Annotated in this window: 51 protein-coding genes (1 of these 51 only partly in view); 27 read left to right on the plus strand and 24 right to left on the minus strand. The window is 64.7% G+C overall.

The genetic code is table 11. From position 1 onward, the window contains the following. The 5 genes from JNB89_RS01200 to JNB89_RS01220 form a co-directional block, all read left to right on the plus strand. On the plus strand, window positions 1-63 hold the final stretch of the coding sequence (locus JNB89_RS01200; protein ID WP_220360940.1) for an acyl-CoA dehydrogenase family protein. The gene continues 1131 nt to the left of window position 1, outside the view; only the last 63 of its 1194 coding nucleotides appear in the window; the start codon falls outside the window, past its left edge; the stop codon is at window positions 61-63. A gap of 15 nt (window positions 64-78) precedes the next feature. Continuing rightward, window positions 79-762 carry an EthD family reductase gene (locus JNB89_RS01205; protein WP_220360941.1) on the plus strand — a complete coding sequence of 228 codons (684 nt, stop codon included), beginning with the start codon at window positions 79-81 and terminating at the stop codon, window positions 760-762. A gap of 58 nt (window positions 763-820) precedes the next feature. Continuing rightward, complete coding sequence (locus tag JNB89_RS01210; protein ID WP_135891922.1) at window positions 821-1741, plus strand: LysR family transcriptional regulator; 921 nt, start codon at window positions 821-823, stop codon at window positions 1739-1741. A 165-nt stretch (window positions 1742-1906) separates the two neighbouring features. Further along, window positions 1907-3214, plus strand: coding sequence for an MFS transporter (locus JNB89_RS01215; protein WP_220360942.1), 1308 nt, complete (start codon window positions 1907-1909; stop codon window positions 3212-3214). Window positions 3215-3368: 154 nt separating this feature from the next. Beyond that, on the plus strand, window positions 3369-4337 hold the full coding sequence (locus JNB89_RS01220) for a PDR/VanB family oxidoreductase (RefSeq protein WP_220360943.1): 969 nt from the start codon (window positions 3369-3371) through the stop codon (window positions 4335-4337). A gap of 3 nt (window positions 4338-4340) precedes the next feature. Here JNB89_RS01220 and JNB89_RS01225 read toward each other — a convergent pair whose 3' ends face one another. Next, window positions 4341-5261 (minus strand): LysR family transcriptional regulator, encoded by a 921-nt coding sequence (locus JNB89_RS01225; protein ID WP_013341355.1) that lies wholly within the window; start codon window positions 5259-5261, stop codon window positions 4341-4343. Between the two features lie 171 nt (window positions 5262-5432). Here JNB89_RS01225 and JNB89_RS01230 point away from each other — a divergent pair, with 171 nt between their 5' ends. From JNB89_RS01230 to hpaC, 9 genes are all read left to right on the plus strand, one after another. Then, on the plus strand, window positions 5433-6716 hold the full coding sequence (locus tag JNB89_RS01230) for an aromatic ring-hydroxylating oxygenase subunit alpha (RefSeq protein ID WP_220360944.1): 1284 nt from the start codon (window positions 5433-5435) through the stop codon (window positions 6714-6716). 10 nt (window positions 6717-6726) lie between these two features. After that, window positions 6727-7227: an aromatic-ring-hydroxylating dioxygenase subunit beta gene (locus JNB89_RS01235; protein ID WP_220360945.1), complete on the plus strand. Its 501-nt coding sequence runs from the start codon at window positions 6727-6729 to the stop codon at window positions 7225-7227. A 55-nt stretch (window positions 7228-7282) separates the two neighbouring features. Continuing rightward, window positions 7283-7657, plus strand: coding sequence for a tautomerase family protein (locus JNB89_RS01240; protein WP_135892265.1), 375 nt, complete (start codon window positions 7283-7285; stop codon window positions 7655-7657). 173 nt (window positions 7658-7830) lie between these two features. Then, window positions 7831-8988 carry an acyl-CoA dehydrogenase family protein gene (locus JNB89_RS01245; RefSeq protein WP_220360946.1) on the plus strand — a complete coding sequence of 386 codons (1158 nt, stop codon included), beginning with the start codon at window positions 7831-7833 and terminating at the stop codon, window positions 8986-8988. Window positions 8989-9021: 33 nt separating this feature from the next. Beyond that, window positions 9022-9399, plus strand: a complete 378-nt coding sequence (locus JNB89_RS01250; RefSeq protein ID WP_220360947.1) for a hypothetical protein — start codon at window positions 9022-9024, stop codon at window positions 9397-9399. 4 nt (window positions 9400-9403) lie between these two features. Continuing rightward, entirely contained in the window at window positions 9404-9919 is a 516-nt protein-coding gene (locus JNB89_RS01255; RefSeq protein ID WP_220360948.1) for a nuclear transport factor 2 family protein, read from the plus strand. After that, on the plus strand, window positions 9916-11058 hold the full coding sequence (locus tag JNB89_RS01260) for an amidase (protein ID WP_220360949.1): 1143 nt from the start codon (window positions 9916-9918) through the stop codon (window positions 11056-11058). The genes JNB89_RS01255 and JNB89_RS01260 overlap by 4 nt, the downstream gene beginning before the upstream one ends. 15 nt (window positions 11059-11073) lie before the next feature. Beyond that, on the plus strand, window positions 11074-11817 hold the full coding sequence (locus JNB89_RS01265) for an SDR family NAD(P)-dependent oxidoreductase (protein ID WP_220360950.1): 744 nt from the start codon (window positions 11074-11076) through the stop codon (window positions 11815-11817). A gap of 182 nt (window positions 11818-11999) precedes the next feature. Next, window positions 12000-12545, plus strand: coding sequence for a 4-hydroxyphenylacetate 3-monooxygenase, reductase component (hpaC, locus tag JNB89_RS01270; protein WP_013341364.1), 546 nt, complete (start codon window positions 12000-12002; stop codon window positions 12543-12545). A 51-nt stretch (window positions 12546-12596) separates the two neighbouring features. Here the strand turns inward: hpaC and JNB89_RS01275 are convergent, their stop codons facing one another. From JNB89_RS01275 to JNB89_RS01290, 4 genes are all read right to left on the minus strand, one after another. Further along, a complete protein-coding gene (locus tag JNB89_RS01275; protein WP_220361257.1) occupies window positions 12597-14024 on the minus strand; it encodes a trypsin-like peptidase domain-containing protein in 1428 nt (475 codons plus the stop codon). 583 nt (window positions 14025-14607) lie between these two features. Further along, window positions 14608-16137 carry a PAS domain-containing sensor histidine kinase gene (locus JNB89_RS01280; protein ID WP_220360951.1) on the minus strand — a complete coding sequence of 510 codons (1530 nt, stop codon included), beginning with the start codon at window positions 16135-16137 and terminating at the stop codon, window positions 14608-14610. A 144-nt stretch (window positions 16138-16281) separates the two neighbouring features. After that, window positions 16282-16656 (minus strand): response regulator transcription factor, encoded by a 375-nt coding sequence (locus tag JNB89_RS01285; protein ID WP_013341367.1) that lies wholly within the window; start codon window positions 16654-16656, stop codon window positions 16282-16284. Window positions 16657-16993: 337 nt separating this feature from the next. Further along, on the minus strand, window positions 16994-17473 hold the full coding sequence (locus tag JNB89_RS01290; protein WP_220360952.1) for a hypothetical protein: 480 nt from the start codon (window positions 17471-17473) through the stop codon (window positions 16994-16996). Window positions 17474-17777: 304 nt separating this feature from the next. Between JNB89_RS01290 and JNB89_RS01295 the strand changes: the two genes are divergently transcribed. From JNB89_RS01295 to JNB89_RS01305, 3 genes are read left to right on the plus strand one after another with little or no spacing between them, the layout of a single operon-like run. Next, window positions 17778-20126 (plus strand): FdhF/YdeP family oxidoreductase, encoded by a 2349-nt coding sequence (locus JNB89_RS01295; RefSeq protein WP_220360953.1) that lies wholly within the window; start codon window positions 17778-17780, stop codon window positions 20124-20126. Beyond that, window positions 20113-21510: a cytochrome ubiquinol oxidase subunit I gene (locus JNB89_RS01300; protein WP_220360954.1), complete on the plus strand. Its 1398-nt coding sequence runs from the start codon at window positions 20113-20115 to the stop codon at window positions 21508-21510. Before JNB89_RS01295 ends, JNB89_RS01300 begins: the two co-directional genes overlap by 14 nt. 24 nt (window positions 21511-21534) lie before the next feature. Next, entirely contained in the window at window positions 21535-22524 is a 990-nt protein-coding gene (locus JNB89_RS01305; RefSeq protein ID WP_220360955.1) for a cytochrome d ubiquinol oxidase subunit II, read from the plus strand. A 150-nt stretch (window positions 22525-22674) separates the two neighbouring features. Here the strand turns inward: JNB89_RS01305 and JNB89_RS01310 are convergent, their stop codons facing one another. The 10 genes from JNB89_RS01310 to poxB all read right to left on the minus strand — a co-directional run bounded on the left by JNB89_RS01310 (window position 22675) and on the right by poxB (window position 35244). After that, complete coding sequence (locus JNB89_RS01310) at window positions 22675-23088, minus strand: DUF3331 domain-containing protein (protein WP_013341372.1); 414 nt, start codon at window positions 23086-23088, stop codon at window positions 22675-22677. A 109-nt stretch (window positions 23089-23197) separates the two neighbouring features. Then, the gene (locus tag JNB89_RS01315) at window positions 23198-24154 is read right to left on the minus strand and encodes a helix-turn-helix domain-containing protein (protein WP_220360956.1); all 957 of its coding nucleotides are present in this window, start codon (window positions 24152-24154) and stop codon (window positions 23198-23200) included. Between the two features lie 528 nt (window positions 24155-24682). Next, window positions 24683-25360 carry a response regulator transcription factor gene (locus JNB89_RS01320; RefSeq protein WP_013341374.1) on the minus strand — a complete coding sequence of 226 codons (678 nt, stop codon included), beginning with the start codon at window positions 25358-25360 and terminating at the stop codon, window positions 24683-24685. Further along, a complete protein-coding gene (locus JNB89_RS01325) occupies window positions 25350-27200 on the minus strand; it encodes a PAS domain-containing sensor histidine kinase (protein WP_223216666.1) in 1851 nt (616 codons plus the stop codon). The genes JNB89_RS01320 and JNB89_RS01325 overlap by 11 nt, the downstream gene beginning before the upstream one ends. A 442-nt stretch (window positions 27201-27642) precedes the next feature. Continuing rightward, window positions 27643-28080 (minus strand): PRC-barrel domain-containing protein, encoded by a 438-nt coding sequence (locus tag JNB89_RS01330; protein WP_220361258.1) that lies wholly within the window; start codon window positions 28078-28080, stop codon window positions 27643-27645. Between the two features lie 180 nt (window positions 28081-28260). Beyond that, window positions 28261-29220: a biotin/lipoyl-binding protein gene (locus JNB89_RS01335; RefSeq protein WP_220360957.1), complete on the minus strand. Its 960-nt coding sequence runs from the start codon at window positions 29218-29220 to the stop codon at window positions 28261-28263. Window positions 29221-29282: 62 nt separating this feature from the next. Next, window positions 29283-29483 carry a DUF1656 domain-containing protein gene (locus JNB89_RS01340; protein ID WP_135891887.1) on the minus strand — a complete coding sequence of 67 codons (201 nt, stop codon included), beginning with the start codon at window positions 29481-29483 and terminating at the stop codon, window positions 29283-29285. Next, window positions 29473-31029 (minus strand): efflux transporter outer membrane subunit, encoded by a 1557-nt coding sequence (locus JNB89_RS01345; RefSeq protein WP_135891886.1) that lies wholly within the window; start codon window positions 31027-31029, stop codon window positions 29473-29475. Before JNB89_RS01345 ends, JNB89_RS01340 begins: the two co-directional genes overlap by 11 nt. Further along, the gene (locus tag JNB89_RS01350) at window positions 31026-33287 is read right to left on the minus strand and encodes an FUSC family protein (protein WP_220360958.1); all 2262 of its coding nucleotides are present in this window, start codon (window positions 33285-33287) and stop codon (window positions 31026-31028) included. The genes JNB89_RS01345 and JNB89_RS01350 overlap by 4 nt, the downstream gene beginning before the upstream one ends. A 235-nt stretch (window positions 33288-33522) precedes the next feature. Beyond that, a complete protein-coding gene (gene poxB / locus JNB89_RS01355) occupies window positions 33523-35244 on the minus strand; it encodes a ubiquinone-dependent pyruvate dehydrogenase (protein ID WP_220360959.1) in 1722 nt (573 codons plus the stop codon). Between the two features lie 484 nt (window positions 35245-35728). Here poxB and JNB89_RS01360 point away from each other — a divergent pair, with 484 nt between their 5' ends. Further along, entirely contained in the window at window positions 35729-36640 is a 912-nt protein-coding gene (locus JNB89_RS01360; RefSeq protein ID WP_218741382.1) for a LysR family transcriptional regulator, read from the plus strand. Between the two features lie 43 nt (window positions 36641-36683). On the opposite strand, the gene JNB89_RS01365 is transcribed toward JNB89_RS01360, so the two are convergent. Then, window positions 36684-37604, minus strand: coding sequence for a LysR family transcriptional regulator (locus JNB89_RS01365; protein WP_220361259.1), 921 nt, complete (start codon window positions 37602-37604; stop codon window positions 36684-36686). Between the two features lie 200 nt (window positions 37605-37804). Here JNB89_RS01365 and JNB89_RS01370 point away from each other — a divergent pair, with 200 nt between their 5' ends. The 6 genes from JNB89_RS01370 to JNB89_RS01395 all read left to right on the plus strand — a co-directional run bounded on the left by JNB89_RS01370 (window position 37805) and on the right by JNB89_RS01395 (window position 46261). Beyond that, complete coding sequence (locus JNB89_RS01370) at window positions 37805-39019, plus strand: MFS transporter (protein WP_220360960.1); 1215 nt, start codon at window positions 37805-37807, stop codon at window positions 39017-39019. A 237-nt stretch (window positions 39020-39256) separates the two neighbouring features. After that, window positions 39257-40420: an alkene reductase gene (locus tag JNB89_RS01375; protein ID WP_220360961.1), complete on the plus strand. Its 1164-nt coding sequence runs from the start codon at window positions 39257-39259 to the stop codon at window positions 40418-40420. A 67-nt stretch (window positions 40421-40487) separates the two neighbouring features. Next, on the plus strand, window positions 40488-41774 hold the full coding sequence (locus JNB89_RS01380; protein ID WP_220360962.1) for a c-type cytochrome: 1287 nt from the start codon (window positions 40488-40490) through the stop codon (window positions 41772-41774). Next, window positions 41771-42283, plus strand: a complete 513-nt coding sequence (locus JNB89_RS01385; protein ID WP_220360963.1) for a (2Fe-2S)-binding protein — start codon at window positions 41771-41773, stop codon at window positions 42281-42283. The genes JNB89_RS01380 and JNB89_RS01385 overlap by 4 nt, the downstream gene beginning before the upstream one ends. A gap of 89 nt (window positions 42284-42372) precedes the next feature. Next, window positions 42373-44592 carry a xanthine dehydrogenase family protein molybdopterin-binding subunit gene (locus JNB89_RS01390; RefSeq protein WP_220361260.1) on the plus strand — a complete coding sequence of 740 codons (2220 nt, stop codon included), beginning with the start codon at window positions 42373-42375 and terminating at the stop codon, window positions 44590-44592. Window positions 44593-44701: 109 nt separating this feature from the next. After that, entirely contained in the window at window positions 44702-46261 is a 1560-nt protein-coding gene (locus JNB89_RS01395) for an ABC1 kinase family protein (RefSeq protein ID WP_220360964.1), read from the plus strand. A gap of 53 nt (window positions 46262-46314) precedes the next feature. Here JNB89_RS01395 and JNB89_RS01400 read toward each other — a convergent pair whose 3' ends face one another. Further along, window positions 46315-47343: a L,D-transpeptidase gene (locus JNB89_RS01400; RefSeq protein WP_431026573.1), complete on the minus strand. Its 1029-nt coding sequence runs from the start codon at window positions 47341-47343 to the stop codon at window positions 46315-46317. Window positions 47344-47926: 583 nt separating this feature from the next. Here JNB89_RS01400 and nadE point away from each other — a divergent pair. Then, window positions 47927-48787 (plus strand): ammonia-dependent NAD(+) synthetase, encoded by an 861-nt coding sequence (gene nadE / locus JNB89_RS01405; RefSeq protein ID WP_220360965.1) that lies wholly within the window; start codon window positions 47927-47929, stop codon window positions 48785-48787. Between the two features lie 227 nt (window positions 48788-49014). Here the strand turns inward: nadE and JNB89_RS01410 are convergent, their stop codons facing one another. From JNB89_RS01410 to JNB89_RS01435, 6 genes are all read right to left on the minus strand, one after another. Beyond that, window positions 49015-49281, minus strand: a complete 267-nt coding sequence (locus JNB89_RS01410; protein WP_013341393.1) for an RNA-binding protein — start codon at window positions 49279-49281, stop codon at window positions 49015-49017. A gap of 5 nt (window positions 49282-49286) precedes the next feature. Continuing rightward, window positions 49287-49433 (minus strand): hypothetical protein, encoded by a 147-nt coding sequence (locus tag JNB89_RS01415; RefSeq protein WP_220360966.1) that lies wholly within the window; start codon window positions 49431-49433, stop codon window positions 49287-49289. Window positions 49434-49751: 318 nt separating this feature from the next. Further along, window positions 49752-50117, minus strand: coding sequence for a hypothetical protein (locus JNB89_RS01420; protein ID WP_220360967.1), 366 nt, complete (start codon window positions 50115-50117; stop codon window positions 49752-49754). A 545-nt stretch (window positions 50118-50662) separates the two neighbouring features. Then, on the minus strand, window positions 50663-51301 hold the full coding sequence (locus JNB89_RS01425; RefSeq protein ID WP_220360968.1) for a hypothetical protein: 639 nt from the start codon (window positions 51299-51301) through the stop codon (window positions 50663-50665). A gap of 197 nt (window positions 51302-51498) precedes the next feature. Then, on the minus strand, window positions 51499-53154 hold the full coding sequence (locus JNB89_RS01430; protein WP_220360969.1) for a S10 family peptidase: 1656 nt from the start codon (window positions 53152-53154) through the stop codon (window positions 51499-51501). 87 nt (window positions 53155-53241) lie between these two features. Continuing rightward, window positions 53242-54801 carry a S53 family peptidase gene (locus tag JNB89_RS01435; protein ID WP_220360970.1) on the minus strand — a complete coding sequence of 520 codons (1560 nt, stop codon included), beginning with the start codon at window positions 54799-54801 and terminating at the stop codon, window positions 53242-53244. A 303-nt stretch (window positions 54802-55104) separates the two neighbouring features. Here JNB89_RS01435 and JNB89_RS01440 point away from each other — a divergent pair, with 303 nt between their 5' ends. Then, window positions 55105-55614 (plus strand): DUF1993 domain-containing protein, encoded by a 510-nt coding sequence (locus JNB89_RS01440; protein WP_013341399.1) that lies wholly within the window; start codon window positions 55105-55107, stop codon window positions 55612-55614. A gap of 9 nt (window positions 55615-55623) precedes the next feature. Here JNB89_RS01440 and JNB89_RS01445 read toward each other — a convergent pair whose 3' ends face one another. After that, the gene (locus JNB89_RS01445; protein ID WP_041729502.1) at window positions 55624-55944 is read right to left on the minus strand and encodes a YnfA family protein; all 321 of its coding nucleotides are present in this window, start codon (window positions 55942-55944) and stop codon (window positions 55624-55626) included. A gap of 158 nt (window positions 55945-56102) precedes the next feature. Between JNB89_RS01445 and JNB89_RS01450 the strand changes: the two genes are divergently transcribed. Further along, window positions 56103-56276 carry a DUF1289 domain-containing protein gene (locus JNB89_RS01450; protein WP_013341401.1) on the plus strand — a complete coding sequence of 58 codons (174 nt, stop codon included), beginning with the start codon at window positions 56103-56105 and terminating at the stop codon, window positions 56274-56276. The last annotated feature ends 59 nt before the right edge of the window (window positions 56277-56335 follow it).

The raw sequence follows: 56335 nt of genomic DNA on the forward strand, positions 1-56335 counted from the left end.
GGCACCTACGACGCTTCGGGCGCTGTATTCGTCGGCATTCCGCCTGTAACGCCTTACCCCTGAGCGAGGTTCGAAGACATGCAGGTATGTCTTTTTCTCATTGGCGAGAGCGGCACGCATGCGCCGCTCGATGCCCGCACCCTGCAGCATGCTGCTTCGAATGTGGATGGCCTCGCGCAGTTGATCGTGCATGAAGCGATTGCCGCTCAGGTCGATCCGCGTATCGCGGAAGACGCCGATACGCCGTCGTGCGTGCTGCAATGGTATTTCGCGGACCTTGCGCCGCTGGAAGCCGCCTGCGAGCGCGGCGGCGCGATCCAGCGCGCGTTGCAGACTGCCTGCGCGGCGCGCATATCTAGCCAGCAGGTCATGGCCGTGCGTTCGCTTAAGGCGTCGACAGAAACCGTTCCTGAGCGATGCACCTATCTGGTCGCCTATGAAGGCGCCGCCACGGACTTCAACGCGTGGCTCACGCACTACCTGCAACATCATCCGCCGCTGATGCTGCAATTGCCCGGGCTGCGCGAACTGGAGGTGTACACGCGCATCGACTGCACGAGCGGCTTGCCTTTCGCACGCTCGAACGCCATGCAACGCAACAAGGTCGTGTTCGACGACCCGGGCTCGCTCGCCGGCGCCCTCGCCTCGCCCGTGCGCGATGCAATGCGCCGCGACTTTCACGCGTTGCCGCCTTATACCGGCGCCACATCGCATTTTGCAATGCGCAGCATCTACGGTACTCTCGCGCATCAGCATCATTGACCGGGCGGTCGCGCCCAAGCTTGAGAGCGCGATCTGCCCTCGTTCGCGAGCGAAGCGCATGAACAAGCCGCATCCCGGCATCGCCGATCTGAACCTGCTGCGTGTGTTCCTCGCCATCTGGGATTTGCGCAGCCTGACTGCCGCGGGCGACAGGCTCGGTCTGACGCAGCCTGCCGTCAGTCACGCGCTGCGCCGTCTGCGCAATCTTTTCGAGGACCCGCTGTTTCTACGCACGCCCGGCGGCATGGTGCCGACCGACGCCGCCTATCGCCTGTATCCCCCGCTCGCACAGGCTCTGGCGATCATCAACGACGCGATGCAGCAGCTCGCCAGATTCGATCCCGCCACGGCCCAGCGCGTGTTTCGCGTGTCGATGTCCGACATGTCGGAGTTCTATTTCCTGCCGCCCCTGGTTGCGATGCTCGACCGCGAAGCGCGCGGCATCCATATAGAAGTGGCGAACCTGCCGGTGGAATCCGTAAGTGCGGCCATGCGCGCAGGCGAGGTCGATCTCGCGCTTGGCTACGTGCCGGGTCTCGATGAAGGCTGCGTGAGCCAGACGCTTTTCGTCGACGAACACGTTTGCCTCGTGCGCGCCGGGCACCCCTTGCGCAAGACGAAGCCCACGCGCGAGGACCTCTCCGCGCTGCGCTACGTCTACGCGAGCACGAACGCAACGGGTCATCGCATGGTCGAGCAGTGGCTCGACGAGCTCGACTTCAAGCGCGATGTCGTGCTGCGGTTACCGCATTTCGTGGTTGCCCCCGAGATTGTGATGAACACCGACCTTGCCGTGATCTTTCCCGAGAGCATTGCGCGGCGTTTCAATCGCAGCAAGGCGTTTCGCGTCCTGCCTTTGCCGTTCTCGTTGCCGCCTATCGAAATCAAGGTGCATTCGCACACGCAGTTCGCGGCCGATCCCGGCATCGCATGGCTGCGCCAGTCGCTGGTCGCGCTGTTTCATCAGCCGGAAGCGTGAACCTGAGGCCTGGTCCTGACGCGTCCAGTCGTGCCCGCACATTTGCCGCGCTGATATCTGGCGTTCTTTTCGGCCTATTTGACGCAGCGTAATGGCGAATCGACACTGCGTCATATGCAAAGCCTTGATCAAGGCGCGCGTCCCCCATCATTCAAGCGAGCTGACATGTCCACGGTCCAAACCTCGCCGGCAGCCGAACGCAACACGGCGACGCCGGATCGCGCACTCAAACGCATCGTCATTGCCTCCGTGGCAGGCAATGCGATGGAATGGTATGACTTTTTCGTCTATGGCACGGCTGCCGCGCTGGTCTTCGGCCAGTTGTTCTTTCCTGCCAATGCCGACCCGCTGATCGGCACGCTCGGCGCCTTCGCCGCGTTCGCGATGGGCTTCGTCGCGCGACCGCTCGGCGGCGTGGTGTTCGGCCATATCGGCGATCGTTACGGACGCCGCGCGTCGCTCGTGTGGACGCTTCTTATCATGGGCTTCGCGACGTTTGGCATCGGCCTGTTGCCGACCTACGATCACGTCGGCCTCTGGGCGCCAGCCGCGCTTGTCGCGCTGCGTCTGTTGCAAGGCATTGCCTCGGGCGGCGAATGGGGCGGCGGCGTACTGATGATCAGCGAAAGCGCGCCGCCCGAGAAGCGCGGCTATTACGCCGCGTGGAGTCAGCTCGGCGTGGGCGGCGGTTTCGTGTTGTCGTCCGCGGCGTTTCTCGCGGTGCAGGCGTTGCCGCATGATCAGTTCGTTTCGTGGGGATGGCGCCTGCCCTTTCTCGCCAGCATTCTGATTTTCGCGCTCGGCGTTTATATCCGCCGCAACCTGCCCGAGAGCCGCGACTTCGAGAATGCAGACAAGGCGGGCAGAACATCGCACATGCCGGTGGTCGAAGTCATCAAACGCCACCCGAAAGAGATTCTCATGGCGATGGGCTTGCGTGTGGCCGAGAACGGCGGCGCATATATCTTCCTCGCGTTCTCGCTCGTGTACGGCAAATATGCTGGCATTCCCAATTCGACGATGCTGACGGGGGTCATGCTCGCGATGGTCGTCGAAATGATCGCGATGCTGTGCTGGGGCAAGCTCTCCGACCGGATCGGCCGCAAGCCTGTATATATGATCGGCGCCGTGTCGCTAATGGCGATGGCATTCCCATTCTTCTGGCTGCTCAATACGCATTCCACGCCGCTCGTCTGGCTTGCGCTCGTACTGGGAACAGCCGTATGTCATGGTGCGATGATCGGCACACTGCCCTCGCTCGTCGGCGAACTATTCAGCACAGAAGTACGCTATTCGGGCGTGGCGCTCGGGCATGAAGTCGCGTCCATCTTCGCGGGCGGCTTATCGCCGCTCATCGCGACGGCGCTGTTGTCGCACTATCACGCTTACTGGCCAGTTGCGGTGTTCCTCATGGCGCTCGGCCTGGTCACCGTCGTGACGTTGAAATTCACGCACGAAACCCGACAGCAGTAAATCCCAGCCTCCAAGTGCGCGCTCCAGCGCAAACGGACACGACGCATCAAATCAGTTTCATCGATGTAGCCGAGGCTTTTTAATCTATTTTGTTTATTCACGATGCGGCGCTAATCTGGGTGCATTGTCCCTGTCCAAGTCCCCGGAAAGCATCATGGAAGCATCTGTACTCAAAGTCCGTGTCGACGCCGTGCGCGAAGAAGCGCACGGCGTGCGCTCCTTCAGCGTGTCCCGTCTCGATGGCCTGCCCTTCGAACGCTACGAGCCTGGCGCGCACATCGACGTAACGAGTCCATCCGGCGTCACGCGTCAATATTCTTTGTGCGGCGATCCCGAATGTCTCGATACACAAACCTTCGCGGTGAAAAAAGAACAGCAGTCACGCGGCGGATCGCGTTCGCTGCATGAAGACGTGGGCGTAGGCACGCAATTGTCGGTCGGCGCGCCGCGCAATCTGTTCCGGCTCGTAGAAGGCGCAGACGAGCACGTGCTGATCGGCGCGGGCATCGGCATCACGCCGCTGCTCTCGATGGCATACCGGCTGGCCGCGCGCAAGGCGCACTTCACGCTGCACTACTTTGCCCGCAGCGAAAGCCACGCGGCGTTCATGACCCTCTTCACGCGCGCGCCGTTCGATGCACATGTGAAGCTGCATTTCGGCGTGGAACGCGACGCGCTTCCCGACGCGCTCGCCGCGTGTCTGCGCGACGCAAGCGACAACGCGCATGTCTATACGTGCGGCCCGGCGCCTTTCATGGACCTCGTCGTGGAAACAGCGCAAAAACGCCTGCCTGCCGAATCGATCCATCTGGAGCGCTTCAAGGCCGAGCCTGCACCGGCCACCGAAACATCGCTCGACAGTTTCGACGTGCAACTCGCGAGCACAGGCCAGACCGTGCACGTGGATGCGAAGACTTCTATCGTCGAGGCACTTGCGTCGATCGGCATAGAAGTGGACACGTCATGCGGCGAAGGCGTGTGCGGCACCTGCATGGTCGACGTCGTGAGCGGCGAGCCGGAGCACCGCGATCATTGCCTGAGCAAGGCGGAACGGGCAAGCAACAGTGTGATCTGCTGCTGCGTGTCGCGTTCGCGAACGCCCGTGCTCGTGCTGGATCTGTAGGCGTCAGGCTTTCGTGAAGTCCGCGAGGATTCCGGAGATCAAACCGCGCATCCACGCAATGCCTTCGTCCTCGTGAAAGTGTTCGTGCCAGTGCATTGTCACGGCGGCCTTCGGCAGTTGGACCGGCAGCGAATAGACGCGAAACGCGTTGCCCCGATTGAGGATATGCGCGAGCCGTTCAGGCAGGGTCGCAAGCAGGTCCGTCGCGGCGAGCACACCCGGCAGCGCGACGAAATGCGGCAACGCCAGCGAGATGTTGCGGCCTACGCCCTGTGCGCGCAACGCATCGTCCAGTGCATGATGGCTATGCTCGAGCGAGCGTACCTGCACATGCGAAGCCGCGAGAAACTGCTCCAGCTCCAGTGTGTTTCCGGCAGGCAGGTCGCGGCGCTTGCGCGTCATGCACACGTACGACTCCTCGAACAGCAGGCTGTGACGCGTGCGCGGCAGCAAAGAAGGCAGATTGCCGATCGCGAAGTCGAGCCGGCTGGAGCGCAACGCTTCTTCAATCTCTGCAACGGGCAACGGCTCGACGAACAGCTTCACACGCGGTGCCGCGTCCTGCAACGCCGCGCACAGCGCGGGCAAATAAGCCATTTCACCCGCATCGGAAAGCGACAGGCGGAAAGTGCGCGTGCTCGTGAGCGGATCGAAACGCTCCGCATAACGCAGCGCCTGCCGCACGGTATCCAATGCACGTCCCACGATTTCCGCCAGTTCCAGCGCTACAGGCGTTGGCTGCATGCCCGCGCGCGTGCGGATGAACAGGGTGTCGTCGAACAAGGTGCGAAGCCGCCCGAGCGAGTAGCTCACGGCGGGCTGCGATAACGCGAGCCGTTCGCCCGCGCGGGTCAGGCTGCGCTCTTCAACGATGGCCTGAAACACGCGCAGCAGGTTGAGATCGATGTGGTCGATGGAGGTCATGGGTGTCTCGCGTAACATCGGCCGCACTTATCCGCGGACCCGTTTTTAATCGATTTGACGCATGATCCCCGCAAAGCGAGACTGATGTCAACGAGAGGATGCGCCAATGCGGTATTGCCCGTCTTATGGCCCTTCTCATCCAGGCCCATTCAACTACTCCCCCAGAACACGATGAGTACGCCGACCTATCAAACCATCGACACCAGCGCGCTCGCGAAGCGCGCCGGGTCCGATCGTATCGCGCCTTCGCTGTACTACGATCCGCAGTTGTTCGAGGAAGAACTTGAACGCATCTTCTACAAAACGTGGATCTGGGTCGCGCACGAAAGCGAATTGCCGAAGCCAGGCGATTTCGTGACCACGACCATTGGCCGTCAACCGGTGATCGTCGTGCGCGACAAGGCGGGCACGGTAAACGTGCTGCAAAATCGCTGCCGCCACCGCGGCGCGACGGTGTGCGAAGAGCACAAGGGCAATGCGAAGGGCTTCACATGCCCGTATCACAGCTGGTCTTATGCGCTTGACGGCACGCTGCGCGCGCTGCCTTACGGCGACGGCTACGAAGGCGTCTGCGAGAAAAGCGATCTGCCGCTCAAGAAGCTGCGCGTCGGTGTGTATCAAGGCCTGATTTTCGCGAGCTTCAACGAAAGCATCGAATCGCTCGAAGATTTTCTCGGCGGCGCAAAGCCGTGGATCGATCTCTTCATGAAGCAAGGCGCGGGCTATCCGATCAAGGCCAACGGCGAACACAAGTTCAAGTTCAAAGGCAACTGGAAGATTCAGCTCGAAAACACAACCGACCTCTATCACTTTCCGGTCGTGCATAAGTCGTGGATGAAGTCCATCGACGAAGAAACGGCCGCCGCGATCACCAGCTTCATGACGAGCGAGGACGCGTTCTGCCGCTCGCTCGGCAATGGTCACAGCCTCGCGGTGCTGATGCCGGAAATCGTCGATCTGGACCAGGACGACGGCGCGCCGCTGCCCGAGCGCTTTAGCGAACTCGCCGCGCAACTCGCGCAAAAACACACGCCGCAGGAAGTGCGGCGCATCGTGCGCTCGCTGATGGGTGTCGGCTTCAACCTGAACCTGTTTCCGAACCTTGCGCTCTCGATGGCGTTCTTCCGCGTCTTGCGGCCCATATCGGCTGAAGAGACCGAGATTCGCCATGTCGCGCTGGCGATGGACGGCGGCCCCGACGAAGCGAACCGCGTGCGCCTGCGCATTCACGAACACTTTCAAGGCCCGTTCGGCTTCGGCAGCCCCGACGATGCAGAGGCATGGGAACGCGTGCAACGCGGCTCATACGCGGGCCCCGACGTACCGATTCTCGTGAACCGCGGCCTGAACCGCGAAACCACCGCAGCGAACGGCGAAAAGACCGCTCACGCGACCGACGAAACCGGCATGCGCGAAGCCTACAGGCAATGGCGCGTAATGATGGAACAGGCATGATGGAGCAAGCATGATGGACGACCGTAACGCACTCTTGTCCGACCAGACTTTCGCGCGCGCGATTGAATTCATCTGGCGCGAAGCCGAGCTTCTGGACCGGCGCGATTATCGCGCGTGGCTCGACCTGTGGGATTCCAAAGGCATGTATGTGGTGCCGATCGATCCCAACACGACCGACTATGCAGCCACACTGAACTACGCGTTCGACGATCACCACATGCGCGAGTTGCGGGTGCAGCGCATGACCTCCGGCTATTCCGCGTCCGCATCCGACGCCGCACGCACCGTGCGTACGGTGTCGCGCTTCACGCGTTCTTCGGACAGCGCGGATATCGTCGAGGTGAACTCGTCGCAAATCATCATCGCGTACAAACGCGGCGTGTCGACGATTTTCGCGGCCGATCTCACGCACAAGATCAGCATGGAGAACGGCGAGCCGCGTCTCGTGGAGAAAGTGATCCGACTCATCAATTCCACCGAAGCACTGAACGCGATCGGCTTCCTGCTTTGATGCTCAATCGCGCATCGGCGCACGCATTGCGCCGATGCGTCTTCTTCTTTCGACCATGCCGACACTCGAAGTCTATTTACCTCACGGTCACGCCGACGATTGCAAGGCATCGCTCATTCAGGGCCTGACGCAGGCAACCGTGGACGCCATCGGCGCGCCTGCCGAATCCGTGCGGATTCTGCTCTCGGAGTTGCCCGCGTCGAACATTGGGCTGGGCGGAAAGCTCACGCCTGCCGCGCTGCCCGTCATCATCGCGATTCTGATTGCTGGCCGCACGCACGCGCAGAAGGAAGCGTTGATCGCGCACCTCAGCGAAACGAGCGCTGCCGTGCTCAATGTGCCGTTGGAGTCGACCCGCGTGATGATCAAGGACATTCCGAACACTGATTTTGGCCTCGGCGGCAAAACCGCACGCGCGTTGGGCCGATAGCCGGATAGCCGCATCATGCAATCAGGCACGCAACGGCAAGGGCAAGTGTCACGGCAACAACAGCGGCAACGCAAAGCGGCAGTCGAGCCCGCCTGTTGCAGAACGCTGCGCCGAGATGCGTCCGCCATGCCGGGCCGCGATGTTTCTGTAATCGAAGCAGAAAGGAGACGTTCATGTCGCTTGCCGCTACCCTCGAGCCCCAGCATTGCCCGTTCGCTTTCGACGACGTGATCGAGGAAATCGCACAACGTCGCGAGGAATTCGAGCGCCTGTCGCATGTTCCGCGCGACGTCATCGAAAAGCTCAAACAGATCGGCATCTATCGCGCCGCAACGCCGAAGCGTTTTGGCGGCGACGCGCTTGCGCCCGGCGAATTTCTCGCGCTCATCGAACGCATTGCCACCGCCGATGGCTCGGCGGCATGGGTCGCGAGTTTCGGCTCGGCAAATATTTATCTGGCTGCGTTACCGCTTGCCACGCAAGCCGAGATCTACGCAGACGGGCCCGATCAGGTCTTCGCGGGCGGCCTCTTTCCCGTGCAACAAGCGACCCTCGAAGCGAACGGCTATCGCGTCGACGGCACGTGGAAATTCGCGAGCGGTTGCAAGGGCGCAGACTGGCTCGGCGTGGGAATCAGCGCAGGCGGCACGCCGGGCGAGGCGCCGGGCAAGCCGCGCACGGCGGTGTTCAGGCCGCAGCAGGTGAAGATTGTCGAGAACTGGAACGTGGTCGGTATGCAAGGCACTGGCAGCCACGATCTGCGTGTGAAGAACCAGTGGGTGCCGCAAGAATGGACGTTCGTGCGCGGCGGCACGCCAACCGTGCACGAACCGCTCTACCGCTATCCGACCATTGCATATGCCGCGCAAGTGCTGGCCGTCGTGAACCTCGGCCTTGCGCGCGCCGCGCTGGACGTCGCAAACAACATGGCGGGCGGCCGCAAAACGACCACAGGCGCGCCACAGCTCGCGGATCGCGCGTATTACCGCATCGAGCTTGCAAAAGCCGAAGCGCAATTGCGTTCGGCACGCGCCTTTTTCTATGAATCGACCGACAGCGTATGGCAATCCATTCTCGCCGGCAACGATGTGACGCCGGAGCAGGTCAGCCTGCTGCGCCTCTGTGCGACGCAAATTGCCCGTGAAGGCGCGGACGTGGTGAACCGGGCGTACCGGCTGGGCGGGACGATGGCGATCTATCGCAATCATCCGCTGCAACGGCTCGTGCGCGACGCGATGGTCGTCACGCAGCACGCTTTTCTCGGCGAGGGCAACTACGACGGCGCGGGTGCCGTATTCGTCGGCGTTCAGCCCATTCCCGGCTATCTGTGACCAACACATCCGATCGAACAAGGAAGAAGCATCATGACAGATACTCGAAACCTGCCCTTGCGCGTGTTGTTCTGCTGCGGCGTCACGCAGAATTTCTTCGACCTGCCCCGCGAGCAGATTGGCGAGGTGTGGCAGGCCTACGGCAAGATGCTCGATGCGATCGAAGCCATGCCCAACGTGCGCGTGCTCGGCGTAATGGATGACGACCGGCTCGTCGTCGGCAACGCCGACGGTGCACCGTGGACCTTCTACATCATGGCCGACGTGGCCAATTTCGACACGGCAGTTGCGGTCTGCAATCTGTATCGCACCACGCCCGTGGGTCAGTACAACCTCTGGCGTTACGGCAAGATCGAGGCTCGCGTGGGTCGCGCGCTGACGGTTCCGCCTGTCGCTGTCGCGAATGCGTGAAGCCATGAGCAACGAGATCATCGAACGCCTGCAGGCCCGTCTGCGTTTGCTGGAAGCGCAGAACGCCGTGCGCAAAACCGTCGCGCGCTACATGGCGCTGTGCGACGTGCCCGCCCGCATGTTCGAAGGCGAATCGCTCGCGGCGCTCTTTAGCGAAGACGCCGTGTGGGAAGGCATCGGCCCGCAATATGCAAACAGGTTCGGCCGCTTGCAGGGACCGTCCGATATCGTCGCGATGCTGCAACGATACCTTCCGCCCACGCGGCACTTCTCGACCAACGTGCATTTCCTGACGAGCGAGCACATCGAAGTTCATGGCAATACGGCGCAAGGCCGCTGGATCATGCTGCAAGCGTCCGCTTATGTGGACGCGGGCGCCGAACTTATCGCGGCGCGGCTCGAGATAGATTTCCGGCCGTCGTCGAGCGATGAAGACGTCTGGCTGATTCAACACTTTCGCACCGAACGTCTCTTCGATGCGCCGTGGCACGTCAATCCCGCCCAAGGAGTTCGCGCATGAGCGCCTTTCTGCAAGAGTTCGACCTTGTCGCGCATGCACGAGCGGACGCGCCGACCATTGCGATCAAGGACAGCATCGACATAGCCGGCTACGCGACGACTGCCGCGAGCCGCGCACTTGCCGATGCCCCGCCCGCCACGCGCCATGCGGATGTCGTGCAGCGCCTGCTCGACGCGGGCTGGCGCATTACCGGCAAGACCAACATGCACGAGCTCGCGTTCGGCATGACAGGCATCAACGATTTCTGCGGAACACCGCCCAATCCGCAGGATGCCGCACGCATTCCGGGCGGCTCGTCGAGCGGGTCTGCATCCGCGGTGGGATTGCGTCTTGTCGATGCGGCACTCGGCACCGATACGGGCGGCTCGGTGCGCGGCCCCGCCGCATGCTGTGGCGTGATCGGCCTGAAGCCGACATTCGGGCGCGTCTCGCGTGAAGGCGTGGCGCCACGTATCACGACACTCGATTGTGTGGGGCCGTTTGCCCGCGACATGAACACCATCGTCGACGTGATGCAGGCAATCGACCCGTCGTTCCAGCACAACCGCGCGCGCGGCGATGCAGCGATCCTCCGCATTGCCATGCCCGATGTCGAAGCAGACGACGCGATCAGAAACGCGGTCGCGGCTGCCGTGGTACGTAGCGGACTTTCATCGCGCAACGTAAGGCTCGCAGCCATGCGCGATGCGTTTACGGCCGGGCTCGGCGTCATCAATGCGGAAACGTGGCGCGCGTTCGGCCATCTCGTCGACAGCGGCAAACTCGGCGCGGACATCGAAGCCCGCTTGCGCGCCGCTGCGAACACCACGGCGTCCGATCTCGACTCTGCCGAGCGCATTCGCCGCGCGTTCACAGACGAAGTGGATAGCGTGCTGCAACACGCCGATGTGCTGGTCCTGCCGACCATGCCCTCTGTGCCGATCACGATCGAGGCGGCACGCGCGGGCACCTCGGTCATCGCCATGTCGTCGCTGATTCGCCCGTTCAATCTCAGCGGACATCCGGCGTTGACGCTGCCTGTTTCGATCGAAGGCACATCACTGAAGGCGGGATTGCAGATTGTCGGCCGCAAGGGCGAGGACGAGACGGTTTGCGCCGTCGCCGCTCACATTGAAGCGATGCTCGCTTCGAACGCGTAAAGAGGACTCGACGCTATGGCAAAGAGAGTTGTGCTCGTAACGGGCGCCGCCCGCGGCTTGGGCGAAGCGGTTGCACGGCGCTTTCATGACGCGGGCTACAAAGTCGCACTTGGCGATATTGCCGTGGATGCCGCGCACGCGCTTGCGCGTGAGCTGAGCCACGACGGTTCGAGCGCATTTGCGATCAAGCTCGACGTTACATCGAAGGCCGATTTCGGCGCCGCGCGCGATGCGCTGCTCGAGCGCTGGGGCGCTATCGACGCGCTCGTGAACAATGCGGGTGCATCGAAGGTCGTGCCCGTCATGGAGATTACCGCCGAGCAGTTCGACGAGGTCATCGGCATCAATCTGCGCAGCGTGCTGTTCGGCTGTCAGGTGTTCGGCCAGTACTTCGCGACGCAGGGGGCGGGGCGCATCGTGAACATTGCATCGCTTGCGGGACAGAACGGCGGCTCCGCTACCGGCGCGCACTATGCCGCGGCCAAGGGCGGCGCCATCACGCTCACCAAGGTTTTTGCGCGCGACCTCGCCGCACACGGCGTGACGGTGAATGCCATTTCGCCGGGCCCGCTCGATCTGCCCATCGTGCATGAGAGCGTGCCGCCGGATAGGCTGAAAAACGTCATTGCCGGCATTCCAGTCGGGCGCCTCGGCTCGGCCAGCTACGTGGCGGAGGTCGCCGTGATGCTCGCATCCGCCGATGCCTATTTCGCCAACGGCGCGTGCTGGGATATCAACGGCGGCCTTTTCATGCGCTAGGTGACGGACGGTCCGCTCATTGGCCGCGCTCATTGGCCCCGCTCATTCGCCGCGCTCATTCGCCGCGCTCATGCGGCGCGCTCCTGCGGCGCGTCCCACACCTGAAGCACGTCGCGCACGAGCGTAGCGATCGACACCGCGCTCTTACTGAATGACTGATCAAGTCCGGAGGCACAATCATCATGTCAACTGAATCCACGCCCGTTCACACGGGAATCGATCCTTTGCGTCAGCAGTTCCGCCAGGCAATGGCGCATCTTGGCGCAGCGGTGAACGTCATCACCACGGCGGGCGTGCACGGACGCTGCGGCATCACCGCAAGTGCCGTGTGCTCCGTGACCGATACGCCGCCGACGCTGCTCGTGTGTCTTAACCGCTCGAGCGCGATGCATGCCGTGTTCGACGGCAATCGCAACGTGTGCGTCAACGTACTGCCGGCGAGCCTCGAGAACATTGCACGGCACTTCGCAGGCATGACCGGATTGTCGATGGAAGAGCGCTTTCAGCTGCCGGTCTGGGACGAGGGCGACAATGGCGTGCCCGTTTTGCGCGGCGCGCTCGCGAGTTTGCAAGGCACCATAGTGGAGGCGAAAGATGTCGGTTCGCACGCGGTGATGTTCGTCGAAACCCACGAAATCAGGGTGCGCAGCGACGGCGACAGCCTGATCTACTTCGACCGGAACTTCCACCGCGTGCCGCGAGCGTGGAAGGCGGCGGCCGGCCAGTGAGCGCGGCGCGCCAAGCCGCCAGAAGCGCGCGCTTCTGTGCGCTCGCTTGCCCTATCTGAGATCGACCGTGACGAAGCGCCGTGCATGATTGCGCTGCACCAGCAACGCGGCCTGCCTGCCCGCGCCTGCCGCGAGCGACGCGAGTTCGTCCTGCGACGCGACCAGCGTGCCGTTTAACGACAGCACGACATCGCCCGGCTTGATGCCGACAGCGGCAGCCGTCCCCGATACCTGGTCCACCATCAGACCTTGAGGCAGGTCCAAGGTGCGCCGCTCGTCATCGGTCAGAGGATGCATTGCGAGGCCCAGACGATCGAGCCCATGACGCTGCCGCGACCCCGCCTCCGAGCGCGGGCCGGCAACGCCGCCCGCCGCTGCATTCACCTGTTGCGACGTAGGCCCCGTATTCACCATCACTGTCATCTGTTTGCGCTCGCGTATCAGCCTGAGCGGCACGCTCTTGCGGTTCTGCAAGTCGAGGTTGTGTGCGCTCAGATCAGCAGCGTGGTCGATAGGCCGGTCCGCTAGCTGCACGATTACGTCGCCAGTTTTCAGGTTGCTCGCCGCGGCCGGGCTGCCCGGCTCGACCGCGGTCACGAGCGCGCCCGCCGCGCTGGGCAGACCGAACGCGCTTGCCAGATTCGCATCGACGTCCTGCGCCTGTATGCCCAGATTGCCATGTGCGGGACCTTGCGCGCCTTGCGGTGCGGCCTCGCTCTCTTCCACCCGTTGCGCCTGTTGCACCTGTTGCGCCTGCTCCTGCAACTGAGAGCGCAGCTTGTCCGCCATGTTGATCGGGATCGCGAAGGTCAGGCTGTGCAGGCGATCGCTGTCCGCATACACCTGCACGTCAATGCCCACCACCTCACCAGCGCGATTGAACACGGGGCCGCCCGAATTGTCGGGATTCAGCGACACGTCTGTCTGAAAGAACGGGAAGGTGCTGCCGTCGGCGAGCGTGCGCGAAGTCGCGCTGACAATGCCCGCCGTGACCGTGTTCTGGTAGCTGTCCGGCGAACCGATGGTCAACACCTGTTCACCCACGCGCACGCGGCTTGCATCGCCGAGCCTGACGGTGGGCAGGTTGGCCGCGTCGATCTGCAGCATGGCGATGTCGCTTTGCGGGTCGACGGCCAGAACCTTCGCATTGAACTCGCGCCTGTCGGTCAGGCGCACGCTCGCTTCGTCCGCCTCGCCGATCACATGGGCGGTCGTCAGAATGAGACCGTCCGGGCTCACGATAAAGCCCGATCCCACGCCCGACATCGCGCGCGGCATAACGCCCTGACTGTCTTGCGATTGCGGCACGGCCTGCCTGAAGAACGGCACGATGGGGTCGTCATGCTCTATCACGTCCGCGCTCAGCGCCGAAGCGGGTGCGCCGCCCGCCGCAGCATTGAACGGCACTGTCGCGCGGATATGCACGACGGCCGGCCCGTAACGCGCGACGATCGCAGAAAAGTCGATTGGCGCCGCCATCGCGGCGCTCGTCGCGCGCTTCGCTCTTGCTGGTGCAACAGGAGCTGCCGGCCACGACGACGCTGGAGGACCCGATTGAGAAGCGGCGGGCGGCGCAACGCCGGAAGCGGCCGCCGGTGACGTGGCGACTGCCGCTGCGTTGGCGATCGGACCTACTGTCAGACATGCGGCGGGCACGGCAAGGCAGAACCCGGCCAGAGAGCGGATCGAGCGGATGGACCGGACCGAGCGGCCCGGTTGGATCAGCTTGGACACAGCGCACCTCCCTTATGCCTTGCACTGTGAAGACATATTTTTGCGCGTGACGGGGCCGAGGCATTCCAGTGCATTCGCGCGTTCGAATGCAACCCACCTGTTCCAGCCCGCCTGCTCTATTTATAGGAAAGGCGCGCGCAAATTGCAGCGAGTACAAATCCTGACCTGCATTCAGGCGGCGGCGCTCAGGCACGTGGACGGGTCGCATGCATCGCGATCCCATCGCATCTTTCGCGCGTAAGAATGCGGACGTGAGGCCGCGCTTTGAGCGGCGCCGCCGCCCCTGGTCGAATTGCGGGCCTTAAGGCCACCGCTCGCCACTCGCCGCTCAGGCTCGCAGCGCCTTCGCCAGATCGGCCAGGCGGTATGGCTTCTGCACAAAGATCACATCGCCCAGGCCGTTGCGTTCATCGCGCAGCGGAGCCGCCGAATAGCCTGACGTGAGCACCACCCTGATGGCCGGATACTCGGTGCGGACCAGACGTGCGAGTTCGAGCCCGCTGATACCGTGCGCCATCGTGATGTCGGTGAAGACAACGGCGATGTCGGTTCTTTCCCTGAGAATCTGCGCCGCCTCGGACGCGCTGCTCGCAGGCACCACTTCGTAGCCGATGCTCATCAACAGTTCCGACGCGACGCCGAGCACGTCGGGCTCGTCGTCGACGAGCAGAACCGTCTCGTGCTTCGCAACCTGCGGAGCGCTGACCGCAGCCTCCGGTTGCGCAAGCGGCAGATACAGGTCGACTTTCGTGCCCTTGCCCACTTCACTCGAGAGATGCACGTCGCCTCCCGACTGAGCGATGAAGCCATACACCTGGCTCAGGCCGAGCCCTGTCCCCTTGCCCGGCTGCTTGGTGGTGAAGAACGGCTCGAACGCCTGCGCCAGCACGTCGGCAGGCATGCCGGTGCCGGTATCCACAACCGAAATACGCACGTAGCGGCCGCCCGCCAGGCCCGGCGGCAAGTCGGCGTCCGACTGAACGGTGCCGGTGCCGATCGTCACCGTGCCGCCCGTCGGCATTGCGTCGACCGCGTTGACGACGAGATTGAGCAGCGCCGCCTCGAAACGCGCTGCGTCGACCAGTGCGAAGGTATCGCCGGGCTGGAGCGCAAGTTCGACCTTCGTGTTGCGGTTGCGCGCGCGCGAAAGCATGGGCGCGAACTCGCGAATCAATGCGTTGAGGTCGTGTACCTGCGCCTGCAATGGCTGCTGCCGCGCGAACGACAGCAACTGCTGCGTGAGCGAGGCGCCGCGGTCGATCGCCCTGCGCATGCCTTCAATCATCTTTCGCTCGATCCGCGTGCGCGACTGGATGGCCAGCACCTCGAGCCCATTGGAGAGCACCGCCAGCAGATTGTTGAAGTCATGCGCGACGCCGCCCGTCAGGCGGCCGATGGCCTCCATTTTCTGCGCCTGGAACAACGCCGCATTGGCCTTCTCCAGCGCGGCGGCCGCCTGCTTGCGCTCTGTAATGTCGCGTGTCACCTTGGCGAATCCGACCAGCGAACCGGCCTCGTCGCGAATAGCATCCACCACCACGTGCGCCCAGAAGCGGCTACCGTCCTTGCGCACGCGCCAGCCTTCGCGCTCGGCACGGCCTTCTTTCGCCGCTGTTGCGAGAATCAGCGCGGGCACGCCGGCCGCCTTGTCTTCGTCCGAGTAAAAGCGCGAGAAATGCTCGCCGACGATTTCCGCCTGCCGATACCCTTTGATCCGCTCCGCGCCGACGTTCCAACTAGTCACCACGCCCGCGGGCGACAGCATGAAGATCGCGTAGTCGGTCACGCCCTGAACAAGAATCCGGAACTGCTCCTCCGTTTCACGCGTCGCGTCCTGCCTGTTGTCATTCTGGCTCATGTTGGGGGTTGTTCCGGTGAGGTCGTAAAATGCACTTGCAACGCACATTTTACGCCGCACTATGCCGCCTGTTCCGCCGGGCATGGACCTATTGCCCTTGCGATGGTTGCTCGACGCAAAGAAGCGCTTAACCAGCTTGTGCCGTCAACCAGCCTTACCCCTTTGTTCGACGGCGAGCTCGATCGAATCGAGCAACGCTTCTTCCGCGAACGGCTTGCGCAGAAAACTCACGGCGCCGTCGCGCAGGGCTCGCCGCACCGTTTCTTCCTCGCCGTGCGCGGACATGAAAACCACCGGTATTGTCCTGTGCTGCTCTTTCAGTCGACGTTGCACTTCCAGCCCCTGCATGCCCTGCATGCGAACGTCCAGCAACACGCACAGTGCATCGTCCGCGAGCGGCGACGCAAGAAAATCTTCGCCTGACGAAAACAGCATAGTGGTATATCCGACCGACTTCAGCAGATTGCCGATGCCGTTCCTTACCGAGGCGTCATCGTCGACGATGCAAATAAAGCTCATAGCTGCCCCTACTCCCATTGCGCTTTCATTGCGCCGACGCGGCATATCCGCTGTGTCTTCACAGTCATATTAATTGGGAAGACCGGGGCGAGCCATTATCCATAGGGATACGTTGACCGGCACGCGGTCGGCGCCGCCCGCCGCGCACGCGGCCCCCGAGGCGTGCGCGGGCTTTGCGGCCGCCATCCCGGCATGACACTAAAGTATGAGCCCCCATTCACGCAGGCCAACGCTCGAGCCGCTGGTGTCGACCCGCTAGCGCATCCGACATGCACGAAGCGCGGACAATGAAAAGGCGCCCGAAGGCGCCTACGGACAGCCTGCCATGCACGACAGGTCATGTTTCGTCGCTCTCGACGCCCGCGCACACCAGGCACACAAACGCCGTCGCCTTCAGCAAGCATTCCACCGAGGTGAGTGCAAAGCCGAGCGGAAACAGCCGGTATTCGGCCGGCAAAGCGAACGCCATCGCAATCAGACCGATAGTGCAAAGCAATCCGTAGGCGATGCGCGCGACGCGGTGGCCCGCGAGCACGAAACCCACCAGCGCGAGCCACAGCAGCTTCGCGGTGACCAGGGCGAGCGCGTCGCGCGCGGAGGTGCTGATCCACAGCTCGAACGGCAGTTCCAGCACCGACCACACTCCGGTTGCAATCACGACGCGGCGCGTCCAGCGTCCAGGCACCGGCGATTTCGCGACCTCGGCAGCCGAAGCACGCGACAGGCCGCTGCCGGTTGCATAGGAAATGTCCGCGCCGTGCACGGGCCGCCAGTCACGGCGATTGATGTCGCGAGGCGATTCGTCCAGGTATCGCATGAGGAGTGCTCCAGTGATAGCAGGGTTGGCGCGCGGCGGCATGCGCAACGCGGTGCCGCTGCGCCCGCTTCGCACGGGCCTCGCCGCATGAAAACGATTATTGGCCGGACGCCAGCGCCGGTCTTTTCAGAAAGCCTTCGGGCTTTCGCAAACGCACGGCATGCACGGCGCATGCGTTGGGCACGGCCGCGCCCTGCTGCATGCAGCGTGCGAATTTGCAACGGGCGGGCAATTGCAAAAACGCTGCGCGTGAGCGTCACGCATTCTTGTGCGCATGTTCCCAACGAAACGCCAGGAAACGCTCATGGCCAAAAAGACAATCCGCATCTACAGCGACCCCGCCGGCGGCTGGGGCGCGCTGAAGGCAACCGGCGAGGCGCTCGCGCTGCAAGGCGTGGCCGTGTCCGGCACAAAGACGCTGCTGCACATGAACCAGCCGGAAGGCTTCGACTGCCCCGGTTGCGCGTGGCCCGACCCGAAGCACACGTCGTCGTTCGAGTTCTGTGAGAACGGCGCGAAGGCCGTGGCGTGGGAGGCCACCGTCAATCGCTGCACGCCTGAATTCTTTGCGCAGCATAGCGTCTCCGAGCTAGCCGCCTGGGACGACTACGACCTCGAAATGGCCGGTCGCCTCACCCATCCAATGGTTTACGACGCGGCATCCGATCGCTATGTGCCAATCGGCTGGGACGATGCATTCGCGTTGATAGCAACGCATCTGAACGCTCTGGAGAGTCCGGACCAGGCGGACTTCTACACGTCGGGGCGCGCGTCGAACGAAGCGGCGTTTCTCTACCAGATTTTCGTGCGCGAATTCGGCACCAACAACTTCCCTGACTGCTCGAACATGTGCCACGAGGCGACGAGCGTCGGCCTGCCCGAATCCATTGGGGTCGGCAAAGGCACGGTGCTGCTCGAAGACTTCGCGCAAGCCGACGCGATCTTCATCTTCGGCCAGAACCCCGGCACGAATAGCCCCCGCATGATGAGCGATCTGCATAGCGCCTCGCGGCGCGGCGCGAGCATCGTCTCGTTCAACCCGTTTCGCGAGCGGGCACTGGAGCGCTTTGCAGCGCCGCAGGACCCCGTGGAGATGGCCACGCTCGGCTCCACGAAGATCAGTTCGTTTCTCTACCAGGTTCGCGTGGGCGGCGACGCCGCCGTGCTCAAGGGCATGATGAAAGCCGTGATGGAAGCGGACGACGCCGCCCTCGCCGCGAACCGGCCGCGCGTACTCGATACCGCGTTCATCGAGGACCATACGCACGGCATTGAAGCGCTGTTCGCCGATTTGCGCGCGACCAGTTGGGACGCGATCGTGCGGCAAAGCGGACTGGCGCGCGCGGACATCGAAAACGCGGCGAAACTCTACATGCAGGCAAACAACGCGATCCTCGTGTACGGCATGGGGCTCACGCAGCATCGCCGCGGCACGGAAACGGTGCAGCAGGTCGCCAATCTCGCGCTGTTGCGCGGCAATATCGGTCGGCCCGGCGCAGGCGTGTGCCCGGTGCGCGGCCATTCGAACGTGCAGGGCAACAGAACCGTCGGCATTACGGAGAAGCCCTCGCCTGCGCTGATCGACGGCATCGAGCGGGCCTTCGGTTTCCGGCCGCCGGCCACGCATGGCCACGACGTGATCGCCACGATCGAATCGATGATGCGCGGCGAGGCCAGGGTGTTTGTCGCGCTCGGCGGCAACTTTGCAGCGGCCGTGCCGGACTGGATTCGCGTGCAGGCGGCCATGCGCAAGCTCGATCTGACGGTTCATATCGCCACCAAGCTCAACCGCAGCCACCTCGTGCACGGCAAGAACGCGCTGATTCTGCCCTGCCTCGGCCGCACCGAAATCGACATTCAGGCGGACGGCCCGCAATCCATCACCGTGGAAGACTCCATGTCGATGGTGCACGCGTCGGCCGGGCGCAACGAGCCCGCGTCGCCGCATTTGCGCAGCGAACCGGCAATTGTCGCCGGCATCGCGCGCGCGACGCTCGGCAGCCGTTCACAGGTCGACTGGGAACATCTTGTCGCGAGCTACGACCGCATTCGCGACAAGATAGAAACCGTCTACCCGATCTTCGACGCGTACAACGAGCGCATTCGCGTGCCGGGAGGTTTTCATCTGGCTTCGAGCGCGCGCGAACGCGTGTGGGCAACGCCCACAGGCCGCGCGAATTTCATCGTGTTCGAGGGACTCGACGAAGATCCGCACGAACACGATCCCGATGCACTGTGGCTCACCACGATGCGCAGCCACGATCAGTACAACACCACGCTGTATTCGCATTCGGACCGCTATCGCGGCGTGTTCGGCCAGCGCGACGTGGTCTTCATGAACGCGCGCGAATTGCACAAGCGCGGCCTGCAAGCGGGCGACCGGGTCGACATTCATACGCTCGCGAGCGACGGCATGGAACGCGTGATTCGCAATTTCAAGGCCATCGAATTTTTGCTGCCTGACGGTTGCTGCGGCGCCTACTACCCGGAGGCTAACCCGCTCGTGCCGCTCTATGCGTTCGACCCGAAAAGCCGCACGCCTTCGTACAAGTCGGTCCCGGTGAAGATCGCACGCGCCGCGACGCCCGCGGCCGACACCCCTCGCAAGCCCGCCACTGCCGCCGCCACGGGAGCCCAACATGCATCTGAATGACGTACTCGATCTGTCGCGCGCCCAGTTTGCGATGACGGCTATTTTCCATATCCTGTGGCCGATTCTCACGATCAGCCTGTCGGCGTTTCTCGTGCTGATCGAAGTGCTGTGGCTGCGCAGCGGCAACGTCGTCTACTACCGGCACGCGCGCTTCTGGAGCAAGCTGCTGGTGCTGAACTTCGCGGTGGGAGTGGTCAGCGGCATTCCGATGGAGTTTCAGTTCGGCACCAACTGGGCCGGCTTTTCGCGCTATAGCGGCGAGTTCTTCGGCAACATTCTCGGCTTCGAAGGTGCGATGGCGTTCATGCTCGAAGCCGGCTTCATCGGCGTCATGCTGCTGGGGTGGGCTCGCGTGCCGCGCGGCGTGCACCTGTTCGCGACCTGCATGGTGGCGCTCGGCTCGAGCATCTCGGCGTTCTGGATCATGGTCGCCAATTCGTGGATGCAAACGCCCGCGGGCATCACCGTGCAAAACGGCAAGATCGTCGTGACCGACTACGCGGCGGCGATCTTCAACCCCGACATGGTGTGGGGCGTGACGCACATGTGGGTAGCGGCAATAGAAACCGGCATGTTCGTGATCGCGGGTATCTCAGCGTGGAATATGCTCAAACGGCGCCATCCGGAATTTTTCGTGCGCTCGTTCAAAATCGCCTTACTGGTGCTCGTGTTTGTGACCCCGCTCCAGATCTGGCTCGGCGATTCGAGCGGCGGCAGCGTGTTTGCCACGCAGCCCGCGAAGGGCGCCGCCATCGAAGGGCACTGGACCACCAACAAGCCGGGCACTGCCGCCTCGTGGTCGCTGCTCGCGTGGCCCAATCAGAAAGAGCAGCGCAACGACTGGTCGATCGAAGTACCCGGCATGCTGAGCATTCTCGCCACGCATACGCTGCACGGCGAGGTCAAGGGCCTGTCCGAGTTCAAGCCCGCGGACCAGCCGCCGATGCTGCCTCTGCTCTACTACTCGTTTCGCGTGATGGCCGGGATCGGCTTCGCGTTCATGTTGCTCGCGTTCTGGACGGCCTTCGTCTTGCGCAGGACGCGCGCGAACCTCGAGCGGCTCCTCGAACAACGCAAGCTTCTCATCGCCTGGGTGCTGTGTATTCCACTGCCTTATGTGGCGGTCGAAGCCGGCTGGATCGTGCGCGAAGTGGGTCGCCAGCCGTGGGTCGTGTATGGTCTGCTGCGCACTCAGGACGCGGTTTCGAGCGTGGCTGCTTCGTCCGTGACGTTCAGCATGGCAATGTTTTTCGCGTTCTACGTCGTGCTGCTGGGCACATTCTTCGTGCTCGCGCGCGCCTGGCTGCGCGCGGGGCCCGACCTTTCCCTCAATCCGCCCGCACCGGTCAAGGCCGAAGCGCAAGCGGCCGTCACCGAATATTGATCGTTCACGCTGCGAGGCAAGTTTATGGACAGCTCTACACATGCAATGCTCGCTATCACCTGGTTCGGTCTGATCGGCCTGATGCTGGCGTTTTACGTGATCACCGACGGCTTCGACCTCGGCATCGGCATACTCAGTCTGCTGCGCAAACGTCGCGAGGATCACGACATGATGGTGCAGACCATCGGCCACGTCTGGGACGCCAACGAAACCTGGCTCGTCGTGCTGGGCGGCGCGTTGTTCGGCGCATTTCCGCTTGCCTATGCGCTGCTTTTGCAGGACCTGTACCTGCCGGTGATGCTGTTGATCGCAGGTCTGATCATGCGCGGCGCGGCGATCGAGTTCCGTCATAGCGTGTCGCACGGCCCGCTGTGGGACAAGGTGTTCGGCATCGGCAGTCTGGTTGCGGCCCTTGCGCAGGGCGTGATACTCGGCAAGCTCATTACCGGGCTCGCGCCGGGCGCCATGAGCGGCGTGTTCGTGGCCGTTTCCGCAATCGGCGTGGTAGCGGGCTATGCGCTGCTCGGCGCCACCTATCTCGCGAAAAAGACGGTAGGGTCGCTCGAGCAATGGTCGCGCAGGCTCGCCCTTCTCAGCGCTTTCATTACGGTCGCTGCGGCCGTGGTGCTGACTGCGGCGACATGGTTCATCAGCGAGGTCGGGCATGACCGCTGGACGCAACCGGGCGTGTTCCATTTGCTGAGCGCCCTCGGTGCGGCCGCGGCACTGGCGTTCGCCTTCATCATGGGCTCACTTTATCTGGGCAGCTCGAACGGGCCGTTTCGCGCTTCCGTCGCGCTCTTTCTGCTGTCGTTCGCCGGGCTCGCGGTGAGTCTCTTTCCGTATTTCGTGCCTGGCAAGCTCAAGGTTATCGAGGCCGCCTCCGATACGCCCACGCTCGTGTTCATGCTGATCGGCATCGGCCTGATCTTTCCGGTGATGATCGGCTATAACCTGTACCAGTACTATATTTTCCGCGGCAAAGTGGGAGCCGCGGCTCATCAGGAAGGGTGAGAAGAGCGGTGAAAAGCGCCGTGCGTGCGATGCGCGCGGCGCTGTCGTAGCGGCTTGAAGGTGTAGGCGGGTGCAGACGGGTGCGGGCGGGTGCGGGCGGCTGCAGGCAGATTCGCGCAGACGCATGCAGGTGCAGGCCCTCGGCTCAGATCAGGCAGGCGCTGCCTCGTTCATCACCGAGCCCAGAATCATCGCGCCCGCGTTGAGCGGGGCCGGCCTGCAAGGCCTCGGCTTATAGATCGCGTCGCCGCGCTGAATGGCGCGGCCGCTCATCGCGCAGACGCCCGCGTTGCGGGCGCGGCTTGCGTGCCACGTCTGGTCGCCGTAAGAGCAATGCGTGGAATCCCGCCATATCACCGTGGCCGTCGTTCTGCTCGGCCGGTCGATCACCTGAATCTGCACGTCGGAGCGGTGGCTGAACCCGGTGAGCCGCGCGCCGCTGCGGCTGGCGCGTTGCGAAGGCGCTGCGATTTCACCGACGCCTCGGCTTGCTCCGCCGGAGAGCGTGGACAACAGCCCAAGCGTCTGTTGCCACGGATCGTTGCCACCCGCTTTCGTCAGCATTGTTTCGCTCCCTTTATACCGATGAGTCCGTTAATCGTCACGATGCAGAGATACGTTGCATCGCAGTGCAGCGCCCGCGCTTGCGCGAACGCGTTGCCGGCAAATGCGCTCACTGACCGGCGTTGGCTTTCATCTTCCAGCAATGCGGCGTTTGCCCGACGAAGCGCTTGAATACCGTCGTGAAGTGCGCCTGTGAGCGAAAGCCGCAGCTGAGCGCAACGTCGAACACGTTGTGCTTCGATTCGCGCAGGAGCTGCTGCGCATGCTCGATCCGGCGGCGCAACAAATATTCATGCGGACGCATGCCGGTCGCGCGACGGAACTGCGACGCGAAGTGCATGCGCGTGAGTCCGGTGCTGTTGGCAATGTCCTCGAGCCCGATCGATTCGGCAAGATGTGCCTCGACGAATTCGAGTGCGCGGCTAAGCCGCCATGGCGGCAGCGGACTTGCCTCGCGACGCTGCCGTTGCGGCAGCGAGAAATGCCGCGCGATCACGCGCGACACGATGGCGAGGCTCACTCCGTCCGTGAACACCTTGCCGAGTGCGGCGTCGTCGGACTGTGAAACGGCGAGCGCCTGCGCGAGGCGCTCGAGCGCGGGATCGCACACGATGCCTGGCGCGTCGAGGCGGATCTCGCCGCCATGCGGCCGGCCGAAGGTGTCCTCGAAACATTCGCTCAGCACCTGCTGCGAGACGAACAGGTGCAATACATCGCCGGGCGCCTCGAAGGTCGCGCTGCACGGCACTTCTGGAGCGGTGATCTGCACGGCGCCCGCGGTCACTCTGCCGCGTACGAGCGTGCGGCCGGCATGAACGAACTGGAGCGACGTGCCTTTGAGGTTCATCGCAATGCAGTGGTGCGTGGTGCTTCCCGGGTTGGCGACCTCGGAGGGCTGCACGTCGTGACGGGTCCAGCGCGACACCAGTATGCCGCCCGGCTCTTGCGCGTTGAGCGCGTCTTCGCGAGGGCAGCGCCACTGGTGCTCGACACCTATCCGGCTCAGCTGGCTCCTCCTTGCGAATGCAACCGTGGGTTCAGGATACGACGTCGACGAACTGGTCATGATCTGGTCATCCGGTTAGTTGGGACACAGTGCCGGAGCACGATGGCGCTGCGTTGACGAGAAGGTATCGCGCGGCAAGTCGTGCAGCCAGCCCTACTTAGGTGTGGTCTCAATGACCTATGGTTGAGGCGTCCTATTCGCAGGTTTAGCCATGCCGCGAAGCGCGCTGGGGTGCTCAGCGCAGCCCCGGCGGCGCAGGCCCCGTCTTGCGCGCGATGATTGGTCACGACCCGGCCAGCCGCGACTCCGTGCGCAAACCGGCGGACCGCTCATACCTTCGTATGAGTCGGCAAGCCGCGTGGTGCGACCGCAGTGCCGGCAAGCAGCGCATTAGCGGCGCTGGGGCTTTGGCGGTATTCGCGGCGTCAGCGGCGTTAGCGGCTTTAGCGGCCTTAACGGCTTTAGCGGCTTTAGCGGTTTTAGCGGTTTTAGCGGCCTTAACGGCTTTAGCGGAACTCGCGACACTGACGACATTACGGCATTAACGGGACGAACGGCGCTAGCTCGATCCGTCCGTCACACGCATCGTCAGGCGTCGGACCTGCGCGCCGCCGCTTCGGTACGTCGCGGCAGATCGAGCCCGAGCGTCTCCGCTTTGCGCACGAAATCGGCAAGCGAGCGCGCGCCCATCTTGCGCATGGCCTGGCCGCGGTGAATCTTCACCGTGATCTCGCTCAGGTTCAGCTCGCCCGCAATCTGCTTGTTCATCAGTCCAGCGGCGACGAAGGCCATGACCTCGCGCTCGCGCGGCGTCAGCGACTCGTAGCAACGGCGCAGGTCGGCGACGGAGCGGCTCGCCGCGCGACGCTGCGCGTCGCTCGCCAACGCCTGCTCGACGGCGTCCAGCATGTCCTGATCGCGAAACGGCTTGGCGAGAAAGTCGGTGGCGCCCGCCTTCATCGCCTTCACTGTCATCGCGATGTCGCCGTGTCCGGTCATGAAGACGATGGGCAGGCCGAGTTGGCTCGCCGTTATCTGCTCCTGCACCGCGAGCCCGCTCTGCCCTTTCAGACGCACGTCGAGAATCAGGCAGCTCGGCACGTCCGGCATGTCGATGCTGAGAAATTCCTGGGCCGAACCGAAGGTCTGCACGTTGAGCCCGACCGAGCGCAACAGCGTGCGTAGGGCATCGCGCATCGATTCGTCGTCGTCGACCACATACACCATGGCGCCGGCGCCCTCTTCGACATGCGAACTACTGCTCATGACATTCTCCTTTATCGATGGGCAGGACGAACTGGAATACCGCACCGCCGCCTGCGCGCGGCTCGGCCCAGATGCGCCCGCCGTGCGCCTCGACAATCGAGCGGCAGATCGACAAACCCATGCCCATGCCTTCCGGCTTGGTCGTGAAAAACGTGTTGAAGAGCCGCGCGGCGTTTTCTTCGCTGATGCCGGTGCCGCAATCCTGCACGATCACATGCACCTGTGCATCCTCCAGCCGCCGGGTCGCGATACTCAGCCTGCGCGGCCCGGCCACCTCCGCCATGGCCTGCACGCCGTTCATGATCAGGTTGATCATGACCTGCTGCAATTGCACGCGGTCGCAACAGGCGGCAAGCGGCGGTTCGGCCAGGTCGAGCTCGGGCTCGATCCGGTTGCGCTGCAATTCGCGCTGTACCAGTTCGATCGACTCGACGATCACCGCGTCGAGGTCCACCGCCGTGGGCCGGCGCTCGCGTTTTCTCGCCATCGAACGGATCTTCTGGATCACGTCGTCCGCCCGTTTGGCATCGCGCACGATCTGCCTGAGCGACTGCGCCGCTTCCTCCAGCTCCGGAGTAGGCCGGTTCAGCCAGCGCAACGCCGCGCTGCCGCAGGCGGCGATTGCCGCGATAGGCTGCGCAACCTCGTGCGCAATGGACGCGGCCAACTCGCCCAACAGCGTGATCCGGGTCACGTGGGCGAGTTCGTCGTTGGTGCGCGCGAGCGCTTCCTGGGCGCGCTTCATGTCGGTAATGTCCATCAGCGCCGCCACGTACTCCTTGTGGCCGGACCGCGTTGCAGCGAGATGGGCCACGCAGTGAACGTGCTTCATGCTGCCGTCGGGCATGGTGAGCCGGTGTTCGATGTCGACCAGCGGCTCTGCACCCACGGTGTGTTCGAAGGCGCCCCGCACGAGCGCAAGATCGTCGGGATGAACGCGCGCGAGCAACGCGTCGATCGAGGGCCGCGTGTCCCGCGAGTACCCGAGGATTCGGTACGCTTCGTCCGACCACCACATCTCGCCGGCCGGAAAGCGCATCGCAATGCTGCCGGTCCGGCTCAGTTGCTGGGCGTCGCGCAGAAAAGCCTCGCTGCGTTCGAGCGCCTGCTCGGCCCGCTTGCGATCGGTAATGTCATTGTTGGTTGCGAGCACCGCGCGCGGGTTGCCTTTCTCGTCGCGCAGCAGCGCGGCGCGGCTCGCGATGACCACTACGCTGCCGTCGTTGCGCACGCGCTGCAGTTCGCCATGCCAGCGGTCGGCGCGCAGCAATTCGGAGCGCACCTGCTCGTCGGGCACGGGGTACGAGGTCTGCGTCAATTCCTGCAGCGACTGCCCGAGCGCCTCCTGCGCACTCCAGCCGTACAGGGCCTGGGCGCCGTGATTCCAGAACGTGATGCGGTCGTTCATGTCGTGAACGACGATGGCGTCGTGCGCGAGGTTGAGTAGTTCCACCTGCTCGCGCAGCGTCGCCGTCGCGGCCTGGATTCGCAAAGCGAGTATCGAGGTGGTCGCAATTGCCAGCAGGCTGACCACGCAGCGCGCGATCGCGCCGCTCGAATAGCTGTCGTCGTGCGAGATCACGAAGCCCAGCAACGTCAGCACGACGCAGCCCCACGCGGCCGCGACCGTGGACGAGCGCTCGCCGGTCGAAGCGACCAGCAGCACCGCGACCACGTAGAACACGGCGACGGCGATGTCGAGCGGAGTCAGCGCGTCGAGGACGAACACGCACACTGAGATGACGGCCGCCAGCGACAGCAGCACGTTGCGCTCGAGCGGCAGCGCGAGCGTGGGGTGAACGGACGTCTTCACGACCAGCGGGTCGACGGGGCGCCGCATGGCAGGATTTTGACGGAGCGGTTGAGTACGGACATCGCGTAGGTAACGGGCATTGGTTGACGAATACCGCAGCCTGTCCGTCGAACGACAGCCGCGTGGCTGTCAGCGCACCTCACACCGGACCTGGCAGCGAGCGATAGCTTTCATGGTGAAAGCGATCATGCACCGGGCGTCGCCAATCGCCTACTTATTTTTCCTTAAGCCTTCAAAAAAGCCTAGTGCCTGGCGCTGGGAGCACGGTTTCGGGCGGCTGCCAGCCGCTGCCAGTTGCTCGCGGGACGCCGCGCCGCCGTTCGGGAACGGTCAACTCGGTGCCTTGGTGCCTGGGTGCCTTGGTGCCTTGGTGCCTTGGTGCCTTGGTGCCTTGGTGCCTTGGCGGTTCGGCGCCTCCGCGCCTCCGCGCTCACCGCGCCGCCTGCCGCGGCGGCGCGCCATGCGGGGCTCAGTGATGGCCGAAGTCTTTGCGCGCGATAGGCACCGTGCGCACTTTCGCATACTGGAATGCGGGAATCGCTTTGACCGCTTCGCGGGTCGCGCCGGGCCACACGAGCTTGCCGTTCACGTAGTCCAGTTGCGACATCGGGATTGCCACGTCATGGTGCGACACGCCCAGAAACTGGTGAGCCGCCACGATACCGAACGAAACGGCGTTATCGGGCGCAATGATGATGTCGTGAAGCACGCCCACCTTCTGCCCTTCGTCGTTATAGATGCTCTTGCCGAGCAGGCTTTTCTTGACGCTCCAGCCTTCCACCACGAGCGCCGTCTGTTCGACGCTGATGCCGATGGGCTGCGCGCCCGCCACCTGCGCGCTGGCCTGCTGGCTCACCGCGCCCAATGCCGACACCGTCATCAATACGATTGCCCACTTTGCCTTCATCATGGTTTTCTCCAGAAATTGCGTTGAATGGAATTGCCTGTTTGCACGGCGGCGCCCGGCTTTGCCTTGAGCGGCGGGCGTCGCTGAACGCTACTTTGGACGCTTTGCGCGGAGCGCGTTTTTCGATTCGCACGATGCCGCGCCGGGCATGCCTTCAGGACATGCCTTCAGGACACGCCTTCAGGACGCGCCTCGCGGCCGCAGCGTAACGGTGCAGGTCATGCCCGTCGCGAGCCTGACGCCGGCCGGAATACGGTCGAGGTGAACCCGCACCGGCACCCGCTGGGCGAGCCGGACCCACGTGAAGACTGGATTCACGTCGGCGAGCAGATCGCCGCTGCTGGTCGGATTGTCGCGGTCGGCGATGCCCGAGGCGAGGCTGTCCACGTGCCCCTCGATGTCCGCGCCGCCCGACAGGAGCCGCACCACCGCGCGATCGCCGACGTGCACGCGCGGCAGCTTGGTCTCCTCGAAATAGCCGTAGACCCAGAACGAGTTCGAGTCGATCAGGGCCATGCGCGCGCTGCCCGCCGTCGCGAAGTCACCGGGATAAAGATTGAGGTTGGTGATAAAGCCGTCGGAGGGCGCGCGCACTTCGCTGCGCGCCAGATTCAGTGCGGCTGTCTGTTGCGCCACCACGGCTGCCTTGACGGCGGCTTCGGCGGCGCTGTAGGCGGCAACGTCGGCGGAATGGTCGGACGCGGCCTGGCTTGCGAGCGACGCGGAATCCAGCCGGCTTTCGGCCGAGATTACGTCGCCGGCCAGATTGGCGCGGCGCGCGGCCTGGGCTCGCTTCATAGCCAGGTCCGCGACGCTTGCCGCCATGCGCGCCTTCGCCTGAGCCATCTGCGCCTGGGCACGCGCCAGATCCGCGTCGGCCTGGGCAAGCGCGTAGTGAAAGCGCGCCGGGTCGAGCACGAACAGAATGTCGCCCTTGCGCACCCACTGGTTGTCCGCGACGCGCACTTCGCTGACCAGCCCTGAGACGTCGGTGGCAACCTGCACGACCTTGGCCCGAACCCGGCCGTCGCGGGTCCACGGCGAGTACATGTACTCGAGCCAGAGCAGGCGAACCAGCACGATCGCGACGACGAGCAGCGTGAGCGTGAAAGCCGCCCGCAGAATGGATTGCGTTTTCATCGAAGTGACCTGGCGTTAGCGTGAGCAGTCGGTGGTGGAAAAATGGCGGATGCCGTGGCCGTTCATTGCCACAACAGCAGCGAGGCGCCGCTAAACAGCGCGGCAAACAGCGCGACCCGAAAAAGGCTCGGATGCCACGTGCAGCGATAAAAGCCGAATCTCGCCAGCACGAGGTCGAGAACCACGAACAGCAGCGCGCAGCCGACGAGAATCGGCAGCAAGCCCGGCACGAGCAGCGAAAAGATGTCGATTTCACCGGGCATTCGCCACTCCTTGTGGCACGTCGTGCGGCAAGTCCGGCAACTCCGGTAGCTCGTCGGCCTGGAACCCGCCGCCCAGTTCCTTCATCAGCAGCGCCCATGCGTCGAGCCGCCTGGCCTGAATTGCCGCGAGGCTCTCCTGCTGTTCGAGTTGCGCGTTCTGCGCGGCAAGTACATTGAGAAATTCGGTGATGCCGCTGCGATAGCCGGCGTCGGCCAGCTCGAACGACTTGCGCGTCGATGCGAGCGTGCTTTCCACCGAAGCCTGCTGCTCTTCGAGCGAGCGCAGCGACACCACCTGCGCCGCGACGCCTTGCAGCGCGTTGACCACGCTCTGGTTGTAGGCGTCCACGGCGGCGTCGCGCGAGGCGACCGCCACGCCGTAGTTGCCGCGCCGCCGGCCGCCGTCGAAAACCGGCAGCGAGATCGCCGCGCCTACGCCGTGCCCTACACCATTGCTGTCGACGAAGTTCAGAAAGCCGCCAAAAGTCGCCGCGGAACCTAGCGACGCCAGCGCGACCAGATTGATGTCCGGATAGAAATCGGCGTGCGCCGCGGCAATGCCCTTGTCCGCTTCCTGCACGCGCCAACGGTTGGCCACCACGTCGGCGCGGTGCCCGAGCAGTTCCGCCGGCAGCGAGGCGGGCAGCTTGACCGGCACGCTGAGCGCGAGGTCGGGACGGCGCAGCGTGTCGCCATAGCCTGGCCCCTTGCCCGCCAGCCCGGCAAGGCCGATGCGCGCGAGCGCGATCTGGTGCTGCGCCTGCTGCAACCGCGTGGTGCTCATCGCAAGCTGGCTTTCGGCCTGGCTCACCTCGAGCCCGCTGCCGACGCCCGCGCGAAAGCGGCGTTTCGCAATGTCGAGCGTGCGTTGCTGCTGGCTTTGCACGGCGCTCTGAACGTCGAGCAACGCATACGCCAGCGACAACTGCACATAGCCGCGCACCACGGCGGTCTGCAGTTCCACCTGAGCGAAACGCGCGTCGGCGGCCGCCGCCCGCACATTGTCGAGCGCGCCCTCGCGAAGTGCGCGCGACTTGCCCCACAGATCCAGATCGAATGAAAGGTCCGCTTCTATGCTGTTGCTCCACACGGTCGTGCCGCCGGGCGGGGCTGGCGTCGTATAGCGCGCGTAGCGCCGGCGCTCGAAGCTGCCGCTAGCATTCAGTTGCGGCAGTTCGGCCGCGCCCGCTATCTGCGCCTGATAACGCGCCACCTCGATACGCTGCCCGATAGCCTGCAAGCCGGGATTGCCGGCGGTGGCGTCCGTCACCAACTGGTCCAGTTGTGGATCGTTCCATTGGCGCCACCAGCCGCCGGCGGGCCATTTCGCATCGGCCTCAGTGGCGCGCAGCGCAACGCCCGGATCGAGCGCCGCGGCGTCGAGCGGCGCTTCGCGCGTGTGAATGCCGCCGTCGCCGATGCATGCGCAAAGCAGCAGCGCGCTCGCAAGCGCGGCTGTCGCCGGCCGCCACGCCGTGCGCCGGTGCATGGACCACGACGAGGACGAATACAAGGAGAAGGGCGAGGACTCGAAACGCTGTTTCATGCGGGCGCCCGCTTCGCGGGGTCGACGGGTGCGGGCCGCCACACGCTCAGCGTGTCGTCGGTCAGCGTGAGTTCGGTGAGATGCAGCAACGCGCGCATCCGGTAGCGCGCGAGCATGCTGGCATCGACGGCGATACCCGGTTCCGGCGGCAGCAGATCGAGCGCACGCCGCGTGGCTGCCCGCGCATTGTCGACGGCCTGCGGCGTGGCGGCGACGAAAGCCTCGGCGAGCGCCGCAAGCCACGCCTGCTGCGCGTCGCGCCAGCCTGGCGGCAATAGCGCGCGGTTTTCGCCGCCTGGTTGGCCCTGCCCTTCGCCCCGCGCTTGCCTCAGCGGCCCGGCAAGCTGCTCGGTGTGGATGCGCACCAGGATCATCGAGCGCCCTATCTCGAGCGCGGCGAACGCCCAGGCCATCAGGCGCTCGCGGTCCAGGTGCCGGTCCACCGGAGCCTGTGCGACCTCCAGCATGAAGTCGCGCACGCCCGCTTCGAAGCGATACAGAAGGTCGTCGAGCTCGCCGTCGCGCGCGTCCTCTGCAATCAAGGCGCGAATCTGGCCGATGTACTTCGCGTTGATCCACTCGCCCGCGCGCGGCACCAGAACCGAAAACGCGACCGCAGCCACCGCGATACCGCACAAGAGCGCAAAGCCCGTGTCGAGATACCCGCTCGGGTTATAGACCGTCGGGTTCGTAATTGCGACGATAAAGCAGAAGTAGAGGCTAAAGCCGAGCCCGAGAATGGCCGTCTTTGCAAAGGTGTTCACGTAGCTGCCCACCATCACGAAGATCGCCATGGACGCGGCGAGCAGTTCGAACGTACCGATGCGCGGCAGCACGAAAAAGTTAAAGCCGAAGCCCGCAATCCAGCCGGCGAGGCAGCCGCCGAAAACCTGCCAGCTCGCCACGATCGGATTCGGTGCGAGCGCGAACAGCGCACTTGTAATGGCCACGGCGACAATCGCCGTCGCACCGCCGACCCAGCCGGACGCCATCCACGCTGCACCGACCAGCAGCACCGCAACGGCCGCGCGCGCACCCGCAATGGTCGCGGCAGCCCGGTTGGCGCTCGCGCGCGTCGCCCGAGCGCGGCCGAGGCGAGCGACGGCCTCGAGCACCGACTGTGACCACGGCGCCCGCACAATGCTGCGTGCGGCGACATAGCTGTCGCACATCCTGCGCAGATCGTCGATTGAAAAGAGCAGCGCCGCGCCGGTGGCCGCGACGAACTGGCGCTCATGCGGCGGCAGGTCCGCGAGCGATTGCAGCAGGCGGGCCAAGTGCGCGGGCAAGGCCGCTTCGAATGCGTCGAGGCGGCTCGCCGTGGCCTTCACCTGTTCGATTGTCACGAGTTCGGCCGGTGCGTGATTGGGCACGACCGCAAGCAGCCCGCCAAGCAGTTCCTGCACCGCGGCGAGCGCGCGCGGGTGCGCCTGTGCGGCCGCACGCGCCTGCAACTGCTGCAACGCGTGCATCCAGCCGACGGTATCCAGAAAGCCGCGGTCGAAGGCCATATAGATGGGATTGCGCAAACGGATCAACGGATCTTCGAACACCGCGCCGCTGCGCAGAGTCTCCACGCCGACACGCTCGCGGATCAGCGCGACAAACGTGTCGAAGTCCGCGAGCGTTGCCGTGCGCTCGAGCAACGCGTGCATTGCGTTGAGCAGGTTGGTGAAGCTCTTCCGGCTCGATGCGTACAGCTCGGGCACGACTGGGCGTGGCAGCAGCACCGCACTGACCACGCTCGCGCAGACCACGCCGATCACCACTTCGCTCACCGTGAACACCACGTTGTCGTACACGGCGTAAGGATTCGACCAGACGGGTATGGCGGTAATCGCCGTGCCGTATCCCGTCAGCACGAATCCATACGACTGGAAATTGCGGTAGTACGCCGCGCCGAACACGCACACGCCGATCCACGCCGCCAGCGCGGTGAGGAAGAACCACGGCTGCTGCGCAAACAACGCAATCAGCACCAGGCCGGCGAAGCTGCCGCCCACTATGCCGAGGCCGCGATAAAAGCCGCGCGCGATCACCATGCCGCTTTGCTGATGCATCATCACGATGACGCAGGAGACCATCGCGGTAGCGGGCGTGCGCAGTTCGAGGCGCATGCACAGCCACATCGCGAGCGTCATCGCAATGGCCACCTTCGCGATATGGCGAAAGCGCGGGCCGTCGTCGCTCCAGTAGGTGTTCAGCTCGCTGCGCCATCGGGGCAAGGTTGCGGTGGCCGCGTCCGCTTGCAGTGTCATCAGGCTCCCCGTGTTTTGTTCGATGTGAAGTTGCGTGTGGCTCGGCCGCCGCTCTGGCCGCCGGTCCTGCCGCGTGCATGCCGCGCTATGCGTACGGTCATGAGTCTGCGATAGAAGCGACCGCCGCCTTTGCGCAAAAGCACGGTTTTTGCGCATACGCGAGACGTCGCGCGCAAAAAAGAAGGCGCCCGCAATGGCAGGCGCCTCGGCGCGCGTCGCCTGGCTTGCGCGCTTCCTAACGCAAGTTCGTGCGCGCCAGTTCGACGATTTCGTCGCCGCGTCCGTTGAGGATTGCGCGCATCATGTAGAGGCTGAAGCCCTTTGCCTGCTCGAGCTGGATCTTGGGCGGCATCGCCAGTTCGTGCTTCGACGTGACCACGTCGACGAGCGCCGGGCCCGGATGATCGAAGGCCTGCTTGAGCGCGGCCGCCACGTCTTCCGACTGTTCGACGCGAATGCTGAAAATGCCGGCGCCCTTCGCGATTGCCGCGAAGTCGGTCTTCGCGAGGTCGACGTTGGTATCCAGATAGCCGCCCGCCTTCAATTCCATCGAGACGAAGCCGAGCAGGCTGTTGTTGAACACCACCACCTTGATCGGCAAGTCGAGTTGCCGCGCGGTGAGCAGGTCGCCAAGCAACATGGAGAGGCCGCCATCGCCGGATAACGACACCACCTGCCGCCCCGGATGCGCCCCTTGCGCACCGAGCGCCTGCGGCATCGCGTTGGCCATCGAACCGTGATTGAACGAGCCGTGCAACTGGCGCTTGCCGTTCATCGTCAGGTAACGCGCGGCCCACACCGTGGGCGTGCCGACGTCCGCGGTGAAGATCGCGTCATCGCTCGCGACTTCGTCGATCATCCTGGCGAGATACTGCGGGTGGATCGGGCGGCCGGGACCGGCTGGCGTCGCGAGGTCGTCGAGTCCCTTGCGGGCCGACGCATAGTGCTTGCGCGCGTTGTCGATGAAGCCGCGATCGGTCTTGCGTTGCAGCTTCGGCAGCGTGGCGGCGACGGTCTCCTTCACGGTGCCCACGAGCCCGAGCGAGAGCGGTGCGCGGTGGCCGAGCTGCGAACCCTTCCAGTCGACCTGAATGATTTTCGCGTCGGTCGGATAGAACGGCCGGTACGGAAAATCGCAGCCCAACAGCAACAACGTGTCGCACGACATCATCGCGTGATAGCCCGAGCTGAAGCCGATCAGGCCGGTCATGCCGACATCGTACGGGTTGTCGTATTCGATGAACTGCTTGCCGCGCAACGCGTGCACGATGGGCGCGCCGAGCGTATCGGCCAGTGCGACCACTTCGTCGTGCGCACCCTGCGTGCCGCTGCCGCACATGATCGTGACCGCGTCGGACGCATTTAATAGCGCCGCCAGACGGTCAAGGTCCTCTTCGGCGGGCAAGATGCGCGCTGGCGCGCTCTCTGTCCACGAAGGGGCTTCGGCCGGCCCCTCGCTCAGCGCAATGTCGCCCGGCAGCACGATCACCGCGACGCCCCGCTCCTCGATGGCCGTGCGCATGGCGCGGGCCAGCACGCGCGGAAACTGTGCCGCCGACGACACCACCTCCACATAGTGGCTGCACTCCTTGAAGAGCTCCTGCGGATGCGTTTCCTGAAAGTAGCCGAGGCCGATTTCCGTCGACGGAATATGCGCCGCAATGGCCAGCACCGGTTGATGATTGCGATGGCAGTCGAACAGGCCGTTGATCAGATGCAGGTTGCCCGGTCCGCAACTGCCCGCGCACACCGCGAGGCGCCCGCTCGAGGCGGCGTCGGCGCCGGCCGCAAAAGCGGCGGCTTCCTCGTGACGTGTGTGCATCCAGCGTATCGAACCGAGCTGGTCGAGGCTGTACGCGAGCCCGTTCAGACTGTCCCCGGTCACGCCCCAGATCCGTTCGACACCTGCTGCGGCGAGCGTTGCGGCAAGGTAACTGGCAATCGTGTTGCTGGCCATGCTTGACTCCTTTTCACGGTGGATGAGATCGACTGGCTCACACTAGCAGACTGCGGCCGAGTAGGCAGGCAAGCCACCGTTGGCAAGCTGCAACACTGCGGCAATGCGGCGAACAGGAGCAGCGAGCCACATATCGGCCACATATTGGCGGCAACACGACAGCGCGCCAGCGTCGCGGCAACGCTCACAAACTAGGCGACGGACACGAAGAAGTCCTGAACGACGGCTTAAAAGACCTGAACGACGGCCGCTACGATAAGCCGCGCATGCCATTGCGCCGAGCAACATCGACGCCCGGCTGACGGTGCGCCGCCATACGCGGTTCTTCTTTTGCGAACCTATACGAACGGATGAGTGCCGTGAATGCATAGGTGAGCACGTGAGCCCTATGTAGGGATGGTGCTACGGCGCCGCGAATCGTATCGTTTCCACATCGGTCAAGCAGTGTTGTCGGGCTCAATGGAATCGGGAGATCGGAGCGGCCATGGACAGAATCTTCAGCATGCGGGTGTTCTCGCGGGTAGCGGAAACCGGAAACTTCAGCGCGGTTGCGAAACACATGGACTGCAGCGCCGGCAATATTTCGCGCGCTGTGGTCTCACTGGAGGAGCATCTGCATACGCGGCTTTTGCAGCGCACGACCCGCAGCGTCTCGCTCACCGAGTGCGGCGAGCGCTACTACCGTCGCTGCAAGAAGATCCTGGCCGAGATCGACGAGGCCGACGCCGAGGCGAGCAACGCCCACATGCTGCCGCGCGGCACGCTGCGAGTACATGCGGTGCCCGACATTGGCCTGAAGCAGTTGACGTCCACCATCGTCGAATATCGCCATGCGTTTCCGGCCGTCTCTATCGACCTGAAGCTGCTGCCGCGCATGGCCAACCTGATCGAAGACGAGGTCGACGTGTCGATCATCTCGGCGGCGTCGCTACCCGACTCCCGCAACGTGAGCCGGCTGATCGGGCGTTGCCAACGCATTCTGGTTGCCGCGCCCTCCTACCTCGCACGGCATCCGGTGCACAGCGTGGACGATCTGCCGAATCACACGCTCATGCAAAGCAGGTCGTCGTTCGATCCGCCTACTGAGTGGCCCGCAGGCGACGCGGCGCAGGCCGGGCACTTCGTCGTCAACAACATGCAGGCGCTGCGGCTTGCGTTGCTCGAAGGCGCGGGCGTCGGCGCGGTGCCGGCTTACTCGGTCCAGGACGAGCTCAAGGAAGGAAAGCTGGTTCAGCTGTTCGCGCACTACCCGCTCGAAGCAACCAATGTGTTCGTCGTGTATCCGTCGCGGCAATTCGTCGACGCGAAGATCAAGACATTTGTGGATCACCTGATCGTGTCGCTCAAGCAGAAACTGGATTTGCGCGCGGAACATGGCACTGCGGACATCGCGTAGCGCCATGCCGCACGCACAGCCATGCGGCCCGCGAAGCCCGCGTTCAACCTTCGCACGAGGCCCGCAAGCGCGGCTCGAGAAACTGCAGGAGCGCACGGACCTTGCTCGACTGACGGCGATTGGGCAGATACGCGGCGTACACGACGGCGTCGCCCGCCTGAGGCCGCGCGTCGAACGGCTCGAAAAGGCGCGTGAGGCGTCCAGCGCGAACCTCGGCTGCGACCTGCCATTGCGGCAGCAGTGCGATGCCGCTTCCGGCCAGCGCGGCTTCGAGGAGCACGTCGAGACTGTTCGAAAGCAGACGCCCGCGCACCTCCACGGGCTGCGGTTCGCCGTCGCGCTGGAAACTCCACACCTGGCGCGAGCGGTAGCCGCCGCCGTAAGCAAAACGCAGGCACTCGTGGCCGGCGAGTTCGGCGGGCGTCCGGGGTGTGCCGTGGCGGCGCAGGTATTCACGACTCGCCACGACATGGCGCGGATTGTCCGCGAGCTTTCTGACGATCAGATTCGCGTCGCGCTCGGCCAGGCCGATGCGCATCGCGACGTCGATCCGCTCCACCGCGAGATCGACGAAATGGTCGCTCACCACCACGTCGAGAAACACGCGCGGATGCTCCGCCAGAAACGCCGCCAGATGCGGCGCGAGGCACAGCCGGCTGTAAGTGGACGGCACCGCGATGCGCAGCGCGCCGACCGGCGACGCGCCGCTGTCGAACACGCTGTCGTCGGCCTCGGCAAGATCGTCGAGCACCTTCGAAACCTGTTCGACGTAGGCGACGCCCGCGTCGGTCAGGCTGACCTTGCGCGGCGTGCGAGTCAGCAGCGCGGTGCCCAGCGAATCCTCGAGCGAATCCATCAGGCGCGTGACCGACGACGTGGCGACGCCAAGGCGTTGCGCGGCCTTTGAAAAGCCGCCCGCATCGGCTACTTCGAGCAAGGTTTTGACGGCGAGAAATTTGTCCATTGACGACCCGACTGGCTGTTCCGTTGCACAAAACGCAACGTCGGATTCCATTTTAGCCATATTCCACGCCTTGCACGCAACGCTTAAGCTTCATCAGGCGCGCTCGAAGAACCAGGACGCGCAGGTGAACGACGCGGTCTCGCGCGCCGGGCTTCATGCATAGAACCACCGTTTCTGCCTCTTTACTTCACGGAGTTGTCATGTCAACCCAGCCATCCGCCGCGACCCGCGCCGGCAGTCCCGTCAAACTGACGCAAAGCCTGATCGCGCTGTTTGCGTTCTGCTGTGGCGCTATCGTCGCCAACCTGTATTACGCGCAGCCGATCACCGAACTGATCGCGCCGGACATCCACATGTCCGGCGGCACGGCGAGCCTGATCGTCTCGCTCACGCAGATCGGCTATGCGTTCGGACTGTTCTTCCTGGTGCCCCTCGGCGACCTGCTGGAAAACCGCAAGCTGATGATCGTCACCGCGCTGGTGTCCATCGCCAGCCTCACCGCCGCGGCGTTCGCGCATCAGCCCAGCGCGTTTCTCGTCATTTCCCTGCTGGTCGGCTTCAGTTCGGTGGCCGTGCAGATCCTGATTCCGCTCGCGGCGCATCTGGCACCGGACGAATCGCGCGGCAAGGTGGTCGGCACGATCATGAGCGGCCTGCTGCTCGGCATTCTGCTGGCGCGTCCGGTCTCGAGCGTGGTGGCCGGACACTTCGGCTGGCGCGCGGTGTTCGGCGGTGCCGCCGTGCTGATGGCAATCGTCACGAGCGTTCTCGCGTTGACCATTCCGCGCCGCCAGCCCGATCACCGGGCCACGTACTTCGAACTGATCGCCTCGCTCGGCCATCTGCTGCGCACCATGCCGATACTGCGGCACCGTTCGCTTTACCAGGCATTGATGTTCGCCTCGTTCAGCCTGTTCTGGACTGCGATTCCCGTCGAACTGACGCGCCACTTCGGCCTCACGCAAACGCAGATCGGCATTTTCGCGCTGGTCGGTGCAATCGGCGCGACCTCGGCTCCGGTTGCAGGCCGGCTCGCCGACGCGGGCCACACTGTGCGCGCGACGCTCATCGCACTGGTGGTGGGCGCCCTCGCCTATACGCCTGCGTTGATCCACCCGGCGTGGGGTGTCGTCGGGCTGGTGGTCACCGGCATCGTGCTGGACTTCGCTGTGCAGATGAACATGGTGCTCGGCCAGCGCGAGATCTACGCGCTGCATGCGGCGAGCCGCAACCGGCTGAACGCGCTGTACATGACCAGCATCTTCGCGGGCGGCGCATTGGGCTCCGCACTCGCCAGTCCGCTCTATGAACACGGCGGCTGGCCGCTCGTGGCGGCGGTCGCCACGGCCTTTCCGCTGATCGCGCTCGCGCATTACCTGATGATCGGCCGCCCGCATGCAGCGCGTCACGGCTGATTGCGCGGTGCGCTTGCAACCGGGCGGCGCGCCGCCCGGCTAAAAAGGGCTTCAAACAGGGCTTCAAACAGGGCTTCAAACAGGGCTTCAAACAGGGCTTCAAACAGGGCTTCAATCAGGGCTTCATTAACAAGAATTCAGCGTGGCTTCAGGAATTGTCGACGCGTTGGCGATACGCTCGCCTGCATTGTGCATCCGCCTGAACGACGCTCCACTGCTCGCCAAGGAACAACCACCATGTCCTCACTTTCCCCTTTGCTCGACGGTTACGATCTCTGCGGGCTGCACTTGCCGAACCGCGTCGCCATGGCGCCGATGACGCGCTCACGGGCGCCCTCGCGCGGACGCCCCACCGAACTGATGGCGCGCTACTACGCGCAGCGCGCGTCGGCGGGATTGATCGTCAGCGAAGCGACCAATGTCAACGCAGCCTCCGCGGCGTTCGACCTGACGCCGGGCATTTTCACGGCGGAGCAGATTGAAGGCTGGCGCACGGTCACGAGCCAGGTGCACGCCGAGGGCGGGCGCATTTTCATGCAGTTGTGGCATAGCGGGCGCGTCAGTTCTTTCGCGCTGCTCGGCGGCGAGGCGCCGCTCTCGCCTTCGGGCGTGAACGACGACCTCGAACAGTTGCAGGTCTGGGCCCAGTTGCACAACGGCCAGTACACAAAGATTCACGCGACGCCTTCGCGCGCCATGTCGCTCGACGAAATCCGGCTGACGATCGACGCCTTCCGCCAGGGCGCGGCAAACGCGATGGCCGCGGGCTTCGACGGCGTCGAAGTGCATGCGGCGAACGGTTATCTACCGCATCAGTTTCTCTCGTCCACCATCAACACGCGCGAGGACCGGTACGGCGGTTCGGTGGCGAACCGCGCGAATTTCCTGCGCGACATCGTCGAGCAAATCGGCTCGGTGATGCCGCTCGATCGGGTCGGCGTGCGCATCTCGCCTTACGCGCACTACAACAACGTGAGAGACGCGGACCCGGACGGCACTTACGACTACGTCGGCAGAATGCTCGGCGAATTCGGCGTGGCCTATGTGCATGCGGCGGACACGAACGGCTGGAGCGGCAAGCCGGACTTGCCGCGCATTATCGAGCGCTTGCGCCGCGCGTATCCGGGCACGCTGATGGTCAACGGCGGGATTTCCGTGAGTGCTGCCGAGGCGCTGATCCGCGACGGCCAAGCCGATCTCGTCGCATTTGCCCGCGCTTACATTGCGAACCCCGATCTGGTCGAGCGCATCGGCAACGGCGCGCCGCTCGCCGCGCCGAGAACCACGGGCTGGTATGGCGGCGACGCCGCCGGTTACGTCGACTATCCGTTCGACGGCAGCGCGAGCAGCCGCACGCCGGAGCCGGCTGGCGAACTGCCGGCCCGCGCAGGCCACGCATGACGCGGCGCGTCGCCTTCACTTGCGGCGCTGCGCGCCGCTTCTTCCACGGCAAATCACAGGTGTGCGAATGACTAGCAAGTCCAGATGGCTGGCGGCAGGCGGCGTGGCGATCGCGGCCGCGCTGGCGGCGGCTTTCCTCCTGATGTGGAAGCCGGCGCTCGCGCCCATCAGCCCGCCCGCGCCCAACGCTTTCGACGCCGCCACCCGGCTCGCGGGCGCGCGCGTCGTCGCGCTCGGCGACTGCGTCGTGTGCCACACGGCGAAAGGCGGCAAGCCGTTCGCCGGCGGCCTGCCGCTTGCCACGCCGTTCGGCACCATCTACGCGACCAACATCACGCCCGACGTGCAAACGGGCATCGGCAACTGGTCGCTCGAAGCGTTCACGCGCGCGCTGCGCTACGGCGTGGCGCGCGACGGGCACCTGCTCTATCCCGCGTTTCCGTACATCCACTTCACCCGCATGTCCGACGGCGACATCGCCGCGGCCTACGCGTATCTGATGACGCGCGAACCGGTGGAGGCGACGGCGCCCGCCAACCAGTTGATGTTCCCGCTGAATTTCCGTCCGCTGCTTGCTTTCTGGAACGTGCTGTTCCTGCATGCGGGCGCGCAGCAGCCCGATGCATCGAAAGACGCCGAGTGGAACCGCGGCAAGCTGCTCGTGGACGGGCTCGGCCATTGCGCGTCATGTCACTCGCCGCTCAATGCGATCGGCGGCGAAAAGTCGGGCCATGCGTTCGACGGCGGCATCGTCGACGGATGGGAAGCGCCCGCGCTGAACGCGCTCGGCGCAGCGCCGCGTCCCTGGACGAGGGACCAGCTCGTCGCCTATCTGCGCACCGGCAGAGCCAGCGAACACGGCGCTGCCGCCGGCCCCATGCTGCCTGTGACGCGCGACCTTGCCACCGTTCCGGAAGCCGACGTGCAGGCCATCGCCACGTATCTGCTGTCGATCCAGAAGCCACAGCCCGCGGCAACTATCGGCACAGCGAACACCCGCGAAGCCCCCCGCTCGGCCGAAGCGCAACGCGGCGCGACGCTCTTTGCCGCATCCTGCGCGCAATGTCATGGACCGGCTGCGCCCATGCAGTCGATAGGCGAACGCCCGACGCTCGCGTTCAGTACCGCGGTGAACGCCGCGACGCCGCGCAACGCAATCCAGATGATGCTGAGCGGCAACGGCTGGCACGGCGAAGACAGCATGAACTACATGCCCGCTTTCGGGCAGATCTACAACGACCAGCAGATTGCCGATCTGGCCTCCTACATTCGCGCCGCCTATTCGCAGCGCGGTCCGTGGACGGACGTCGAGGCGACGGTGACCAGGCTCAGAAAGGAGAACAACGCGCGATGATCCATCTCACCGTCAACGGCGTGCAGCACGCGCTCGACATCGATCCTTCCACACCGCTGCTCTACGCGCTGCGCAACGATCTGCAACTGCACGGCGCGAAGTTCGGCTGCGGCCTCGGCCAATGCGGCGCCTGCACCGTGATCGTGGACGGCGAAGCGGTGTTCTCGTGCCTGGTCCCGGTGGCATCGCTCGGCAACAAGGCGGTGCGCACCATCGAAAGTCTCGGCACCCCTGAGCATCCCGGTCCGCTGCAGAAGTCGTTCATCGATCATCAGGCCGCTCAGTGCGGTTACTGCATCGCCGGCATGATCATGCGCGCACAGGCACTGCTCGAGCGCAATCCGCGACCTACCGAGCGCGAATTGCTCGAGCACATGGAGCCGAATCTGTGCCGTTGCGGCACGCATACACGCATTCTTGCCGCGATCCGCGAAGTTGCGCATCTGCCGAAGCCCGACGCCTCGCACGACAAAGCGCAACTTGCGGCAAGCCACGGAGGCGCACAATGAGCCGCAGCGACGAACACACCGACCAGCGTACCGTCCCCGGCCTGGGCCAGCACGTGGACGACCCCGTCGACGAAAGCCGCCGCCGCTTCATGCTGGGCAGCGCGCTTCTCGTGAGCTTCAGCATGTTTCCCGGCGTCAACGCGCTGGCGCAGGAAGTGATTGCCGACGAAGGCGCAGCCGTGCACATCGGCAAGGCGACTCAGGCGCTGGCGGGCAGCCTTAAAACCAACCCTTACCTCGATTCGTGGATCAAGATCGACCGCGCGGGCAAGGTCACCGTGTACACCGGCAAGGTGGAACTGGGCACCGGCGTGCGCACTGCCCTGTTGCAGATTGCCGCCGAAGAGCTCGCGATGGCGCCCGGGCTCATCACCTTTCTCACCGCCGACACCGGCGCCTCGCCCGACGAGGGCCTCACGGCCGGCAGCCATACGATTGCCGACAGCGGCAGCGCGCTGCTCAACGCGTCGGCGCAGGTGCGGGCCCTGCTGGTGGAGGCCGCGGCAAAACGCTTCGGCATCCAAAGCAATCTGCTTGGCACGCGCGACTCGGTCATCAAGGCGCCTGACGGCCGCAGCATGACCTACGGCGAAGCCGTCGGCTTCGTCGACCTGCATCGCATGGCAGCGCCTGTTTCGCCGCTGAAGGATCCGGCCACTTTTAGCGTGATCGGCACCTCGTTGCCGCGCGTGGACATTCCGCGCAAGGTGACGGGCGGCGTCAGTTACGTGCAGGACATGCTGATGCCCGGCATGGTGCACGCGCGCGTGGTCATGCCGCCTGTCTACGAGGCGCGGCTTCTGCGCACCAACACGCCCGAGATCCTGAAGATGCCGGGCGTACTCAAGGTGGTGCAAAACGGCAGCATGCTCGCGGTGGTCGCCAAAGGCGAATGGCAGGCCGTGCAGGCGCAGCGCGCGCTCGCGGCAGGCAGCGAATGGAGCGCCGGCCGCGCGCTACCCGATCCGGCCACGGTTCATAGCGACTTGCGCAAGCTCTGCACCGAGCATATTGAAATCGCCAATACGCACACGGCGAGCGGCGCGGCTGTGAAGACGCTCGGCGCAACCTACACGAAGCGCTACATGATGCACGGCTCGATTGGGCCGTCCTGCGCGGTCGGCCTTTTCAAGGACGGCGCGATGACCGTATGGACGCATTCGCAAGGCGTATATCCGCTGCGCGACGGCCTTGCGGAAATGCTCTCGATGCCCAAGGACACGATCCGCTGCATTCATGTGGAAGGCTCCGGCTGCTACGGACACAACGGCGCGGACGACGTCGCCGCGCACGCCGCCCTGATCGCGCGCGAGATGGAAGGCCAGCCGGTGCGCGTGCAATGGATGCGCGAACAGGAACATACGTGGGACCACTACACGCCGGCCATGGTCACCGAGGTGAAGGCTTCGCTGGATGCGGGCGGCAATATCGTCGACTGGAACTACGCGCTGTGGAGCAGCTCGCACAACGAGCGGATCGTCAACGCGGGCCGGCTCATTCCGGCGCAGTTGCTCGACAGGCCGTTTGCGCCCGCGCCTTCCGTGCCGATGGTGCAGCCCGAAGGCGGCGGTGACCGCAACGGCATTCCGCTGTATGCGCTGCCGAATATGCAGGTGATGAACAACTTCTCGCCGACCATGCCGCTGCATACGTCGGCAATGCGCTCGCTCGGCGCGCATATGAACGTCTTTTCCATCGAGACTTTCATGGACGAGCTGGCCGCCGCCGCTGGCGCGGACCCAGTCGCGTTCCGGCTCAAGCACATGCAGGACCCGCGGGCGCGCGACGTGATCCGGCTCGCCGCAGAAAAATTCGGCTGGCCCCGCGCGCCGCGCAAACGCAATCACGGTGTCGGCTTTGGCTTCGCGAAGTACAAGAATCTGATGGCCTACGTGGCGGTGGCTGTCGAGGTGTCGGTCGTGCCGGAAACCGGCCAGGTGATTCTCGAACACGCCGAAGCAGCCGTAGACGTGGGACAGATCGTGAATCCCGACGGCATTCGCAACCAGATAGAGGGCGGCGTGATCCAGTCGGCGAGCTGGACGCTGTACGAAGCACTGCAGTTCGACACGAGCAGGATCCGCAGCTTCGACTGGAGCAGCTATCCGATTCTGCGATTCTCCGCCGCGCCACGCAGCATCAACGTGCACCTGATCGACCGGCCAGGCGCACCGTTCCTCGGCGCAGCGGAGGCGTCGATGGGACCGACTGCGGGCGCCCTCGGCAACGCGCTGTTCGACGCGACCGGCCAGCGCCTGCGCGACATGCCGCTGGCGGGCGACAGCCTGCGGCGGCGTATCGACGCGTAGAGAATTCGGCGCGAATGCGGCGGCGCGCGCGCATCCCTGATAATCTGAGCGTCCTGGCTCAGCGGCGCCGCGCTTGCGCGCGCGCCGCATTGCCGCCGATCGAACGCCGATGCCGCCACTGTTTCGCCGCTTACTGCTGCTCTACCACGCGCTGCGTTATGGCGCGCGCCTGATCTGGCTCGCCGCGCCGCCGGACCGCAAGCTCCACTGGATGATCGAACTGGTCGGCCGCGTGCATGCGTCGCCGGACAGCGCGCGCAGCGTTCACGGCGTGCTGCCGGCGCTCGGCCCGCTGGCCGGCCGTTTCGCGAAGGCGCTGCTCGAGCGTCCCGAGCTGGCAAGCGCCACGTTGCACGACGCCATCGACGCCGTCGACCATCTGGAAGCACCGCTGCCGCCGCGCGAGTCCGAAGAAGCGTTGGCCCGCGCGTTCGGCCGGCCGCTCGCCACTCTCTTCAGCGCGGTCGATCTGATACCCGTGCGCAGCGGTTTTGCCGAGCAGACGCATATCGCGCGGCTCATCACGCCGATCAACGGTCATCGCGAGGTGGCGATCAAGCTGCTGCGCGCCGGCCAGTTGCAACAGATCGGCGACGAGCTCGCGCTGCTGCGCTGGGTCGCGCGCTGGCTCGAAAAACTCTCGGGCACGGCGCGCCGCCTGCGCCTGCGAGCGCTCGCACAGACCTTCACCGACGACCTGCTGCGCCGCTTCGATCTGCGCGCGGAGGCTGCCAATCTGAGCCAGACCGGCCATCACTTCGAAGGCGACTCGCGCCTTGTCGTGCCCAATGTGATCTGGGACCTGTGTACGAACCATACGCTGACCATGCAGCGCATCGACACACTGCCGGCGAGCGACCTGCGCGGCCTGCATGCACACGGCGTGAAGCTCGCACCGCTTGCCGCGCATATCGTCGAAGTGGTGACCGAGCAGGCCTTCGAGCACGGCTTTTTTCATGCGACGCTCGATGCACGGCGGGTTCGCGTGAGCATCGAAGCGGATTCGCTGGGGCGGCTGGTACTCGCGGAGTTTTCCATCATGTCGAGCCTGTCGACCGGCGAGCGGGAGTTCTTCGTGCACGGCGCCAGCGCGCTATTCGAGCAGGATTACGGACGGCTTGCGCAACTGCACCGCGAGGCGGGCCACGTGCCGCACGACACACGCGCCGAAATGCTCGAAGCCGAATTGCGCACGCGTGCCGAAGCGCACTTCGCGGCCGCGCCGCGCGAGCGCTCGGCGGGCGCGCTGTTTCACCATCTGCTGCATGCGGTGCATCCTTTCGACGGCGCCGTGTCCGGCCGCCTCGCCACCGCGCAACGCTCGTTCCAGCAAGCGGAGATGCTGGCGCGCGCGCTGCATCCGGGCGTCGATACGTGGAGCATCGCGCGGCGCGTCGTTGCGGAAATCGCGCGGCGCGACGTCGACCATCGCGGTTGGCTCAAGCGCATTTCACGCGAACTGCCGCATCTCGCGCATATGTTGCCGCGCGTGCCGCAACTCGCGGTGCGCTACCTGCAGCACGAGCACGACCGCGCGCGCACGCCGGGGCAGCAGGCTCAACTGCTGGTCGAGATCGGGCGCGAATATCGGCGCACGCGTGCGCTTTTGTGGGCGTGCGCGGTGTGCGGCGGGATTCTCGGCGCGGGGACGATGTTGTTGATGCGGTGATGTGTTGATGCGGCGTGGCAATGTGCAACCCGTCAGTCTGACTGCGCCGCAAATCAATCGGCCGTATCCGAACCGGCCGGCACCCTTGCGTGCGCCTTCGCGCCCGGTGCCGGCGACCACGCGGGCCGCGTCTTGCGTTCCGAATCCACGACGACGATGTAACGGCCCGCCCACGGCAGGATCTGGCGGTCGCTCTTCAACACCCACAGCGACTTGCCGGACTCGACGAGCGCCGCATATTCCGCATCGAGAATCCCGTAGTGATCGAGGAACGTATTGAGCGACGCGGGAATGCGCACGCAGCCCTTCGAATGACGCACGCCGAGCAGCGGCTCGAGCCGGTCGGGATCGGTGGCATGCATCTGGAAGCGCATCTGCGACACGCCGCCCTTGCCCCAGCCGCGTTCGGCCTGCGCCCAGCCGAGATCGAAGATGCGCATGTCGCGCTTGCCATAGCCGCGAATGTGATTCTGGTTCTCCGTGCCCTCGGAGCGGAAGTCCATGTTGGACGGTGTATGTTCGAACACGCCGAGCGGCGTCACGAAATGATCGAACTCGCCCGGCCGGCCGGTGGACACCGGCGATGCGCCGATCATCTGCCAGGCGTCGGCGGGCGTCGCACGAAAATAGATGAAGAGCGCCTGCGCGTTCGCGTTGCGGTCCACCATCACGACGTATTCGCCCGACAGTTCGCCGAGCGCATGTTCGCGCAACGCCGCTTGCAGACGCGCGGCGTAGGCGCGCTGCTCGGCGGCCGGCACGTTGAGCCGGCGCGTGACCTGGCTCGCGAACAGGTCGCGCAACGCCAACGCGCGGCGCGGATCCACGACGCCGGCCGCATCGGGCACGGCGACAGACGCCCCGGCGGGCCGCGATGCAGCGACGGATGACCTCTCGGACGACGCCCCGGCAGCCGGCGACGCAGCAACCGATGACCCCGCTAACGACGCCGACGCCCCCGCGGCGACCGCTGAGCCGCCCGACGCCGACGGCACGACGGACGAGCTGGCGGACGACGGCGCAGCGCCAGACAACCGCGCTGACGACCTGGCGGCAACCCCTGACTCGCCAGACGCCGACAGGACGCCGGACGGCTTCACGGGCAACGACGCAGCACCTTGCGCGCGAGCAGACTTGGATACCGCCGCCGACGACGCAGCGGCCGATCGCGCAGTGGCCGACGACGCGACACCAGCAACAGCCGCCCGGTTGCCGGCCTCCGACGGCGTCGCCGCACGGCTCGCACAAGTCGGAACGGCGAGCGCGCCGGCCAAAGCAAAGCTCGCGAGCGCCGAGGCACTCGCGCGCATGGCGCGGCGTGGTGGCTTTGCTGCGACCGATGGGCGGCACAGCGCTTCGCTCGTCAATATCAGTTGGCGCAGCAGACGGAACGCGCGCCGCAGCCTGCGGCTCACGCGCGCAGCGACTCGTGAAAGAGCTGGGCGCTCCAGCTCAGGCGGGCGAGGCCGCTCGGAGTAGTTCATCGCGGGTTCGCACTCAGATGTGTTTATTATTTGCTGCTCGCAGGTTGATGCGGCGCTCGGAACCCGAGATGTTACGCAGCACATCGAGTTCTGTCGATGGCGCTTCGGCGGGTCCGCCACGTGCTCGCAGGCCAAGGCAGTCGCTGGTTAGAGATCGCGTTCACGAGCAAGGAGCAGAACCATGAAGCACACCGATCCAGCCGCTGTCCAGAAGGACATCGCAGCGGAGATGCATTTGACCGCCCGCTTCGACGCCAACGAGGAAATCGAGCGTCGAGTCTCTTTTCTCGCGGATTATCTGCGCAGCAACGGCCTGAAGACCTATGTGCTGGGCATTAGCGGCGGGGTCGATTCGACGACCGCAGGCCGTCTCGCGCAGCTGGCCGTGGAGCGCTTGCGCGGCGACAGCTACGACGCGCGCTTTGTCGCGATCCGTCTGCCGCACGGCGAGCAGAAAGACGAGGCCGACGCGCAGCAGGCCCTCGCCTTCATTCGCGCAGACGAGACGTTGACCATCGACATCAAGCCAGCCGCCGACGCGATGCTCGCGTCGCTGCGTCAAAGCGGCCTGCCGTTTTCGGACGAAGCGCAGGAAGACTTCGTCCACGGCAACATCAAGGCGCGGCAAAGAATGATCGCGCAGTACGCGGTGGCCAGCACACGTGCGGGCGTCGTGATCGGCACGGACCACGCGGCGGAATCGCTAATGGGGTTTTTTACGAAGTTCGGCGACGGCGGCGCCGACGTGCTGCCGCTCGCGGGTCTCAACAAGCGCCGCGTGCGAGCGGTCGCAAAGGCGCTGGGAGCCTCGGACGCGCTTGCCTACAAGGTGCCGACCGCAGACCTCGAAGCGTTGCGCCCGCAACGGCCCGACGAAGACGCGTACGGCGTTCCTTACGAGACCATCGACGACTTCCTGGAAGGCAAACCGGTGAGCGACGAGGCACGCAACGTCATCTTGCGTTTTTACACGGTCACGCGGCACAAGCGGGCGCTGCCATACACGCCGTTCGACTGGCCGGCCCCCGAGAGCGGGCAATGAGGCGCGCACCGTAGGCGGCAACGCGCCTTGCGCCGCCAGGCAGCCGAAGGCCGTTCGCGGGCCTCGTGGAGGCCTAGCGAACGGCCGCACCGATGCCTCAGGAAGGCCGCACCGAGGCTTCACGAAGGCCGCATCGAGGCTTCACGAAGGCCGCATCGAGGTCCCAGGAAGGACACACCGAGGCCGGGCGCAAGCTGCGTCGGCTACGCGCGGCCCCGCCTTCACGCTCACTGCGTGGGCGGCGGTTCGTCGGTGAAAAGATCGGCGCTCGCCTCCAGCGCCACGCCGCCCAGATGCTTGCCGTGAATCTGCCGCGCAATGACCTCGCCGACATACGGCACCTGCGCGTCGAGTTCGACAGTGGCATACGCGCCGGGCGTGCCGGCGTCGATCACCTCGACATGACGAGCGTAATGCCCGAGTTCGCGCTCGAGGAATTCCCGCACTTCCTGTTCGCTGCACGACGGCGCGATGTTGCGCACGATCAGGTTCATGCAGCCTACCTCTCGCGGCTGCCGCGCCCGTCGGCGCGCACGCGCACCGGGCGCAATGCCGCGCGTTGTCTGGCCTGCGCGGCGGCCAGTTGGCGGATCAGTGCGGAGCCCGCCGCGCCCAGCGCGGCCAACGAAAGGTAGAAGGCAATCATTCGAATCTCCGGTATTTCGCCAGGTTCACGAGGCGCCTGTGCCAGCCTGGCCACGGGCGCTCGCCAACGCGATGCAATGCGACGCCGGGACAGCGACGTGCAACGATCACCGCGTTTAATGCACTCTACCTGAAGCGCCCGATTTTCGTCCGGCCACTGCGCCGTCGCTTTGACGCTCCTCAGTGCTTGCACCGTCGTTGCTCAGCACCTGGACCCTCTGTTCATGCAGACGCCAGTCGCAAGAAGCGGGCCGCATCTCGTACGCCGGCCTGCATGGCGCCCGTCGGCGCGCCGAAAACCGGGTGCAACCAGTCAATGTCAGTCCGCGCCCAGATCCTGCACGTTGGCCGCGCTCACCCACCACGCGTTCTTGCCGTGCGGCAATTCGACCAGGACCGCGGAGGGATCGTCGACGCCGTCGTCTGCGACTTCGCATACAGCGAGGCCGTCGGGAAGATGCTTCACCTCACCGGCCGACTGAAAAAGCGCGATGCGTTGCGCATTGAGCGGACGCAGTTGACGATACACATCGAAGGAGATGGCGGCGGGCACGTCGCCGCGAATTTGCAGCGCGTCGGCTTTGCCGCAACCGATCGGCGCGGCGGCGAATGCGTTTGAGCTGCCGGCGGCACAGGCGAGGGTCAGCGCGGCGAGCGTCGCGGCGGCAACACGTGAAAAGATCATGGTGATTCTCCGGGAATGAGTTGAGTCTGCGAACCGAACGAAAAAATAAAAGCACGCCTGCGGCGCGACGGGGGCAACGGCGCGTTGACGGGATGAATCGTTTGGCCCGGCGCGCGTTGCGGTTGTGGTGGCGGTCGCTGTGGCCGACGCAGTGGCAGTGGCGATTGCAATTGCTGTCGTAGTAGCCATTGCTGCGGCCCTCACAGTAGCCGTTGCTGAGGCCGCTGCAGTCGCCATGGCCGTCGCAGTTGCTGTGGCCGTCGCAGTTGCTGTGGCCGTTGCAGTTGCACTGGCCGTTGCAGTTGCACTGGCCGTTGCAGTTGCTGTGGCCGTTGCAGTCGCACTGGCCGTTGCAGTCGCAGTGGCCGTCGCAGTTACAGCGCCATTGCCATTTCAGTAGCCGTAACGGTTGCAGTAACAATCGCCGTAATCCGCCCGCAACCGCAACCCTAGCTAGCCATAGCAAAGCCCCAGCCGCGGCTTCTGCTTTTCGCCAACCGCTGCAACGGGCTCCGCACAAGACCTCGAAAGCCAACCCAGCAAGCTTACGGCGACGAACCAGGTCCCCCTTTCCGCCCGCCGTCGACGCTCGTAGCAACGTCGAGCCGGCTGATGTTGCACGACTCCTGGCTGAAGCCCGAATAGACCACCGACCAGTCGCCGACAATCGCCGCTTGCGCCTCCGCGAGACTCAGCTTGCCTTCGCAGACGCAGCGCTTGAGCATGACCGCGGCGCGCGCCTTGCGCCGTTCACCCTGACGCCCGGCCCACGGCAGAAGACCGAGGTTGGACGGCGCATCCGGCGAACCGCCGAGCACCACCGGCACGCGCCGGTCCAGCGCGAAGTCCGCGGCGTCGTCCGCGTCGATGCCGCGCTCAGCGAGCATCCGGTCCTTGCGCGCCATCAGTTCGTCGAATGGCGGCGCCACCGCGCTGGCATAGCCTGGCCGGCAGATCGTCTCGCCGATCGACTGCTGCGTGACGCGCTGATCGAGCATGCTCGCGTCCTGGGCATGCCCCACTCCTGCTCGCAATGCGATCAGCGCGGTCAGACCGAGCATCAGCGTGACACGCGCATGCCGCACGCGCAACGGCGCCGATGCACGTAAATGCGGTGGAAACATAGTCCCGCTAGGGTCGCCGCAACTGCCGCTACGACGCCTGTCTGCAATGCCTGCCTTCATCCGTCGGCGCGCCGGCTGAGGCGCGCAAGAGTTCAATTCGCAAGCCAATTAAAACACATTCGATGTGCATAAGTAAAAAAGCTCACGCGATCGCAGCCCGCGCGGACCAGCCTCGCGCGCTCTCCCGCACGGGTTTCGGACTATCTGGCGCGACGCGCAGCGGCCAGATGCCGCGGCGAAAATCGCGCCGTCTTGCCCTATTGCGCGACCCGCGCCTGCAGCGCGCGGATGCGGCTGAGCGCTTCGGTGTTGGCGACCGTCGCATCGTACATTTGCGCGAGGTCGGCCTTCAGCGCCGTGCGCGAGCCGCCGTCGAGGTAAATCATATGGCCCGACGGATAGAAACGCGCCGACAGGTTCTGCCGGACCTGCTGACTGAGCAGCGGCATTTGCTGCAAGTCGAGCACCGTCTGATAGAACGGCGTGACGAAATCGTAGAAGCCGTTCGCCGACAGTACCTTCAGGTCCGGATTCAGCGCCATGACCGCGGCCAGGTCGCCAGCCGTGTAAAGGATCACGTTGCCCTTGTCGTCCACGCCCTTTTGCGCGCCGGTCGGATCGATGTGGCTAAAGTCCCAGAACTGGAACGCCTGATCGTTCAGATCGGTGAAAGCCGAATTCGACGTGTATTTCAACTGCTCGTTCAGATAGACGTTCCACATCGTCGTGTAGACGCCCGATACCGCCGTCATGGTCGGATCGTTGCCGCCGGAGTTCGGGTCGATCTTTCCGGCAATGCCGGTTCCGATAGCGGTGACGCGGCCGTCGTATGCGCCAAGCACCAGCCCCTGTGGTTTGAGCAGCGTGGTCAGAAAGAGCGAATTGCCACGGCTGTCATATGACGCAATGTCGAGGCTCCACGCGAGCAAGGTGGTCTTGTCGATGCCGGTGTATTCGGCGAGCTTCTCGACGGTCGCCGCATCCGTGGTGGGAAATTTGCGCAGTGCCGCGAGGTAATCCGTGCGCGCGAACTGGGCGACTTCCTCCGCGAACTCGCCTAGATCGGTCGGCCGCGGCGCGATGCCGAGCTTCTTGTGATACCACGCGTCGGCGGCGGCCGTGGGCAGCACGCCGACAGGATTGCCGGCCTGCGCATAATCGAGAATCGACGATTGCAGCGTGATGCCGTTCAGGTCCACTCCGCCTTCGTGCAGCCGGTATGCGAGCACGCAGCTGCGCGCGGTGCCGTACGACTCGCCGAACAGGTACTTAGGAGAATTCCAGCGGTTGTTCTTGGTCAAAAAGCGCTTGATGAACTGGGCGATTGAATCGGCGTCCTGGTCGACGCCCCAAAAATCGCGGTTCTTCTTTGGCGCAATGGCTGCCGAATAGCCGGTACCCACCGGATTGATAAAAATCAGATCGCTTCTGTCGAGCAGGCTGTCGGGGTTGTCTTCAATCGTATAGGGCGCGGGCGGCGTGAAGTTCGGCATCGACGTCTTGATGCGGCGCGGCCCGAACGAGCCGAGCAGCACGAACACCGCCGAAGAACCTGGCCCGCCGTTATAGAAGAACGTCAGCGGCCGGGTTTCCTCCTTCTGGTTGTCCTGCGTGAACGCAACGTAGAACATCCGCGCGGCGGGTTCCGAGCTGCTCGGGTCGACAATCACCAGATGCCCCACCGTCGCGGTGTAATTGATCTTCTTGCCGTCTATCGTGACCGAGTGATGCGTGATCGCGGCATTCTCATCGGTCGCCGTGACCGAATCGTCGGGGCCGTTGCCATATGCGACCGGATCGAAGAAGGGCTGATCGCCCGCCTTGTGCTTGCCGCCACCCGCCGCGGCTTTGGCGGAGACTTCTGAATCTTGCGGCGACTGCGGACTAACGGACGCTGGCTCTGTGCTTGTCATGATCGCTCCATGGGTACGTTCACGTCTTGTGCCGGTGCTTCGGTTATGTGCCGGGCAAGTTGGCCGACTTCTCGACCAGTTTGCCGACTATAGTGCGGCAGCCACTTTCTGACCATTGGGACTGCCGAGTCCCGTGCAGGCGTCCCACCCTCCGGACGCCACGAAGCTGCCGTTGTTGCCCTGCGTGATGTCGTTGCAAACGCCCGCTGCCTTGTACAGCTTCGGATTCACGAAGCCAGCCGGCGTACCCTGCGCCGCATTGATGCGGGCAATCAGCCCGGCCCACAGCGGCGCGACGGCGCTCGTGCCGCCCACCACCGTTTGCGTGCCTGCAACGAGTACGGTGTAGCCGGTGAGCGGGGAGGCGTCGCCGGCCACGTCAGGAACGCCGCGCCGCGTGAGCGGCTTCTTGCCGCCCGCCGTCAACGCCACCGAAAGCCCCTCCTGCCACGCGGGCAGCGCAAATGCGCGGCTTACTCCGCCGCCGCCCGCGCCGCCTTGCGGGCCGTCGTTCCAGACTACCTCGTGCGTGATCGCAGTGCCCGACGCGCTCAGGCTCGTGCCGCCACATGCGAGCACATACGGACTTGCGGCCGGAAAGTCGACCTGGTCTCCGCTACCGGCGCCGTCGCTCGAGCCGCTGTCGCCCGACGCCGCACAAACCGTCACGCCGAGCGCCGCGGCAGTTTGCAGCACGCTGTTGAATGCCTTTAGCGACTGGCTCGTCCAGACCGACTCGGGCCCGCCCCAACTGATCGAAATGACCGACGGCTTGTTGACCGTATCGTGCACGGCCCGGCTCACGGCATCGATAAAGCCGGCGTCGCTGTTCGGCGCGAAGTACACCGCAATCGTCGCGCCCGGCGCGATCGCGCCGACGATCTCGATGTCGAGCGTCACCTCGCCGTCCGGGCCGTTCGGGTCGCCGGTGGGTTCGTTGCGCGCCTGGTCGACGCTAACCGATTTCACCGTGGGCGAAGGCACGCCGAGGCTCGCGAAATACGCTTTGAGATCTGCCGGATCGTAGCCGCCGCCCAGTTCTATGATGCCGACGCACTGGCCCTTGCCGTCGCCTTGCGGAAAGTTGTAGAGCGACGCGAGCTCCAGTGGCGTGAACGAGGCCTGGTGGGTTCGCGCGGGCCGGAACGGTGGACGGATGCGAAAGTGCGGCCGCGCCTGCGGGCGGTTGTCGAGCCCGAGCACCGCTTCCACGACGTCTTGCAGATCGTCCGGCACATGGACCGCGCCAGTGCGCCCGCGAAACTCTCCCGCCGTATGGTGCTGATACTTGTCCAGCTTGACTTCGAACGCGCTCTGGAATTGCGCAACCGTGCCCGAGAGCAGCACCGAGCGGGCGGCCGGGTCTTCGCGCTCCACTGCGAGGCCGTGTGCGGCGGCAAACGCCTTGACTTTGGCGAGGTCCTCCGGCGCCGCGCCATAGTCTTTGGCCAGCGCCTCGCGCGACAGTGGCTTGACGTTGGGGTCGCCCGCTTCGATGCGGCTCATCAGCGCGTCGAATTGCGCCTGCTGCTGGCGGCGCAGCATGACGAAAACCTCGAGCTTCTCGGCTGGATCGCAGGCCCCGATCAGTTTGGAGCCTTGTTCTACCGTTCGCTCGCTTCCGGGCAGCGGTTGCTTGGTGGCCATGTGTCGATTCTCCTCGTGGCATGACGACGCCGGTTGCGAGAAGCCAACGGAGCGGCACGTGCGCCCCATCCGCTCGCCGCCGGACGACAGCGGTTACAAGGTGCTGCATGCAGGACTTCGCAAACCTTCGGACCAATGCATTCGAACACAGTTCCGGCGTGCACGGCAGTCGGCCGAACGGCTAATGCGACGGCTGTGCCATGCACGCGGCACTGCGCTCCGCTATGATGCTGCAGCGGCGATTAAGCCGTTACATTGCCTCGCGCGCGTCGGCGCGCACGATCGAAGAATCAGAGGAACCCCATGTCAATTTCGATGTATCAAGCATCTCTGCCCGTGCTGATTCGCGGCCTCACCAATCTCCAGGCCATCCTCGGCAAGGCGCAGGCGCATGCCGCAGCAAAGCAGATCGAACCGTCGGTATTCACGAACGCGCGCCTCGCGCCGGACATGTTGCCGCTCGTGCGCCAGGTGTATATCGCGAGCGATACCGCGAAGGGCTGCGCTGCGCGTCTTGCCGGCGTCGAAGCGCCCAGATACGAGGACGTCGAACAGACTTTCGACGAACTGCACGCGCGCCTCCAGAAAACGATCGACTATCTGAAGGAATTTAGCCCGCAACAGATCGACGGCTCGGAAGAGCGCGCCGTCACGTTGAAAATGCGTAACGGCGCCATCGAGTTCACGGGCCAGTCGTATCTGCTTGGTTTCGTGCTGCCGAACTTCTTCTTCCACGTGACCACGGCGTACGACATCTTGCGCCATAACGGCGTGGAGCTCGGCAAGCTGGACTATCTCGGCGCGCTGAAGTAAGCGCAGGTCTCACACGCGCGGCTGGAAGGCGATAATCGCCATGCCAGCCAGCGTTACCGCGACGCCGGCTGCGTCCCACAGCGTTGGCCGCACCTTGTCGACGCACCAGAGCCAGGCTATTGCCACCGCCACGTACACCCCGCCGTAGGCCGCATACACGCGACCCGCGGCGGTGCCGTGCAGCGTGAGTAGCCAGGCGAACAGCGCGAGACTGAGCGCGCCGGGCACGAGCAGCCAGACAGAGCCGCCCTCTTTGAGCCAGCGCCACGGCAGATAGCAGCCGAGAATTTCAGCTATGGCGGTTAGCGTGTAAAGCAGCAGGGTTTTCATCGTCGACAGGCGGTGTGTATTCGCGTAGCAGCAGGCGGCGTGCTCGCGCATGTGCGCTTCGGCGCGCTATCGGTCTTATTAACACAATCACTTGGCGCGCGAGCATGGGCCGTGCGAAAGTCGCCTCACCTTTTCGCCATTCACCACCATTGCCCGACATGAGCACTGCATCGCCCTGCATCGACATCTGCAAGTTCGACAGCGAAACCGGCTACTGCATCGGCTGCCTGCGCACGCGCGACGAATGCAAAAGCTGGAAGAAGATGAAAGACAAGCACCGCAAAAAGATTATCGACGACCGCTCGCGTCGCGAGCGCAAGCTGAACCGGTAGGCCGGTTGCGTCTCGAGAGAAGCGTGAAGCACGTTGATGTCCGTTAGTGCAGATTAGCG

The sequence above is a fragment of the Paraburkholderia phenoliruptrix genome (assembly GCF_019511605.1).
In the GTDB taxonomy this organism is placed as follows: Bacteria; Pseudomonadota; Gammaproteobacteria; order Burkholderiales; family Burkholderiaceae; genus Paraburkholderia; species Paraburkholderia phenoliruptrix_A.

Bases quoted from the DNA above. Each gene is read 5' to 3' on its own strand.
- JNB89_RS01205 (WP_220360941.1), top strand. From the start codon at position 79: ATGCAGGTATGTCTTTTTCTCATTGGCGAGAGCGGCACGCATGCGCCG.
- JNB89_RS01210 (WP_135891922.1), top strand. From the start codon at position 821: ATGAACAAGCCGCATCCCGGCATCGCCGATCTGAACCTGCTGCGTGTG.
- JNB89_RS01215 (WP_220360942.1), top strand. From the start codon at position 1,907: ATGTCCACGGTCCAAACCTCGCCGGCAGCCGAACGCAACACGGCGACG.
- JNB89_RS01220 (WP_220360943.1), top strand. From the start codon at position 3,369: ATGGAAGCATCTGTACTCAAAGTCCGTGTCGACGCCGTGCGCGAAGAA.
- JNB89_RS01225 (WP_013341355.1), bottom strand. From the start codon at position 5,261: ATGACCTCCATCGACCACATCGATCTCAACCTGCTGCGCGTGTTTCAG.
- JNB89_RS01230 (WP_220360944.1), top strand. From the start codon at position 5,433: ATGAGTACGCCGACCTATCAAACCATCGACACCAGCGCGCTCGCGAAG.
- JNB89_RS01235 (WP_220360945.1), top strand. From the start codon at position 6,727: ATGATGGACGACCGTAACGCACTCTTGTCCGACCAGACTTTCGCGCGC.
- JNB89_RS01240 (WP_135892265.1), top strand. From the start codon at position 7,283: ATGCCGACACTCGAAGTCTATTTACCTCACGGTCACGCCGACGATTGC.
- JNB89_RS01245 (WP_220360946.1), top strand. From the start codon at position 7,831: ATGTCGCTTGCCGCTACCCTCGAGCCCCAGCATTGCCCGTTCGCTTTC.
- JNB89_RS01250 (WP_220360947.1), top strand. From the start codon at position 9,022: ATGACAGATACTCGAAACCTGCCCTTGCGCGTGTTGTTCTGCTGCGGC.
- JNB89_RS01255 (WP_220360948.1), top strand. From the start codon at position 9,404: ATGAGCAACGAGATCATCGAACGCCTGCAGGCCCGTCTGCGTTTGCTG.
- JNB89_RS01260 (WP_220360949.1), top strand. From the start codon at position 9,916: ATGAGCGCCTTTCTGCAAGAGTTCGACCTTGTCGCGCATGCACGAGCG.
- JNB89_RS01265 (WP_220360950.1), top strand. From the start codon at position 11,074: ATGGCAAAGAGAGTTGTGCTCGTAACGGGCGCCGCCCGCGGCTTGGGC.
- hpaC (WP_013341364.1), top strand. From the start codon at position 12,000: ATGTCAACTGAATCCACGCCCGTTCACACGGGAATCGATCCTTTGCGT.
- JNB89_RS01275 (WP_220361257.1), bottom strand. From the start codon at position 14,024: ATGGCGGCGCCAATCGACTTTTCTGCGATCGTCGCGCGTTACGGGCCG.
- JNB89_RS01280 (WP_220360951.1), bottom strand. From the start codon at position 16,137: ATGAGCCAGAATGACAACAGGCAGGACGCGACGCGTGAAACGGAGGAG.
- JNB89_RS01285 (WP_013341367.1), bottom strand. From the start codon at position 16,656: ATGAGCTTTATTTGCATCGTCGACGATGACGCCTCGGTAAGGAACGGC.
- JNB89_RS01290 (WP_220360952.1), bottom strand. From the start codon at position 17,473: ATGCGATACCTGGACGAATCGCCTCGCGACATCAATCGCCGTGACTGG.
- JNB89_RS01295 (WP_220360953.1), top strand. From the start codon at position 17,778: ATGGCCAAAAAGACAATCCGCATCTACAGCGACCCCGCCGGCGGCTGG.
- JNB89_RS01300 (WP_220360954.1), top strand. From the start codon at position 20,113: ATGCATCTGAATGACGTACTCGATCTGTCGCGCGCCCAGTTTGCGATG.
- JNB89_RS01305 (WP_220360955.1), top strand. From the start codon at position 21,535: ATGGACAGCTCTACACATGCAATGCTCGCTATCACCTGGTTCGGTCTG.
- JNB89_RS01310 (WP_013341372.1), bottom strand. From the start codon at position 23,088: ATGCTGACGAAAGCGGGTGGCAACGATCCGTGGCAACAGACGCTTGGG.
- JNB89_RS01315 (WP_220360956.1), bottom strand. From the start codon at position 24,154: ATGACCAGTTCGTCGACGTCGTATCCTGAACCCACGGTTGCATTCGCA.
- JNB89_RS01320 (WP_013341374.1), bottom strand. From the start codon at position 25,360: ATGAGCAGTAGTTCGCATGTCGAAGAGGGCGCCGGCGCCATGGTGTAT.
- JNB89_RS01325 (WP_223216666.1), bottom strand. From the start codon at position 27,200: ATGCGGCGCCCCGTCGACCCGCTGGTCGTGAAGACGTCCGTTCACCCC.
- JNB89_RS01330 (WP_220361258.1), bottom strand. From the start codon at position 28,080: ATGAAGGCAAAGTGGGCAATCGTATTGATGACGGTGTCGGCATTGGGC.
- JNB89_RS01335 (WP_220360957.1), bottom strand. From the start codon at position 29,220: ATGAAAACGCAATCCATTCTGCGGGCGGCTTTCACGCTCACGCTGCTC.
- JNB89_RS01340 (WP_135891887.1), bottom strand. From the start codon at position 29,483: ATGCCCGGTGAAATCGACATCTTTTCGCTGCTCGTGCCGGGCTTGCTG.
- JNB89_RS01345 (WP_135891886.1), bottom strand. From the start codon at position 31,029: ATGAAACAGCGTTTCGAGTCCTCGCCCTTCTCCTTGTATTCGTCCTCG.
- JNB89_RS01350 (WP_220360958.1), bottom strand. From the start codon at position 33,287: ATGACACTGCAAGCGGACGCGGCCACCGCAACCTTGCCCCGATGGCGC.
- poxB (WP_220360959.1), bottom strand. From the start codon at position 35,244: ATGGCCAGCAACACGATTGCCAGTTACCTTGCCGCAACGCTCGCCGCA.
- JNB89_RS01360 (WP_218741382.1), top strand. From the start codon at position 35,729: ATGGACAGAATCTTCAGCATGCGGGTGTTCTCGCGGGTAGCGGAAACC.
- JNB89_RS01365 (WP_220361259.1), bottom strand. From the start codon at position 37,604: ATGGACAAATTTCTCGCCGTCAAAACCTTGCTCGAAGTAGCCGATGCG.
- JNB89_RS01370 (WP_220360960.1), top strand. From the start codon at position 37,805: ATGTCAACCCAGCCATCCGCCGCGACCCGCGCCGGCAGTCCCGTCAAA.
- JNB89_RS01375 (WP_220360961.1), top strand. From the start codon at position 39,257: ATGTCCTCACTTTCCCCTTTGCTCGACGGTTACGATCTCTGCGGGCTG.
- JNB89_RS01380 (WP_220360962.1), top strand. From the start codon at position 40,488: ATGACTAGCAAGTCCAGATGGCTGGCGGCAGGCGGCGTGGCGATCGCG.
- JNB89_RS01385 (WP_220360963.1), top strand. From the start codon at position 41,771: ATGATCCATCTCACCGTCAACGGCGTGCAGCACGCGCTCGACATCGAT.
- JNB89_RS01390 (WP_220361260.1), top strand. From the start codon at position 42,373: ATGCTGGGCAGCGCGCTTCTCGTGAGCTTCAGCATGTTTCCCGGCGTC.
- JNB89_RS01395 (WP_220360964.1), top strand. From the start codon at position 44,702: ATGCCGCCACTGTTTCGCCGCTTACTGCTGCTCTACCACGCGCTGCGT.
- nadE (WP_220360965.1), top strand. From the start codon at position 47,927: ATGAAGCACACCGATCCAGCCGCTGTCCAGAAGGACATCGCAGCGGAG.
- JNB89_RS01410 (WP_013341393.1), bottom strand. From the start codon at position 49,281: ATGAACCTGATCGTGCGCAACATCGCGCCGTCGTGCAGCGAACAGGAA.
- JNB89_RS01415 (WP_220360966.1), bottom strand. From the start codon at position 49,433: ATGATTGCCTTCTACCTTTCGTTGGCCGCGCTGGGCGCGGCGGGCTCC.
- JNB89_RS01420 (WP_220360967.1), bottom strand. From the start codon at position 50,117: ATGATCTTTTCACGTGTTGCCGCCGCGACGCTCGCCGCGCTGACCCTC.
- JNB89_RS01425 (WP_220360968.1), bottom strand. From the start codon at position 51,301: ATGAAGGCAGGCATTGCAGACAGGCGTCGTAGCGGCAGTTGCGGCGAC.
- JNB89_RS01430 (WP_220360969.1), bottom strand. From the start codon at position 53,154: ATGACAAGCACAGAGCCAGCGTCCGTTAGTCCGCAGTCGCCGCAAGAT.
- JNB89_RS01435 (WP_220360970.1), bottom strand. From the start codon at position 54,801: ATGGCCACCAAGCAACCGCTGCCCGGAAGCGAGCGAACGGTAGAACAA.
- JNB89_RS01440 (WP_013341399.1), top strand. From the start codon at position 55,105: ATGTCAATTTCGATGTATCAAGCATCTCTGCCCGTGCTGATTCGCGGC.
- JNB89_RS01445 (WP_041729502.1), bottom strand. From the start codon at position 55,944: ATGAAAACCCTGCTGCTTTACACGCTAACCGCCATAGCTGAAATTCTC.
- JNB89_RS01450 (WP_013341401.1), top strand. From the start codon at position 56,103: ATGAGCACTGCATCGCCCTGCATCGACATCTGCAAGTTCGACAGCGAA.